The sequence below is a fragment of the Chitinophagales bacterium genome (assembly GCA_013816805.1).
Taxonomy (GTDB): Bacteria; Bacteroidota; Bacteroidia; order Chitinophagales; family UBA10324; genus MGR-bin340.
On the sequence record JACDDS010000003.1, the window covers coordinates 1 to 57,671 of the forward strand.

At 39.5% G+C, this 57,671-nt stretch carries 37 protein-coding genes and 1 pseudogene (1 of these 38 running past the window's edge); 12 read left to right on the forward strand and 26 right to left on the reverse strand.

Annotated elements, in window-relative coordinates:
* Positions 1 to 420: 420 nt before the first annotated feature.
* The 5 genes from H0W62_02910 to H0W62_02930 all read right to left on the reverse strand — a co-directional run bounded on the left by H0W62_02910 (position 421) and on the right by H0W62_02930 (position 9,172).
* Positions 421 to 1,602: an acetyl-CoA C-acyltransferase gene (locus H0W62_02910; protein ID MBA3647493.1), complete on the reverse strand. Its 1,182-nt coding sequence runs from the start codon at positions 1,600 to 1,602 to the stop codon at positions 421 to 423.
* Positions 1,603 to 2,687: 1,085 nt separating this feature from the next.
* The gene (locus H0W62_02915) at positions 2,688 to 5,090 is read right to left on the reverse strand and encodes a 3-hydroxyacyl-CoA dehydrogenase (GenBank protein MBA3647494.1); all 2,403 of its coding nucleotides are present in this window, start codon (positions 5,088 to 5,090) and stop codon (positions 2,688 to 2,690) included.
* Between the two features lie 156 nt (positions 5,091 to 5,246).
* Complete coding sequence (locus H0W62_02920) at positions 5,247 to 7,016, reverse strand: long-chain fatty acid--CoA ligase (GenBank protein ID MBA3647495.1); 1,770 nt, start codon at positions 7,014 to 7,016, stop codon at positions 5,247 to 5,249.
* 132 nt (positions 7,017 to 7,148) lie between these two features.
* Complete coding sequence (locus tag H0W62_02925; protein MBA3647496.1) at positions 7,149 to 7,610, reverse strand: hypothetical protein; 462 nt, start codon at positions 7,608 to 7,610, stop codon at positions 7,149 to 7,151.
* 149 nt (positions 7,611 to 7,759) lie between these two features.
* Entirely contained in the window at positions 7,760 to 9,172 is a 1,413-nt protein-coding gene (locus H0W62_02930) for an FAD-binding protein (protein ID MBA3647497.1), read from the reverse strand.
* A 110-nt stretch (positions 9,173 to 9,282) separates the two neighbouring features.
* On the opposite strand from H0W62_02930, the gene H0W62_02935 reads away from it, so the two are divergent.
* From H0W62_02935 to H0W62_02945, 3 genes are all read left to right on the forward strand, one after another.
* A complete protein-coding gene (locus tag H0W62_02935; protein ID MBA3647498.1) occupies positions 9,283 to 10,188 on the forward strand; it encodes a hypothetical protein in 906 nt (301 codons plus the stop codon).
* A gap of 57 nt (positions 10,189 to 10,245) precedes the next feature.
* Complete coding sequence (locus tag H0W62_02940; GenBank protein MBA3647499.1) at positions 10,246 to 11,280, forward strand: S41 family peptidase; 1,035 nt, start codon at positions 10,246 to 10,248, stop codon at positions 11,278 to 11,280.
* Between the two features lie 71 nt (positions 11,281 to 11,351).
* On the forward strand, positions 11,352 to 12,095 hold the full coding sequence (locus H0W62_02945) for a hypothetical protein (GenBank protein ID MBA3647500.1): 744 nt from the start codon (positions 11,352 to 11,354) through the stop codon (positions 12,093 to 12,095).
* Between the two features lie 73 nt (positions 12,096 to 12,168).
* Here the strand turns inward: H0W62_02945 and H0W62_02950 are convergent.
* The 5 genes and pseudogenes from H0W62_02950 to H0W62_02970 form a co-directional block, all read right to left on the reverse strand.
* A pseudogene (locus H0W62_02950) lies at positions 12,169 to 13,642 on the reverse strand (cryptochrome/photolyase family protein).
* A gap of 61 nt (positions 13,643 to 13,703) precedes the next feature.
* On the reverse strand, positions 13,704 to 14,189 hold the full coding sequence (gene rfaE2 / locus H0W62_02955) for a D-glycero-beta-D-manno-heptose 1-phosphate adenylyltransferase (GenBank protein MBA3647501.1): 486 nt from the start codon (positions 14,187 to 14,189) through the stop codon (positions 13,704 to 13,706).
* On the reverse strand, positions 14,176 to 15,192 hold the full coding sequence (locus H0W62_02960) for a flippase-like domain-containing protein (protein MBA3647502.1): 1,017 nt from the start codon (positions 15,190 to 15,192) through the stop codon (positions 14,176 to 14,178). Before H0W62_02960 ends, rfaE2 begins: the two co-directional genes overlap by 14 nt.
* Positions 15,185 to 15,547, reverse strand: a complete 363-nt coding sequence (locus H0W62_02965; protein MBA3647503.1) for an aspartate 1-decarboxylase — start codon at positions 15,545 to 15,547, stop codon at positions 15,185 to 15,187. Before H0W62_02965 ends, H0W62_02960 begins: the two co-directional genes overlap by 8 nt.
* Positions 15,548 to 15,745: 198 nt before the next feature.
* A complete protein-coding gene (locus H0W62_02970) occupies positions 15,746 to 16,594 on the reverse strand; it encodes a pantoate--beta-alanine ligase (GenBank protein ID MBA3647504.1) in 849 nt (282 codons plus the stop codon).
* Positions 16,595 to 16,815: 221 nt separating this feature from the next.
* Here H0W62_02970 and H0W62_02975 point away from each other — a divergent pair, with 221 nt between their 5' ends.
* The 3 genes from H0W62_02975 to glmS all read left to right on the forward strand — a co-directional run bounded on the left by H0W62_02975 (position 16,816) and on the right by glmS (position 20,902).
* Positions 16,816 to 17,628: a glycogen/starch synthase gene (locus tag H0W62_02975; protein MBA3647505.1), complete on the forward strand. Its 813-nt coding sequence runs from the start codon at positions 16,816 to 16,818 to the stop codon at positions 17,626 to 17,628.
* Positions 17,629 to 17,704: 76 nt separating this feature from the next.
* Complete coding sequence (locus H0W62_02980; GenBank protein MBA3647506.1) at positions 17,705 to 19,045, forward strand: DUF4270 domain-containing protein; 1,341 nt, start codon at positions 17,705 to 17,707, stop codon at positions 19,043 to 19,045.
* A gap of 18 nt (positions 19,046 to 19,063) precedes the next feature.
* A complete protein-coding gene (gene glmS / locus H0W62_02985) occupies positions 19,064 to 20,902 on the forward strand; it encodes a glutamine--fructose-6-phosphate transaminase (isomerizing) (protein ID MBA3647507.1) in 1,839 nt (612 codons plus the stop codon).
* Positions 20,903 to 20,939: 37 nt separating this feature from the next.
* Here the strand turns inward: glmS and H0W62_02990 are convergent, their stop codons facing one another.
* The gene (locus H0W62_02990) at positions 20,940 to 22,283 is read right to left on the reverse strand and encodes a tetratricopeptide repeat protein (GenBank protein MBA3647508.1); all 1,344 of its coding nucleotides are present in this window, start codon (positions 22,281 to 22,283) and stop codon (positions 20,940 to 20,942) included.
* Between the two features lie 295 nt (positions 22,284 to 22,578).
* Between H0W62_02990 and umuD the strand changes: the two genes are divergently transcribed.
* Positions 22,579 to 22,980 carry a translesion error-prone DNA polymerase V autoproteolytic subunit gene (gene umuD / locus H0W62_02995; protein MBA3647509.1) on the forward strand — a complete coding sequence of 134 codons (402 nt, stop codon included), beginning with the start codon at positions 22,579 to 22,581 and terminating at the stop codon, positions 22,978 to 22,980.
* Between the two features lie 187 nt (positions 22,981 to 23,167).
* Here the strand turns inward: umuD and H0W62_03000 are convergent, their stop codons facing one another.
* The 7 genes from H0W62_03000 to prmA form a co-directional block, all read right to left on the reverse strand.
* Complete coding sequence (locus H0W62_03000) at positions 23,168 to 25,435, reverse strand: T9SS type A sorting domain-containing protein (GenBank protein ID MBA3647510.1); 2,268 nt, start codon at positions 25,433 to 25,435, stop codon at positions 23,168 to 23,170.
* Positions 25,436 to 25,706: 271 nt separating this feature from the next.
* Entirely contained in the window at positions 25,707 to 27,740 is a 2,034-nt protein-coding gene (locus H0W62_03005; GenBank protein ID MBA3647511.1) for a DUF4331 family protein, read from the reverse strand.
* Positions 27,741 to 27,829: 89 nt separating this feature from the next.
* A complete protein-coding gene (locus tag H0W62_03010; GenBank protein MBA3647512.1) occupies positions 27,830 to 29,578 on the reverse strand; it encodes a DUF4331 domain-containing protein in 1,749 nt (582 codons plus the stop codon).
* A 508-nt stretch (positions 29,579 to 30,086) separates the two neighbouring features.
* Complete coding sequence (locus H0W62_03015; GenBank protein ID MBA3647513.1) at positions 30,087 to 30,887, reverse strand: M48 family metallopeptidase; 801 nt, start codon at positions 30,885 to 30,887, stop codon at positions 30,087 to 30,089.
* Position 30,888: 1 nt separating this feature from the next.
* A complete protein-coding gene (gene plsY / locus H0W62_03020; GenBank protein ID MBA3647514.1) occupies positions 30,889 to 31,518 on the reverse strand; it encodes a glycerol-3-phosphate 1-O-acyltransferase PlsY in 630 nt (209 codons plus the stop codon).
* 117 nt (positions 31,519 to 31,635) lie between these two features.
* Entirely contained in the window at positions 31,636 to 36,105 is a 4,470-nt protein-coding gene (locus H0W62_03025; protein MBA3647515.1) for a hypothetical protein, read from the reverse strand.
* Positions 36,106 to 36,228: 123 nt separating this feature from the next.
* Positions 36,229 to 37,059 carry a 50S ribosomal protein L11 methyltransferase gene (gene prmA / locus H0W62_03030; GenBank protein MBA3647516.1) on the reverse strand — a complete coding sequence of 277 codons (831 nt, stop codon included), beginning with the start codon at positions 37,057 to 37,059 and terminating at the stop codon, positions 36,229 to 36,231.
* 181 nt (positions 37,060 to 37,240) lie between these two features.
* On the opposite strand from prmA, the gene H0W62_03035 reads away from it, so the two are divergent.
* On the forward strand, positions 37,241 to 39,145 hold the full coding sequence (locus H0W62_03035; protein MBA3647517.1) for a T9SS type A sorting domain-containing protein: 1,905 nt from the start codon (positions 37,241 to 37,243) through the stop codon (positions 39,143 to 39,145).
* On the opposite strand, the gene H0W62_03040 is transcribed toward H0W62_03035, so the two are convergent.
* Positions 39,120 to 42,122, reverse strand: a complete 3,003-nt coding sequence (locus H0W62_03040) for a PAS domain S-box protein (GenBank protein MBA3647518.1) — start codon at positions 42,120 to 42,122, stop codon at positions 39,120 to 39,122. The genes H0W62_03035 and H0W62_03040 overlap by 26 nt on opposite strands.
* A 243-nt stretch (positions 42,123 to 42,365) precedes the next feature.
* Between H0W62_03040 and H0W62_03045 the strand changes: the two genes are divergently transcribed.
* Entirely contained in the window at positions 42,366 to 44,498 is a 2,133-nt protein-coding gene (locus H0W62_03045; GenBank protein MBA3647519.1) for an elongation factor G, read from the forward strand.
* Positions 44,479 to 45,051 carry a hypothetical protein gene (locus tag H0W62_03050; protein ID MBA3647520.1) on the forward strand — a complete coding sequence of 191 codons (573 nt, stop codon included), beginning with the start codon at positions 44,479 to 44,481 and terminating at the stop codon, positions 45,049 to 45,051. Before H0W62_03045 ends, H0W62_03050 begins: the two co-directional genes overlap by 20 nt.
* 17 nt (positions 45,052 to 45,068) lie before the next feature.
* Here the strand turns inward: H0W62_03050 and H0W62_03055 are convergent, their stop codons facing one another.
* The 5 genes from H0W62_03055 to H0W62_03075 form a co-directional block, all read right to left on the reverse strand.
* A complete protein-coding gene (locus H0W62_03055) occupies positions 45,069 to 46,412 on the reverse strand; it encodes a HAMP domain-containing histidine kinase (protein ID MBA3647521.1) in 1,344 nt (447 codons plus the stop codon).
* Entirely contained in the window at positions 46,402 to 47,760 is a 1,359-nt protein-coding gene (locus H0W62_03060) for a sigma-54-dependent Fis family transcriptional regulator (GenBank protein MBA3647522.1), read from the reverse strand. Before H0W62_03060 ends, H0W62_03055 begins: the two co-directional genes overlap by 11 nt.
* 179 nt (positions 47,761 to 47,939) lie before the next feature.
* Positions 47,940 to 51,401: a hypothetical protein gene (locus H0W62_03065; GenBank protein MBA3647523.1), complete on the reverse strand. Its 3,462-nt coding sequence runs from the start codon at positions 51,399 to 51,401 to the stop codon at positions 47,940 to 47,942.
* A 324-nt stretch (positions 51,402 to 51,725) separates the two neighbouring features.
* A complete protein-coding gene (locus H0W62_03070) occupies positions 51,726 to 52,337 on the reverse strand; it encodes a thioredoxin family protein (GenBank protein ID MBA3647524.1) in 612 nt (203 codons plus the stop codon).
* A gap of 24 nt (positions 52,338 to 52,361) precedes the next feature.
* Positions 52,362 to 52,847 (reverse strand): redoxin domain-containing protein, encoded by a 486-nt coding sequence (locus H0W62_03075; protein ID MBA3647525.1) that lies wholly within the window; start codon positions 52,845 to 52,847, stop codon positions 52,362 to 52,364.
* A gap of 332 nt (positions 52,848 to 53,179) precedes the next feature.
* On the opposite strand from H0W62_03075, the gene H0W62_03080 reads away from it, so the two are divergent.
* Positions 53,180 to 54,151: a YitT family protein gene (locus H0W62_03080; GenBank protein ID MBA3647526.1), complete on the forward strand. Its 972-nt coding sequence runs from the start codon at positions 53,180 to 53,182 to the stop codon at positions 54,149 to 54,151.
* Between the two features lie 48 nt (positions 54,152 to 54,199).
* Here the strand turns inward: H0W62_03080 and H0W62_03085 are convergent, their stop codons facing one another.
* Entirely contained in the window at positions 54,200 to 54,907 is a 708-nt protein-coding gene (locus H0W62_03085; GenBank protein ID MBA3647527.1) for an isoprenylcysteine carboxylmethyltransferase family protein, read from the reverse strand.
* A 2-nt stretch (positions 54,908 to 54,909) separates the two neighbouring features.
* Positions 54,910 to 55,650: a carboxy-S-adenosyl-L-methionine synthase CmoA gene (cmoA, locus tag H0W62_03090; GenBank protein MBA3647528.1), complete on the reverse strand. Its 741-nt coding sequence runs from the start codon at positions 55,648 to 55,650 to the stop codon at positions 54,910 to 54,912.
* A 316-nt stretch (positions 55,651 to 55,966) separates the two neighbouring features.
* On the opposite strand from cmoA, the gene topA reads away from it, so the two are divergent.
* A protein-coding gene (gene topA, locus H0W62_03095) for a type I DNA topoisomerase (GenBank protein MBA3647529.1) crosses the window boundary here: on the forward strand, positions 55,967 to 57,671 show its 5' portion. 650 nt of this gene lie beyond the right edge of the window; 1,705 of the gene's 2,355 nt are visible here — the first part of the coding sequence; it begins with the start codon at positions 55,967 to 55,969; its stop codon lies beyond the right edge, outside the window.

A 57,671-nucleotide genomic window follows, 5' to 3' on the forward strand; every position in this document is an offset into this window, starting at 1 on the left:
GCACTAGGTAGCTTGCCACCGGTAATGTATGTGTTGAAATATGGAAAACACAATCTCAATAATTTTTCTAATGCCATGTTTACCACATTTCAACACATTGGTAATAATAATGACAATAATATATTGATTTGAATACAAATACTAACTTGGAACTGGCTCTATGAATGGGGAAGCCTACAGCTTGATCTAAAAGAAACAAAAGATCAAGGCTTTATAAAAACATAAGCGCAATCCCAGGCCCTCAATTATTTTACTCATGCCTTATTTTTAGAATGCGGCTATAATCCTAAACAATAACGACATGACAAGATAAAAGGGAATTAAATATTTAACAGAAATCAAAAAGATGGCTCTGAATTTTTTGTTGATTATTCCAGGCAAAATAAATGAGGTTTTAAAATGATCGGCATCACCCTTCGATCAATTTAGTGATTCAATAATTCCTGCGATGCCCTGGCCGCCGCCCACGCAGGCAGTCACCATGCCATATTTTTTATTGCGCCTTTTTAATTCATTTATAATCTGAACGGTAAGCTTGGTTCCCGTGCAACCCAATGGATGACCAAGCGCGATTGCGCCGCCATTAGGGTTCACAAGGGTTGGATCCATATCGAGTGACCGGATCACAGCGAGTGATTGTGTGGCAAACGCTTCGTTCAGTTCAATAACATCAATATCGCCCAGCTTCATATTTGCTTGTCGCAATGCTTTAGGAATGGCTTCAATTGGTCCGATGCCCATAAGACGCGGGTTGACTCCGGCAGAGGCGCAGCTAACCAACCTCGCAATTGGCTTTACCCCCAGTTCATTTACCACTTTTTCACTCATGATGATAACGAATGCCGCTCCATCGGATGTTTGGGAAGAGTTTCCGGCAGTGACTTGCCCATTTAATTTAAAGGCTGGCTTTAACTTAGCAAGGACTTCCGGAGACGTATCTGAACGCGGGCCTTCATCAGTATCTACTATAAACTCCTGTGTTTTTCTTTTCCCATTTTCTACGGTTATTTCTTCGACTTTTATTGGTATTATTTCCTCTCTAAACTTTCCCTCGCTGATTGCTTGAATAGCTTTTTGATGTGATTCATATGCAAACGCATCAGCATCTTCACGCGTAATGGAATATTCCTGAGCTACTTCTTCAGCAGTTAATCCCATTCCTAAAAAGTATTCTGCATGGTCTTTAGCCACATTGTAGTTAGGAACGGTCTTCCATCCGGTAGTAGGCACGAGTGACATGGATTCCGCACCACCTGCTATGATGCAATCTGCCATTCCTGAGCGGATCTTCGCGGTAGCCATTGCAATGGATTCCAATCCGCTGGCACAATAACGGTTGATGGTTACTGCAGGAACAGAAATCGGCAATGCCCGTACAGCGATCCACCGCGCAATCTGTAATCCCTGCTCGGCCTCCGGAACAGCATTCCCTACTATTAAGTCGTCTACTCTTTTTGGATCCAATTCCGGAACGCTCGCCAGGAGCTTTTTAATGACTTCCACTGCAAGGTCGTCCGGCCTCGTAAAACGGAATCCTCCTTTCTTTGATTTACCAACGGCGGTACGAAATCCTGCAACGATATATGCTTCCTGTGATGACATAATTCTATTTTTTCAGTGATTAAATTTATTTTAATTTCTTTTGGCTTTGATCCAAAAGAAACAAAAGATCAAGGCCTTCCAAAAATAAAGCACTACCCAACCTCGCTCTGGAAAAATGAAAGCTGTTAATATGATTGGAAATAATTTTTACTGTCAGCATATTTATTGATACATTTTTCCTCTCCCTAACCTCAACTGCTTTCTTCATGCTTTATTTTTAGAATGCCGGATTAAGTGTAAAGGAAAAAAATGTAATAGTTATTGATTCATCAAATAATATTTTATTCATTTAAATTTCTTTTGGCTTGATCCAAAAGAAACGAAAGATCAAGGCTTTCCAAAAATAAAAGCGCTGCCCGACCTCGCTCCAGGAAAAATGAAAGCTGTTAATATGGTTGGCAATAATTTTTGCTGTTAGCATATTTATTGATACATTTTTCCTCTCCCTTATCTCAACTGCTCTCCTCATGCTTTATTTTTAGATGCCAGTCTAACTGTAGAATAGATACTAATAGCTCGACAAGATAAAAGAGAATAAGAAAAGACAAATGGTTATTCGTTTATCCATTTTTATTTTAAATTTCTTTTGGCTTGATCCAAAAGAAACAAAAAGATCAAGGCTTTCTAAAAATAAAAGCGCTGCCCAAACCTCTCGGGAAAAATGAAAGCTATTTATCAAGTCTGTTATAAATTATACTATCAAAATTTTATTTACACATTTTTCCTTTTGCTCTGCTCAATTACTTAACTCGTGCTTAATTTTTAGAATGCCGCATTAGTGTAAGTCAAATTTTAATGGCTCGAGATAAGCGAAAAAAAAATAAATCGTTATTGATTAATCTGATCATCATTTTAAATTTCTTGGCTTAAATCCAAAAGAAGCAAATAATCACCTTTTGCTTTCCTATTACTCTTGCTCATGCTTTATTTTAGAATGCCGTGTCTTAATGCACCCTGCTCTGTGAATATTTAAAAATTTAAAGGTTAACCGGAATATTTCTTATTACCTAAAGCATGAATAAACACTCAAAACACTTACAATAATAAAGTTTCTATGTATCGCTTTTAACAGCATAGACCTTCTATCAATTCCGTAAGGGTTTACCGGTTTTTAAAATTGATTGCATTCTTTCCATAGACTTTTTAGTAGTGACCAGGCTCAGGAATGCTTCCCTTTCCAAATCCAATAAATACTGCTCACTTACATATGCAGGCGCAGTTAAGTCTCCGCCGCTCATGACGAATGCGAGTTTTTCTGCCATCAGCTTTTCGTGTTCCGTGGCATAGTTTCCATATGCCATTGCGGTAATGCCTGCATAAAATGCAGCAAGCGCACCTCTTCCTAAAACATATATATCGTTGTGGGGAACCGGCATGGTATAACCTTCGCGATGCATCTCCAGCACCTTTTGTTTTGCATCGGCAATCAGGCGGTTTTGATTCATACTGATGTCATCAACACCATTCCTGAAAATATCCATATCAAATGCTTGTTCCGCACTGGTTGCCACCTTCGCGGTTGCAATATTTAAAAAGCGTTTCTGAAGCTCGGGAAATTCAATTTCACCTTCGCGGTATGCATTGCTTGCGCGCAGCGTCATCTCTTTGGTACCACCACCGGCAGGAATAATTCCTACTCCAAACTCCACCAGGCCGATATACGTCTCTGCAGCTGCCTGTACCTTATCGGCATGCAATGCAAATTCACAACCGCCTCCAAGGGTTAGATGGTGAGGCGCAACCACCACAGGAATGGTGGAGTACCGGATGCGCATCGAAGTGTTTTGAAACATCCGGCACGCCATATTCAATTCATCGAATTCCTGTTCACTGGCCAGCATCAGTATCATTGCCACGTTAGCGCCGGCAGAAAAGTTTTCACCCTGATTGCCAATCACTAATCCTGCAAAATTTTTCTCCGCGATTTCAATAGATTTATTAACTCCTTCCAATACTTCTCCGCCAATAACATTCATCTTGGTTTTGAACTCCAGGTTTACCGCGCCGTCAGCTATATCAATTAAGCTGCAGCCGCTGTTTGCCCAAACTATTTTATCAGCATGATTTTCCAGGATGATGAAAGCATCTGTTCCGGAAATATTTTTATAAAGGGAGGAAGAAAGATCATAGTATTTTTTCTTCCCTTCCTCAACTTTGTAGAATGATTTAAAGCCTTTTGAAAGCATCTCCTGAATCCATGGTGCAGGAGTATTTCCAGAGCTTTCCATCGCAGATACGGTTTCTTCCACACCCATTGCATCCCAGGTTTCGAAAGGACCCAGCTCCCAGCCAAAACCTGCGTTTAATGCTTCATCAACCTGGTAGACAGTGTCGGAGATTTCAGGAATGCGATGGGAGACATAAGCAAGCAAACCATAAAAAAAGCTGCGATAGAATTCTCCTGCTTTATCCTCGCCATTCACTGCGACTTTCATTTTCATGCGCAGATTATCTGCCTGCTTCAGTGCCTCAATTGTCTTAAATTTTGTTTTTTCCTTAACTGAATATTCCAATGTTTTAAGATCAATAGAAGGATAAACTGTTTTTCCGTCAATCTTTTCTTTTTTGTAAAAACCCTGCCCGCTTTTATCACCAAGCCATTTATTTTTTACCATCTGGCTGAGCCAATCCGGTATCTTAAAAAGCTCTCTCGATTCATCATTTGGGCAGGCATCATATACAAACTTTGCAACGCTCACCAGCGTATCCAATCCTACTACATCGCTGGTACGAAAGGTGGCAGACTTTGGTCTTCCGATTAAAGGACCCGTAAGTGAATCAATTTGATCGACGGTCATAACCAGATGATCCATCAAATAAAAGATGCGCATGATGGCATATATCCCTATGCGGTTTGCAATAAAGGCAGGCGTATCCTTGCACAAGACAGTTGTCTTTCCCAGGAAAAGATCCCCATATTGAACCAGGAAATCTGTGACGCCTGAATCCGTTTTTGCCGTAGGAATAATTTCCAGCAATCGCAGGTATCGGGGAGGATTGAAAAAGTGAGTTCCGCAAAAATTCTTTTGAAAATCTTCGCTCCTGTTTTCTGCTAATAAGTGAATTGGAATGCCCGAAGTATTTGAAGTGATTAGCGTTCCGGGGGTGCGGAATTTTTCAACCTGTTCGAAGATATTTTTCTTTACTTCTAAATTTTCTATTACCACCTCGATTATCCAATCGCAGCCTGCAATGTCTTTCATGTTATCGGTGAAATTGCCGGTAGTGATCAGCTTTGAAAATGAATGCCTATAAAGAGGAGCAGGATTTGATTTGATCGTATTCTGAAGAGCACTGTTTACAACCCGGTTTTTTACGGCTAAACTATCGGGAGATAAATTTTTTTTCTTTTCGTCGGCCGTCAATTCTTTCGGAACAATATCAAGCAATAAAACGGGTACGCCAATATTTGCAAAATGGCAAGCGATACGGCTCCCCATTACACCCGAACCAAGAACTGCAACCCTGCGTATTTTTCGTGAATTCATGGCGGTAAATTCCTTTTTTCCTTTTATGTTTGTTAAACACCGCAACCATATTCTGCATGAATACTTACATGCACATCAATTTCAGCAAAGAAAATTGAATTCAAAATTGTAATCCCTTTCTTTAAAGAATATACAGGAGCTCATGATTGATACCATTTACTGCTCTTCATACATTTCCTTTATTTCGTTTTGGTATCTATTCAAAATTACTTTTCGCTTTAGTTTTAATGTGGGGGTTAACTGACCTCCCGGTGTCGTCCATTCATCAGCAAGCAATTTGAATTTCTTTATTCTGTCAGTATGACCCAGGCTGCTGTTCTTCTCATCGACTACTTCCTGGTATTTCTGCAGCACCTTTGGCTTACAAATCAGCTCTTCATTGGACGAAAATAAAATTTCATTCTTTTCGCACCATGCTTTCAGATTGGGAAAGGACGGCACAATAAGTGCTGAGACAAATTTTTTAGCATCACCGACCACCATCATCTGTTCAATCAGGAAAGATTCCTTGAAAGCGTTTTCTATAGGCTGGGGTGCGACATATTTACCGCCGGATGTTTTAAACAGTTCTTTCTTCCGGTCTGTAATTTTTAAAAATCTGTCATTCACCCATTCGCCGATATCGCCGGTGTAAAACCACCCATCCGCGTCTATGGCTTTTGCAGTTTCTTCGGGGAGCTTGTAGTACCCTTCCATTACATTTTCGCCCTTACATAAAATTTCGCCATCTTCTGCAACCTTTACCATCACCCCAGGCACCACAGGTCCTACAGTACCAAGCATATTATTTTTTAAATCATAGCGGTTTACAGCAATAACCGGTGACGTTTCCGTGAGTCCATAGCCTTCCATTATGGTGATACCGGCGGCGGTAAATACACGGCCTATTTTAGCATTCAGAGGTGCAGCACCGGAAACAATTGCAAATACATTTCCGCCCAAAGCTTCAATCCATTTACTGAAAACTAATTTTCTCGCTATTTTTAATTGAAGATGATACCACGGTCCTAATTGTTTCTGGTTATCCCACATTTCACCCAGCCGAAGGGCCCAGAAGAAAAGTGATTTTTTTACCCCTTTCAATTCCAGTCCTTTACCAATAATTCTTTCATATACCTTTTCAAGCAACCGGGGGACACAGGTGAAAAAATAGGGTTTAACTTCACGAAGGTTATCGCCGATTGTTTCCATGCTTTCTGCATAATAAACGGAAGCCCCTTTCATGATATAGCAATAGACCACCATTTTTTCAAACACATGGTTGAGGGGAAGAAAGCTAAGCACCCGATGGATATGGTTGATAGGTAATACATCACTCACGGATCGCATATTCTCTATCACATTGTGATGTGACAGCATCACCCCCTTTGGAAAACCGGTGGTGCCTGAAGTATAGATAATGCACGCAGTTTGCTTTGGGTTAATAGAGTCACGTATTGAATTTACCTGATTAATATCTGATGCGTCAGCACGTGTTAAAAATCCTTTCCATTGCGGAGCGCTTGTGTCTTCGTTGAAAGAGAAGATTTCTTTAACGGATGCAATGCGGTTACGGAGGTCCTGGATTCTCTGATACAATTCACCACCCGAAACAAACAGCATTTTCACCTCTGCATTATTCAGGATGTAAACATATTCATCATCACTGATAGTGGGATAAATAGGAACTGTAATAGCACCTATTTGCATGGTTCCGAAATCTACAAAATTCCATAGGGGACGGTTGTTGGCTATGATTGATATTTTATCGCCAGTGCGAATTCCTGAAGCCACCAATGCCATGCTTACTTTGTTTACCTGGTCAATTACCTGCTGAGTAGAATAGCTTTGCCAAACTCCTCCTACCTTTTCGTTCAGGCAATCGTCCTTAGGATATTTAGTAAGCTGATAATAGGGTAAATCAAAAATGCGGGTATAATGATCCATGAACCGGCTTTCGTTTTAAATTTAATAGCATGCAGGGGCAAGGAAAACTTCCCGCAGAAACATTGAATTATTCACCAGCAAGTTTAAGAAAAATAATCATCCGTTAATACCAGGGAAAATACGATTTGCTTATCAGAGTCCAATTGCAAAACCTGCGCGAATGACGGGAACCCGGTAATAGGGACTGTATTGATCCTGCAGCACATCATATAATATGCTGATAAAAAATACCGATCGTCCGTTACCTACCTGCTGGGAATATCCGCCGCCCAGGAGCAGGGAAGGGATCCAATCACGCTCAATGGTGTAAATGCCGGTAAGTGGATCTGTAACTTTTACTACTTCAAAATTATTTGCCTCAAAATCTCCTTCCAGAAATAAACCCTGAAAAACAAGATAGCGGCCAAATACCTGACCTCCGTACAAATTGGTAGAGTATTTAAAATAATTGTCCTTGTAGTAAGAATATCGGAAACCTACGCCGGTGGTTAATTTCGGTGTAACGCGATAACCAATAGCAGGCGCTATTTCTATACTTATTATATCTCCGAAGCTAAGACCCAATCCACCGCCTATTTGGATACGGTCTTTCAAAGGCACCTTTTGAGGTGAAGAATTTGTTTGAGCAAGAGCTGAAAACGAGATACAACTAAAAAAAATTAAAAGATAAAAAACACTACTCTGTTTGAAGATTGTTCTATGATCAATATTCACGTGCATGGTATGTTAACGTTCAAATTTACTTAATCGTTTTCAATAAATATTTTTCCCGGATTCAAAATTCCTTTTGGATCGAAGACTTTTTTTATTGCTTTCATCAACTGTATCTGAACAGGGTTAAAAGCAATATCGAGATAAGGCTTTTGCACCCATCCAATTCCATGTTCGCCGGAAAGTGTTCCGCCAAGCTGAACGCATAACTCAAATATTTCCCGGATGGCAAAAGGTAATTTAATGGTCCATTGGTCTTCATTCATTTCCCCTTTAATAATATTCACATGAAGATTTCCATCACCTGCATGGCCATAGCAAACGGATTGAAATCCATATTTCGCGCCAGTTTCTTTTATCCCTTTCAATAGTACAGGTAACTCTGCCCGGGGTACCACCGTATCCTCCTCCTTGTAAATGGAATGGGACTTTACGGCCTCAGCGACCCCTCTTCTTAATTTCCACAAATCTGCCTTTTGCTGAGCGGTTTCTGCAAATAAAATATCTCCGGTCTCATATTTGGAAACTGCAATACTTATTTTTTCCGCATCCTGGTACAATTGCTCTAAATTATTTCCATCCAGTTCTATAAGTAAATGTGCTTTTATTTCTTCTGCTACAGGAAGATTTTTTACATCAATAAATTGTATGGCCCAATCAATTGCGTCGCGTTCCATAAACTCTATAGCAGAAGGTGTAACACCAGCAAGAAAAACCGCATTTACTGCCTCACATGCTTGGATCGCAGAACGGAATGGAACAAGCATCAGCAAATCATATTCAGGATATGGGATTAATCTCAATATGATTTTAGTTACAATACATAAGGTTCCTTCGCTGCCTACTACCAGTTGCGTAAGATTATAGCCTGTTGCATTTTTCAGCACATTTGCACCTGTCCAGATGATTTCACCATCTGGCAAAACTACTTCCAGGTTGAGCACGTAGTCTTTTACTACCCCATATTTCACCGCCTTCGGACCACCTGAATTTTCTGCAATATTTCCACCAATAAAACAGGAGCCGCGGCTTGCCGGATCGGGAGGGTAAAATAAATTTCGTTCTTTCAGCTCGTCCTGCAGCGTCTGAGTGATTACACCAGGCTCCACAGTTACCTGGTAATTTCTTTCATCAATCAAAATTATTTTATTCAACCGCTCAAGAGATAAAATCACTCCTCCATATACAGCTAAGGCCCCGCCGCTTAAACCAGTACCTGCACCCCTGGGAGTTACACAAATATTTTCCTGGTTACAAAATTTTAAAATACTGCTTACCTCTTCAGTGTTGAAGGGAAGAATTACAATTTCAGGTGGAAATCTTAAATCTTCTGTTTCATCATGAGAATATTTTTGTAGCGAATCGGAATCCATAAACACATAGTCAGGACCTACTATTTCCTGAAAGTGCAGTACATGGTTTGATAGAATTTTTTGAAAGATCATTACGGCAGCAAAAGACCTGGTAAAATTAATCAAACTGAAAACTTACCAAACGTGATGTAGTGAAAGCAATTAAGTTTATAATTTGCATCCCAGGGCTCTATTTAACGCATATGTTTAGATTCAGAATTTTGTGGATACTGTTTAATATCTTAGCAATACATTCAATATCCCAGGCTCAACCGGATACTTCTGATAAGAAAGGAAATCTTTATTTTAATATTGGTGCCGGCCCGATTTTTTATACTTATAAAGATGTATTAGTATCGCCTAACACCTATACAACGGTTGGTATACATCCCGGATTAGAACTAGGTTATGAAAAAGATTTCCCAAACTATCATGGCCAGACTTCGCTCTATACCGGACTGCAATATTTAAACGATGCGCCAGGCAGAAGATATGGAACCATTACCTCTCAAATGCTGATGGCCGAATTTAATACCTCGCGGTGCTGGGAGCTAAAAAAAATTATGCGGGAAAGAATAACCTGGCAACTTGGTTATAATGTAACTGTTGGATACAGTCACGAATTGAACATTAAATTTCAAAATTCCCAATATGTTTTCGGATTGTGGACAAATGCCGGTATTGCGAACCGCTTTGCGTATTCATTTGATATTAAAGGAGAAAAGCAACTATGGTTTATACATTTCCGAAAGCCTGATTATCCGTTTGAAATTAACTGGCAGTTAAACGTTCCGCTGGTTGGTGCCATTACGAGACCTAACTATGCAGGGATTCTTCATTTTGCAAATGGAGATTTTGCACAAGACTTTATAAGGATGATGAAAGACAATGCAAACTTTACTGCCTTTCATAATTTTCAGTCGGTGCATTCTCAAATAGCCTTTCAGGCACCCTTGGGAAATAGTAACCAATTAAAAATTGCCTACGTCTGGGAAGGAATTCATTATGGCAACAATCTGACGTCTCTGAGTGAAAGCTACGGCGGCGTTCTGGTTTCACTCATGTTTAAAATGGATAGCCATCCGTCAATAAGAAGTCAGCGTAAATAGTAAAATGAATAATATAAATTGTTAGAAAATAAAAGGATTAATTACTGTTAAAATCTAATGAAAAACTTTCTTGTTATTATAGTATTGTTATTTGCAACGGGCTTTTTTTCATGCAAAAAAGCATTTGTAGAGCCTGATATTGCTGATAACCCAAAACAGAATTTTGAATATTTATGGAGCGATATCAACAACCGTTATGCATACCTCGATTATAAAGGTCTTGACTGGAATGCTATCCATTCAAAATATGCTGAGCAGGTGCATGATGGAATTAGCAATACAGCACTTTTTTCAATACTTGCGAATATGATGAATGAACTGCGTGATGATCATTCAAATCTAATTTCGCCTTTTAATGTATCTGTATATTACCCCACGTTTTTAAACAGTCCTGAAAATTATGATGACCGGCTGGTTCTGGAGCATTATTTATTGAGGCATGCTTCGCAATACTATATAACCGGACCATTATTAAATACCATTATCGATACCCTGGGAGTAAGGATTGGATACATCCGTTATTCTTCCTTTAGCAGAACCGTTAGTAATTATGATATTGATTTTGTGATAAATCGTTTTAAAGGGTTGAATGGTGTTATAATTGATGTTCGCAATAACGGCGGTGGTGATGTATCAAATATTTTTCCGCTTGCTAATCGATTTTTTGATACCACACGATTAGGTTATACTTCGCAATTAAAAACAGGTCCCGGGCAAAATGATTTTGGAGATAACGAAAATGTTTATTTCGGACCGGTTGATGCCTATCATTTTACCAACAGGATCGCTGTATTAAGTAACCGGAATAGTTTTAGCGCCACGTCGCTTTTTTGTACTGCAATGAAATCCTTACCCTATGTAAAAATGGTTGGTGATTCTACGGGAGGCGGCATGGGAGCACCGAATGGAGGTGAACTACCTAATGGCTGGACTTACCGGTTTTCAGTCAGCCGCGCCCTCGCACCCGATGGTTCGAACTGGGAAAGTGGAGTGCCTGCAGATATCCTGGTTGATCTGGACCCCACCCTGGAACAACAAGGGTATGATTCCATAATCGAACGTGCTATCCAGTACATCATTTCCGGGAAATAGTAAAACAATTACACTGTATGCTTGTTTTCATAGCTGAAAAATTATCTGCTATCTTGCCAAAAATTTAGTTGATGATCAAAAAAATTATTGTTGCAGCCGGTATTCTTTGTTTTGCCGTTTCGGTTTCTGTTCGGGCTCAAAAAATATATACCGCATCAGCTGGTGAAACCATATTTTCATTAAGTAACATGCAGGCAGGGAATGATGACGCAAAACCTGTTATCAGGTTTTCTCCTTTTTTAAATTATCAGCAACAGCTTCATTTTGAATATTCTAATAATGTTGGATTTTATACAGGGCTTGGTATACGGAATGCAGGCTTTATAAACAAGTTCGGTGACTCACTGAAAGTAAAAGAAAGGTCTTATTCCCTTGGAGTTCCTGTGGTATTTACTTTTGGAAACCTTACGAATGGATTTAATTTGGGAATAGGTGCTGAAGCTGAATTTATGTTTGCATGGAAAAGAAAAGTATTTGTGAATGACAGTAAAACCAAGTATTCCCAATGGTTTTCGGACAATGTAAATTTTTTCAATCCATCTGTTTTGGTGGAAGTAAAATTTCATACCGGTCAGTATATCCGTTTAAAATATTATTTGCGCGATTTTCTTCAATACCAGCCCGGTGGCTTGTTTTTGCCAAATAACCAGGGGATATTACCTGACTATGCAAGATCAAGTAAGTTATTTTATATATCACTTGGAAGTGTTGTATTTAAAAAGAATTTAAAGCCCCGTCCAATAAATGACCCTGATATTAAAACGAACCATACTTTAAATAAAAATACAGAAGGCCAGGTAAGAAAAAGGTCTTGAGAATGCTGTGGAAAGCTCAAATGCCGAACATTACTTTTTGCATTAGATTTAAACAGAATTGTGGGATTATCATTTAGCGATCAAGTCCCTCCAGGAAATTTTCAGCTACCATTAGATGCTGGTCCATTTTTTTCCTGTCTAGTTTTTCCAATGCGTTAATTATCATTTTCATCCGTGGGTTTTGTCGTAGAAAATCCCGGTGTAAAAATATAAACCGCCAATACAATGCATCCCATATTTCACACCACGGTCCTTTTTTGAAATTGCTCATTTTCAAAATATAATTGGATCCGCTCAAGTATGGTTTCGTGCTCATTAAACCTCCATCAGCAAACTGGCTCATGCCATAAACATTAGGTACCATCACCCAGTCATAAGCGTCGATGTATAACTCCATAAACCATCGGTATACCTCATCGGGATTAAATTCACAAAGCAGCATAAAATTTCCCATCACCATCAGCCGCTCAATGTGGTGGGTATATGCATGGATAAGCAGGCGCTTAATCACATTATCAACCGGATCAATCCCGGTAGTTCCATTATAAAACTTTGCGGGGATTTTTCTGGTATGGTTCCATAAATTTTTTTTTCGCTGTTCTACGCCTTTCAGCTGATAAACACCTCTTACATATTCCCGCCAGCCCGATAATTTGCCTGATAAACCCTTCCAGGGAAGGAAGCGGTACCTCATAACTTGTTGCTGTATTTATTGCTTTACTTATAACTTCTTCAGGAGTAATTAATCCGGTATTTAAAACTGGCGTGAGAACTGAATGAAAAAGAAAAAAATGGTCCTGTGAAATAGCGTCCTGGTATGGACCAAAAAGATGAAACCGCTGCAATAAAAAATTATCAATCCAGCTTCTTGCATCTGAATAGGTAACGGGATAAAGGAAGTCTGCTATTGTTCCGGGATTTTTCGGGAAATTTAGATCTACATATTCTGCTGCTTCTTTGGTAAAATAATTCAGTGGGAGTATTGCAGCGGAAGGTACCTGAAGAGTTGCAGGTAAACGTTTGCGGTTTTCTTCATCGAAGCTCCATCTACCACCTGAAGGTTGATTGTTGTGAACTAAAATATTCAATCTTTTCCGCTGAGCAATATAAAAATCGTGAAAAAAAAATCTCTTCGAAGCGGAGAAATTGGAATCAAGATCTTCCTGCGTATTTAAAAAACAGGGACTGTTATAACGTTTTAAGATGATATTATTTCTCTTTGCATATTTGGAAATTCTGCGGTTAAGCAGGTAATCTGCAGGCTCACAAAAGTGTACTACTGTAATTCCAAGGCGATTAAAATCAAGGAACAGATTTTCCAGATGATGTAATTGGTCAAAGCACGAAATATATTGAACTCCAAATTTTCCCTTTAATAAATATTCCTCGTAGAACTTCATTGAAGCTCTGTGCAGTAAAAGCTTTTTCTTATGGAAGGAATATTGTTTGAAAAACAATTCATCCTCCACTAAAAATACCTGCCTGGAAGGATGGAGACATGGATTATGTTCGAATAGCTGGTGTGGAAAAACAAGAGATGCTTCCATGTTCTACATAACATAAGAGCCATAGAAGTTGTTTTTGCTTTTATATTGCAATCTGCGGAAGCTATCGCATTTTATTTACGATATTAGTTGTAGATAAACCTTGCAACAGCGGCACCACCTCAATGCTGCCTCCTGTTCCTTCTACAAGGTCTTTACCCACTACTTCCCCTATGCTGTAATCACCGCCTTTTACCAATACATCAGGCTTAATATTTTGTATCAGGCTATATGGTGTTTCCTCATCAAAGAGAATTACCGCATCTACGAAAGTAAAAGATGCCATTATCAGAGCACGGGAATGTTCGTCCTGGATGGGACGATCAGGTTTTAATTTTCTAACAGATGCATCAGTATTTAAACCGACAATCAATACATTTCCAAAGGATCTTGCCGTTGAAAGCAGATGAATATGCCCCTGATGAATAATGTCAAAGCAACCATTGGTGAAAACAATGTTTTTATCCTGAAACCGCCAGACGGCCAGCTTATTTTTAAGCTTACTCATCAATACGATTTTTTGCTCCATTACTTCCTTAAGGTAGTTCATGCGGAGACTTTTTATTTATAAACGGTAAAATTACCAGCGAAAGCAGGCCAAAAGTTAGCATCCCGAATACCTGCGTAGAATGTGATAAAATGGCAAATGCAAGGCCATCATCCTCAGCAATCCCGAACAATACCAGGGTCTGCGTAACCAGAGCATGAAATGCTCCAAAGCCACCCTGAACCGGGGCTGCCCATCCAAAACCCCCGAAAACCATAGTAGCCAGAGCCGCTATCCACCCAAGATGTGACGTAGCACTAAAGCTGAAAAAACATACATAGGACATTAAAAAATAAAGGAACCAGATTAAAAAGGTGTACAATAAAAAAAGGTTTCGGTTCTTTAATTTTCCTACTGTTTTTATGCCATCAATAAAACCTCTTACCATACCACCAAGCTTTAAATAATATTTTGAAGATTTCAGGCGTGTCCACAGCAGCCAGGACACCAGCAAAATAACTACGATAACGACCCCTGTTATTAGGTAAAAAAGCAAGGCTTGTGTAAAAAGCACAGTTAATTTATTTTCCAACGGAGCAATCACATACTGATTACTGAAAGCGCTCATTTTTTCGAATTCAAGGAGAACGGTTACAAACAGCAGAAAAAAAATGGTAGCAACATCAATTATACGCTCTACCACCACGGTGCCGAATACTTTATTAACAGGCATTTTTTCATAGCCGCTCAGCACTGCGCTGCGGCTTACTTCCCCAAGTCTGGGTAAGGCAAGATTTGCAAGATAACCGATCATTACAGCCCCGAATGTATTTTTCAGTTTAGGCTTATATCCGAGCGGTTCAATAAGCATGTTCCAACGGAGCGCCCGAAATATATTACTGAAAAATGCAAAGACAAGAGAGAGTAATGCCCACCACCAGTTCGCATGTTTCAACTTTTCCCTGATCTCGTTGATGTTCTGATTTTTAATAACCAGCCAAAAAAGTACCAATCCTATAGCAAGGAACAATACTATCCGTAAAACAGATACGATGTTTTTATTCACGCACGGTAATTAAGCGATTGGTTGTTTCGTCCGGAAATATAATGGATGGCTTGAAGGTTTTTGCCTCTTCAAATTCTAAAATGGTATAGGAAATCACAATTATAATATCGCCAACCATTGCTCTGCGGGCAGCCGGCCCATTCATGCAAATGGTGCCTGACCCGTTTTCACCTTTTATCACATAGGTATCAATTCTTTCCCCATTACTTACATTTACGACCTGCACTTTTTCATTTTCGATAAGGTTTGCTGCCTGCATCAAGTCCTCATCAATAGTAATGCTACCTATGTAATTGAGATCTGCTTCGGTAACTTTTACCCTGTGTATCTTCGATTTTAATATTTCTACCATCATAGAGGCGGCAAAGATAGAAAGAGAAACATTATAGCCTTGTAAGTCGATAATGTGAAAGTTCCTTTTAAGGAATCAGCCGCTATTAATTAATAAAGGATCTGTATGAATTGAGTATTCAGCATTAGATAGAATATGAAAAACAGCGAAAGGACGATGAGAATGGAAATAGTATTTTATGCGAAGGATACTTTCGGTAGCTTAATGTAACAGTATGTTATCCAAAAGACGTACTGCTGCAATTTTTACAGCAGTAACCACTACAATATGTTTTGCACTATTCCAATCAGAGACTGTAGTAAAGGCATCTGCGTCACAGAATTCCAGGTAATCTAATTTGGCTTCAGGAATAGAATTGATTCTTGCAATGGATTTTTTTTGTAATTCCGGCAAACCATAATTCCGGTAATTATCACGGATGAAAAATAAGGTTTCTGCTATGCCGCCTGCATTTTTTCTTTGCTGTTCAGTAAGGCGTTCGTTTCGGGAACTCATGGCTAAGCCATTGCTTTCCCGTACAATGGGGCACATGACAATTTTAGTTGCAAATTTTTTTTGTAACAATAACGCTTGCAAAACTTTAACCTGCTGGTAATCTTTTTGGCCGAGATAAAGGTGGTCAGGCTTTATGATCTTTAAAAACCGGTCTACTACGTTTGCCACTCCTTTAAAATGACCCGGTCGGGAAGCACCTTCTAAATAATGTTCCAAATAGCCTAAATGGTAGGTGTCAAGTTCATTTATCCCTTTATCATAGATCTCATTTTCGTTCGGAAGAAAAAGCAAATCACATTCCGCCTGCTCCAGTAATCCAATATCGTTCTCTGTAGGTTTAGGGTATTGTATAAAATCTTCAATCTCATTAAACTGTGTTGGATTGACGAAAATGCTGCAAACAGTAAAATCATTTTCTTGTTTCGAAGCTTTAATAAGGGAAAGGTGACCTGCATGCAAGGCGCCCATTGTAGGAACCAGGCCCACTATGCTACCCTTAGATTTTTTGAGTACGACTAAGTCTAAGCACTCACTGGATTTCTTTAATACAATCACCAGGTGTTTTTTCTTGTGAGGGTGAAGTTAGAAAAAGCCCTAAGGTCTGCCGTATACTGAGCCTTTGACTGTAACTGGTTTCCCGTAAAACACATTATACGGTTATCAACAGTGGTCTTATTCTTTCTTTTGGAAAAGTACAGGGCTTTTTTTATTATCTTTGCGCATTGATTTTTAGGAAGTTACTACCAATACTACAGCTCTTTAACTGACTTTGGCCCATGGATAAGAAAAGAGTGCTGATCATCACCCAGGAGATGAAACCCTATCTGGTGTTATCAGAAATTGCACGCATCACCAACCAGTTGCCGGTTCATTTACAAAATCAAGGTATGGAAATTCGGGTGCTGATGCCTCGGTTTGGCAGCATTAATGAGCGACGGCATCGTCTTCATGAAGTGGTACGTCTTTCCGGTATCAATATCATTATCGATGATGATGATTTCCCCCTGATTATTAAGGTTGCTTCTCTTCCCGGGGCGCGCCTCCAGGTTTATTTTCTCGATAATGAAGATTTTTTTAAGCGCAAATTCGATTTCACAGACGAAGGGCAAAAGTTTTATGATGACAATGCAGAGCGCATGATTTTTTTCTGCAAAGGTGCCCTGGAAACGGTTAAAAAATTTGGATGGCCACCGGATATTATCCATTGCCATGGCTGGATGACAAGCCTTATTCCAATGTATATTAAAACAGTTTATAAAAAAGAACCCGTCTTCCACAATGCGAAAGTGATCTTTTCCGTTTACGATAATGCTTTTCAGGGGGCATTGGCAAAAACCTTTCAAACCAAGGCGCTCATCCATAAAGATATTAAAGAAACAGATTTTGAACCTTTCAAAAAAGCGGATTTTAATAGCCTCACCAAAGGTGGTATCACCCATGCTGACGCTGTTATTTTAGGAGATAAAAAGGTAGACAAAACTATTAAAACGTATATAAAAGCGGCAAATAAGCCCATACTGGATTTTGTTAATGGAGAGGAATATTTGGGTGCTTACCAGGAATTCTATCAAACACTATTGAAGAAGTAGACAATCCGCTATTCATTTAAAAATTTCATTTCTGATATTTTTTACTCTTGCTTAAAATTTTAAATAGTATAGTAGGATGAAGATCAGAATGTTGTTTTTTGGGCTGGTTTCAGGCATCATCAGTACCTTTTTTCTTAGCTGTAATAAGAATACTCCAATAGGAGTAGATATTTTGCCATCGGGAGATTTTATAAATGGCGTTTTTTCAGATACCTTTTCTCTTATTTCAACTACTGTAAGGCAGGATTCAGTAAAGACAAGTACCCTCTTTAATAATGTATTGGGGAATATGCTGGACCCCGTTTTTGGAAAAACCTATGCTGCTATTTTCACTGAATTAAAACTCCCTACTAATTCTGTAGATTTTGGTACTCCTGATACCCTTTTTATAGATTCTGTTGTGCTTACACTTGCCTATGCGGGTATATACGGTTTCAGTGATGTTCCCCAATCAATTTCAGTTTTTGAAGTAACGGAACCGTTGAGTCCGCTTCCAGCCGATGGCTATTACTCTGATAAATTTTTTTCAGTAAATCCGGAACCTATCGGGAGCCGTCAATTTTTAGTGCCTGATTTAACTGACACGGTTATAGTTTTGGGTTTGCCGTTTCCGCCCCACCTGCGCATACGCCTTTCTGATAGTTTCGGTCAGAATATATTGAATCAGTCCGGCGGGACTAACCTTTCAACTGATACCCTGTTTCGGGAATTCCTTAAGGGACTGCTGATTGCACCCGATACGGTAAGCACACCAAACTCAGCAAGCCTCATCTATCTCAACCTGTTATCACCAACCAGTGGTCTTCGCCTTTACTGGCATACCCCAAAAACCACTTCACAGGCATTTGTGCTGCCTATTACAACCGATATCGTTAAAACCAATTATTACCGGCATAATTATTCAGGGTCCGAAGTTGAAAAGCATCTTCAGTTTCAATCTTCTGAAGGCGATAGTATTGTCTATGTTCAGCCTTTGGGCGGAGTAAAAACCCGTATTAATATTCCGGCGCTCAATACTTTAAAGAATGTTCTGATTAATAAAGCGGAGATCATCATTACCCAGGCTCCGGATCCGCAAAATTCCGATACCGCTTATACAACACCTACTATTTTATATCTGGCGGCGAGTGATTCTCTAGGCCGTAATATATCCCTTCCTGATCAGCTGCTTGTTTTCCCTTCGCCAGGCGGTCAGCGAACATTTGTAACCAATTCTTCCGGCGCAACCGTAGCGCAATATCATTTCAGCATTGCAAAACAGCTTCAATTAATTATTGATCAAAAGAAAACTGATTATGGGTTATTCATCATTCCCTATAGTCCGGGTGAAAATGCAGCAAGGTTAAGAGCAGGAGGGTCCAACCGCAATGATGATATGAAGATGAGGTTAGACCTGATCTATACAAATTTAAAATAATAAAAAACCAGATCATTCATGTGTGGAATAGTTGGTTACATAGGAAATAAGCAGGCATTTCCGATTTTGATGAAAGGATTACACCGTTTGGAATACCGCGGATATGACAGCGCCGGTGTGGCCCTTATTAATGGGGATATTAAAATCTATAAGAAAGCTGGGAAAGTGAGTACTCTGGCAGAGTTTTGTCAGGATAAAGATACGGAAGGCACCATTGGTATTGGCCACACCCGATGGGCAACCCACGGGGAACCAAACGATATTAATGCACATCCCCATTTTTCTGAAAAAGAAAATCTCGCCATTATTCACAATGGAATTATTGAAAATTATGCGCCTCTAAAAGAAGAGCTTTTACAGCGGGGCCACCATTTTAAATCCGAAACTGACACGGAAGTGCTGATTCATCTTATAGAGGATATTCAGCAAAACGAAGGAGTGAATTTAGAAGAAGCCGTGCGCATTGCATTAAATGAAGTAATAGGAGCCTATGCCATAGTTATCATCTCTAAAGAAAATCCTGATATTATTATAGCTGCCCGAAAAGGCAGTCCGCTGGTGATAGGAGTAGGAGAAAAAGAATTTTTTGTCGCCTCAGATGCCACACCCATTGTAGAATACACTAAAAATGTGGTGTACATGAACGATGAGGAAATTGCTACTATGCACCGTAATGGAAAGCTGAGCATCATGACCATCGGAAATAAGATGAAGACGCCCTATATACAGGAGCTCGAGCTGAAGCTTGAGATGCTTGAGAAAGGCGGGTTTGACCATTTTATGCTGAAAGAAATTTATGAACAACCTCATTCTATCCGGGATTCGTTGCGTGGGCGCTTAAATACTTATACAGGAAAAATAAAGCTCGGCGGCTTTTCAGAATATGAGCAAAAGCTTGTAAATGCAAAAGGACTGACGATGGTGGCATGCGGCACATCCTGGCATGCAAGTATTGTGGGCGAATATTTATTTGAAGATCTTGCCCGCATTCCGGTAGAGGTGGAATATGCCTCTGAGTTTCGGTATCGCAACCCCATTGTAAATCCTGCAGATATAATTATTGCAGTGTCGCAGTCGGGCGAGACGGCCGATACCCTGGCTGCCATCGAGCTTGCAAAGTCAAAGGATGCTACCGTTTTTGGTATTTGTAATGTAGTAGGATCGTCTATAGCTCGCAGCACCCACGCAGGATCATATACTCACGCAGGCCCTGAGATAGGGGTGGCCTCTACAAAAGCTTTTACAGCACAGGTCTCCGTTTTAAGTATGCTGGCTTTAAGGGTTGCCCGTGAGCGGGGAACCATTACACAATCACGCTACCACCAGCTTATTAATGAGCTGGATGTGATTCCGGAAAAGGTGAAGGAGGTGCTAAAAACAAATGATCAGATTAAGTACATCTCAGACTTTTTTAAAGACATGAGGAATTTTCTTTACCTGGGAAGGGGATATAATTTCCCGGTAGCATTGGAAGGGGCACTTAAGCTCAAAGAAATATCCTACATCCATGCAGAAGGCTATCCTGCTGCGGAGATGAAGCATGGCCCCATTGCGCTGATCGACGAAGAAATGCCCGTGGTAGTGTTAGCTACAAAAGGGGGTCCTTATGATAAGATTATTTCCAATATACAGGAGGTGAAAGCGCGGCGTGGAAGAATTATTGCCATTGTAACAAAAGGCGACAAGATTATCCGCGACCTTGCTGAATTCGTGATAGAAATTCCGGAAACGGAAGAGGCACTTACACCACTGCTGTCCGTCATTCCTTTACAGTTGCTGGCGTATCACATAGCTGTTATCAGGGGTTGTAATGTTGATCAGCCCCGGAACCTTGCCAAGAGTGTTACCGTGGAATAAGTCTATAACTTAATTTAATGGGTTAAATAAAATCCAATCAATTTCCCGCCAATGGCATATACGGTGTCGCTTCCGTAATTAAATCCTGGGGTAAATAGGGATTTATAGTAGATGCTCTTTTTATAAGCACTGTTCCTTTCTGAGGATTATTATTTTTTTCATAGATCAGCCCTGCCCTGCACAGCATTACCGCGTTTTGTGAGCCGGTGCGCATTGCTTTTTCAATATAGGGCAATGACTTTGCATATTCACCCCGCTTATAATATACCCAGCTCATCATTTCATTAATCTCGATGTTATCCGGCCTCCGATTGTATTCTATCTCTGCATGTTTCAAAGCCTGATCATTTTGCTTCAGTTTCAGATACGCATAGGCCAATTCTTTATCTGCATAGTGACCTGCATTTGGATCATTATCATTGGAATTTGCCTGAGCATTAAGATCTTTGATTACTTCCTCCATCAGCGAATCAGCCTTTTTTGTTTCATGGTTATCAGTATACAAATCGACCAGTTCATCTCCGAAAGCATTGTCTTTTATCAAAGAGTTGGCTTCTTCATAGTCTTTTATTGCTTCAGCATAGTTCTTTTTGGCGAGCGCAACCCTTCCTAGTCCTGCTATGGCATAAGCATAATTGGGGCGTTCACCAAGGGCAATCTGGTAATGAAGTGAAGCACTATCGAGGTTGCCTGTTATTTCATAGAGCTTTCCCAGATAACAACGTACCCATGCCGTTTGCTCCAAACCAGGATAGCCAGCCTGCACTGCCATTTTCATAGCTGCTGTAGCACCAGGGTAATCACCATAAATTTCCCGTACATAAGAAATTCGTGAATAAGATCGCAGGTCGGGTCGTATGGCGCACATCTTATCCGCCATCATCACGGCACTATCGTACTTTCCAAGTTCAACGTAAGCATCGGTAAGAATGCCATATACCATAGAAGTCATTGGTGCTACCTTTTGTGCCTGTTTCCCAATCTGCAGTCCGGTATCGAAATGATGCTGCGAAAGGTAAGCGGTGGCAAGTGTGGTAAGTGCTTCAATATTATTTGGATCCTTTTGCAGCACCGCATTGAGAATTTTAATTACAGCCGGATCATAATATGCATGGTCACCGGTAATGCGTGCCTCCTGGATATATGCCTGTGCGAGCGTGATCTTCAGCTTAGGGTCATTGGGCTGCTGGCGGATTTTCTCCAGGAGCGCATCAATAGTTTGCCTGGTGTTCGTCCATTCACTGCCCATGCCTATTGCACCGATCCTGTTTTTGAGAGGTGGAATTTCCGGTACAGGTTTTCTAAAAATAAGGATCATCGCTACAAAGAGGACGAGAATGGTAATGGATATGATGTAAAAATTTTTCTTAAGGAATTGCATTTAGATTGGAGTTAAAGAGTTGGCTAATAAACGAAAATTAGGACAAAATGGATTTGCTGAAATATAAGGTCATTAGACCATGTGTTATTAAATAATATTAGACTGTTAGAAGTAGTTGACCATGTACACCATTCCCTTTTAAATATAGGCCATTTTTGACATAAAATGATTGTCATAATCTGAATATTAATCTATGTAGAATTGTCTTTCAAATTAACAAGCTGAAATTTTCATTTTTCTCTTTCAGAAAATTCCGGTTACTTAACCGTCAGCGTATTTGACTATGGTGCAATCAATGCCGGTTAAAATTTTATATTTTCCAGTTGCTGTTTCAGCAGGTTTACCTGCGCTTGTTGCGGATTACATGGAAGAAAGCACGGATCTGAATGAGCTTCTTATCAAAAATCCATCTTCCACATTTCTTGTTAAAATAGAGGGAGAATCCATGGTTGATTTTCACATTCCTCCCTTTTCAAAAGTGCTCGTCGATAGATCCCGGCACCCTTCTTCAGGTGATATTATAGTTGGTGTAATGAATGGAGAATTTATAATTAAGCAGCTATGCATTGCCTATGGAACAGTGATGCTGGTGCCGGGCAATCCCAGGTACAAAACCATTCATGTAACAGAAGAAATGCACTTCTCTGTTTGGGGTGTGGTGACACAAATTTTTATTGACCCTAAAAATATAATCTGAAAATCTGAATTGTCAATGCACTGCTGGCAAACAAACTGCGGTCTGAAAAACCGTGAAGCTAAGCATCACCGTTAGGTAGCTCTTGAATGGTTTAAGTTTGTTGTAATGCTAAGCTTTTGCCCTTAATACAAATGAAAAAGCCGCACTAGAATTGAGGCGGCTTCTCCATTCTTCTTAAATTCGGCCGTTAATGCTGAATTACCAATTGTTTCTTCAATCTTAAGGTATGTGCCTCATCTGTTGCAACTAAGTAATAGATGCCATTAGCAAAATCCGAAACATTCAGGCTGAGGTTGTTTACACCCTGGCTCAGGAGTAAATTATTACTAACCACGATTCTGCCATACTGATCTGTTAACTCTATAGTAACAGATTGGTTATCCTTTGCTGAAATAGAATAATTAAATAAAGCAGCAGCAGGGTTTGGATAAATTCCATTCAACACCACCGTATTCAAATTTTCAATTTTTGGCTGAGAAGATTTAATGGTTTTAACACCTGCCTTATTGCTCTGGTTATCGGTGATATTGGGCACAGTGGTAAAGGAGAATAGAACCGGGTCTTTGCTTCCGTTAATAGTTACTGTTTTACCGGTGCTGGCAGTAGAACTTACATTAACGGTAATAATAAAATACCCATGATCACCTTCGGCTATAGTACGGTTTATACTTAAGGTATAGGTGTGCGGCGCTGCGAACGTGGCAGCTGTTGAATTCAGGAATGATGCCCCCGTGAGATCCGGCGAACTGGGATTAAAGTATACGCTTGCCGTAGTAAGGTCATTCTCGTCATGAGTACCGCTTAATGTGAAGGTTATATTATTCGCTGTTACCGGCTCAGTTACCACCACCATTTTTACGGCATATATAATATTACTGACACTTCCCTGCAGAATATTTCCAGCTGAAATGGATGAAGTAGTTAATGTTACATCAGCCGCCTGTATCTTCTGAGCTTTCGCTTTATTAGACTGCTGATCGTCTACATTCGGCGCAGTGGTAAATCCGAAAATTACAGGGTCAGTGTCTCCGTTTACCTGAACAGTGTGGTTGTCGGTAGCGGTATTACTGACGTTTACCGTAACAATAAAATAGCCGTGATCGCCTGCTGCAATAGTACGATTGATGCTCAAGGTATAGGTGTGCGGCGCTGCGAACGTTGCAGCTGTTGAATTCAGGAAGGATGCGCCGGTAAGATCGGGTGAACTGGGATTGAAGTATACACTTACCGTGGAGAGATCATTGTTATCATGATTTCCACTCAAAGTGAATGTTATATTATTTGCTGTTACAGGCTCGGTGGCTACCGCCATTTTCACTGCATACACAATGACACTGATGGCGCCCTGGTTAACATCATTAGCACCTACGGATGAGGTAGTCAACGTTACATCGGCTGCCTGTATCTTCTGAGCTTTCGCTTTATTAGACTGCTGATCGTCTACATTCGGCGCAGTGGCAAATCCGAAAATTACAGGGTCAGTGTCTCCGTTTACCTGAACAGTGTGGTTGTCGGTAGCGGTATTACTGACGTTTACCGTAACAATAAAATAGCCGTGATCGCCTGCTGCAATAGTACGATTGATGCTCAAGATATAGGTGTGCGGCGCTGCGAATGCGGCAGCTGTTGAATTCAGGAATGATGCGCCGGTAAGATCGGGTGAACTGGGATTGAAGTATACACTTACCGTGGAAAGATCATTGTTATCATGATTTCTACTCAAAGTGAATGTTATATTATTTGCTGTTACAGGCTCAGTGGCTACGGACATCTTTACTGAATATACAATTACGCTTACAGTGCCCTGGTTAACATCCATAGCACTTACTGATGAACTTGTAAGTGTTACATCGGCTGCCTGGATCTTAAAGGCATTCGCCTTATTGGATTGCTGATCGTCTAAGATTACTGAAGCAGTAAATCCAAATATTACCGGATCAGTGGCTCCGTTCACCTGGACGGTATGGTTATCGGTGGCTGTATTGCTTACATTTACCGTAACAATAAAATAGCCGCTGGTGCCAGCGGTCAGTGTTCGGTTAATGCTTAAAGAATAGGTGTGCGGTGCTGCAAACGTGGCTGCCGTGGAATTCAGAAAAGATGCCCCCGTAAGATCCGGAGAGCTGGGATTGAAATAAGCACTTACTGTGGTAAGGTCATTACTGTCATGATTCCCGCTAAGGGTGAATTTAATATTATTCACAGTTACATCAGCCGTTTCCACTTTCATCTTCACGGCATATACAATAACACTGGTGCTGCCCTGGTTGATGTCCCCGCCAGATTCTGATGACGTAGTTAGTGTTACGTCAGCTTTTGCAGCATGAATGTCAGCGTTACAAGATTGATTATTAGTTGATGTGGTTAAGCCAGATACATGAAACGGATAAGCATTTGTTTGCAATACTGTTATGCTTATTAATAGAAGTAATAAAAAGTAAGGTTTTGTTTTCATAATTCTTAGGATTTTTAAGGATTCAGGCTCAAAGATAGCTTTGGATTAATATGTTAGTCAATTACCTGTTTGGGGGATGGGAGGGCTTTTTCTAAAAATGGTTTAGAAGCCTTACAGGAATTCTATGGGTTGAATTGGTATAGAACTTCTCTGCTTAAGCAAAGTTTTCAACTCGATTTGAAAACTTAGCTTTAGATGAACGAAGAGCAGAAATTAAAAAAGCCGTTCCGGTTTCCCGGAACGGCTTCGATTAACCAAAAAACTCCAATCTTTATTTCACATGGTTAATCTTCATTGTTGACATAGTAATTCCATTGTAAGCTATCGTTGCAATGTATATTCCTTCAGGTAAATTATTTACAGTATTCCAGGTAGTCAAATAGTTACCAGCTTTTTTATAGCCATCTTCAACTATTGATACCGTTTTACCGGTAAGATCCACTACTCTGATGGTAACTCTTGCATCACCGCTTAAATGATATTTGAAATTAGTATAGCTGGAAAATGGATTTGGATAGCTCATTGCTACCAATTCAGGTGAACCGATCTCCAATACACCAGCATCTCTTCCGCCAGACATGTAAATTCCATTTGGCCCGCTGCACTTACCAAAACCGCTCCATGGAACCTGAACATAAGGGAAAGAAGAACGCAGGGTAGTATCATTCTTTTCTACGCCAGTAGTGTATCCCAACACTCCTAACAGATCAGGAGTAACCAGGCTTTCACCAATGTTAAAATCATCATATCCCAAACCAATTGCTGCCAGCACAATACCCGAAACTGCCTGCAATTCAATACGCGTGACATCATCTTCAAGACGTCTTCCGTTAGGGAATCCATCCATATTCGGAATGTTTTGAAGGTCAGTATTAGTATTGTATCGTGGGTCTGTTAAACCTAAAACTGCAGCTTGAAGAAGTCCTTCTGTGCTGAAATCAGGGCTGTTTCGCTTTGTTATAGGAACTGCCATATTCAGGCGAAGCATATCACCAAAGGTAGGCAGGAAGTTATTTACAAAGGGTTTACCAGGTGCTAAAGGATTGCCGGAAGGTTTCCCGGTTGCAAGCTGATAAGGTGCCAGGTTAGGTACACCAGTATTAAAAATAGGAAGGATATCAACTGACCGGGGTTGATTTTTGCGGAGCAAATAATCACCATACAAAGCAGGATCCAGAGCTGTTCCTAATGTAGCCGGATCACCATACAGCACAAACAATCCGTCCGCATAATCAGTAAAGTCAACTGTTCCCAATACTGTCTGTGAAGATTCCTGAACACGAAGAGCATCAAAAGCAGGAACTAAGGGCCCAAACTGATCATCATCCATATATAATGCTAACTCCGGATTTGTGAAGTACTTTTCGAAATCACCGTCGTTGTAAGGTGTTTGTGAATTCCAGTAATCCTTATCACCAATAGGGATAATTGCTTCATTTGTTAATGGCATTCCTAAACGGGATACCTGAACATAAGGTAATTGATAGTGGTAACCCGGAGTTCCATCCTCCCGAAGCTTTGCAATTTTCGGACGGGAAGCTGATGCCCATACTCCGATTACATAATCAGGGTCTAGAATACTTCTTGCTCCATTGGAGGATTTGTGATCCATCTGCAACGTTTTAATAGGAATCTTCATGGCGATAACATGCACATTATGACAGGCAACAGCGTCTATCGGTTGATTTACGCCAGTGCCACCTGCCCGAGTATGGGCAAGATCAAAAATTCCACCCAGATCCACAAAAAATGGATCATCAGCTGGACCACAATACACCATTTCTCCACCACGACCTGTTGAGGGAGTGATTGCATCTTTAAAAAGCTTTTCATAGTTGGTTCCCAAACCAACAACCGGATCTTCAATAGAACGAGGACCAATGTTATTAGGAGGAACTACTCCACCAGTAATTATACTTTTAAAGGGCTTTCCTGCACTGCTAACTGAACAATCGTAAGTGGTTTTCAGATTTTGCTTACCAAGACGAATGTTAAAGAAAGTAGTAGGATCTTCATTTGTTTGCTTGAATTTAAAACGATATATGATATCATCACCAGTAGTAGTAGGATTGTTTTTTATATGAATATCGTACGCAATGTTTTCCCCGAAAGAGTAATAATTCGGGCCACCTTGCGGTAATTCAAGAGGAACGTAACCGGCAATAATAGTGATGGAAGTTGTATCGTCCGGACTACGGAATGCGTAAACATCCGTATTATCGGCAAGCGGATCGTTCGAGATCAGCGGTGCCTCACGGTGACTTGATGCCACTACGCAATCGTGCTTTGAACTTGCATAAGTCATAGCCCCGATTACTCCCAGCACCATTCCCGTCTTTAATAATTTGTTTATGATGGATTTCATGTTGTTCGTATATTTTCTGGATTAAAAAATTAGTAGGTGTAATTGTAGTGATAAGCATAACCTTCCCATGGAGTTGCCACGTAGGGGAAAGTAGACTTAAAAGACGCATCGTTACTTTCTACACCGGTTGTATATCCTAACACACTTAACAGGTCAGGAGTCACCAGGCTTTGTCCAATGCCAATGGTATGGTCATCGTATCCCAGACCAATAGCGGCAAGCACTATTCCTGAAACAGCCTGTAATTCAATACGGGTAACATCATCTTCCAATCGTCTTCCGTTCGGGAAACCATCCATGTTAGGAATGTTCTGAATATCCGTAGTGGTATTATAGCGAGGATCCGTTAATCCAAGCACTGCCGCCTGAAGGAGACCTTCAGAACTGAAATCTGAGCTGTTTCTGTCAGTAACAGGAACTGCCATATTCAGGCGCAGCATATCATTAAACGTAGGCAGAAAATTATTGATAAAAGGCTTGCCTGCAGCTAATGGATTACCATCCGGTTTTCCTGTTGCTAATTGATAAGGTGCCAGGTTGGGCACTCCTGTATTAAAAATAGGAAGAATATCTACTGAGCGCGGTTGACCCGGACGAAGCAGATAATCACCATATAAGGCAGGATCAAGAGCCGTTCCCAGGGTAGCAGGATCACCATAAATAACATATAAGCCATCGTGGTAATTTCTGAAGTCTACAGTTCCAAGAACTGTTTGAGAAGCAGACTGAATGCGCAAAGGTTCAAATGCAGGCACAACAGTTCCGAATTGTGAATCATCCATGTAAAGAGCAAGCTCCGGGTTGGTGAAAAATTCTTCAAATTGCTGATCCTTGGTTACATCTGTAAAATTCCATTTGTCTTTTGTTCCGATCGGAATAATTACCTCATTAGTGAGCGGCATACCGAGTCTTGATACCTGTACCCACTGTCCGTTTTCCTGTTTATCACCTGTTTTTTCATCCAGAACAGTTGTCCTTCTTCTGCTGGCAGATGCATATACACCGATCACATAATCGGGATCGAGAATATCTGAAGCTTGGGCCACCCCCTTACCATCTTTTTGTAAAGAAGCTATCGGAATGCTCAATGCAATTACGTGCACATTACGGCCTGCTAAACCATCACGCGGAGCATTAATTCCTGTTCCGCCACTGCCGCGTGTATTTCCTACATCAAAAATACCCCCTAAGTCAACAAAGAAGGGATCATCTGCGGGGCCGCAATAAATAGTCTCTCCTCCGCCATTAGCTCCACCAGCCTTCACGATATCATCCTCAATAAGCTGCTCTTCAGTTTGACCTAATCCGAGCACCGGATCTTCGATAGAACGAGGACCAATATTAGGAGGTGGAACATCACCTTTAGCAATGAGCTGAAAATCTCCTCCATTCATGCTTTTATAGCATTTGAAAGAAGTCTTCAGATTCTGCAGACCAAGGCGTATATTAAAGAAGGTTGTTGAATCCTGATTAACCTTTGAAAAAAGAAAACGATAAGTAATATCGTCATCCTTCGTGTCAGCATTGTTTTTAATGTGAACTTCATAATTAACATTTTCTCCAAAGGAGTAATAATTTGGTCCTCCCATTGGAAGTTCGGCGGGAATATAATTCGCCATTATTACTATTTTAGAACTGTCCTCAGGTGACCGGAATGCATATACATCCGTATTATCAGCCAGAGGGTCATTAGAAATCAGCGGTGCCTCGCGATGGCTTGAGGCAACCAATTGGTCACGTGCACTGCTGAAATACAGGAGACTTCCTATCACCAGCATTACTGCACATACCTTTAAAGTAGTGGTCAGTTTTTGTTTCATGAAAATCAATTTTGTGAGTGAAAAAATTAAACTATCTACGAGCAGAATCCAAGAATGGATTTCCATCCGTGGATTCTTTTCTATTGACAGGGGTAACAAACCTGAATGTCAAAGGTTTAGGATTTACATTTAATATTTTTATCTAAGAACTATATCAAGGGAAGATCAATAAAGGAGTGTTATTGTAAAGTATAGTTAAGGAAAATTATAAATAGTATCTAACTTATCCTTTTTCCGATCTGTCTGAATTAGGTAGGAATAATTTGCTTTTTAATTCAAAATAAACGAAGTTGTATTTTAGTGATTTAGTGACTATGACTCTATTGATCCCGACAGCTAAATGGCGAACTATGAACAGAATCTGGCGGGACATATTCAAGAAATACAAGCATAAAATAGGAATGAGAGAATCCCATTTTAATTCGTTCAATATAAATTTATATGGTGATAATTTCCGGAAGCCAGATCACTTCTTATAATACTTCAATGCTTCAGGCATATACTTTTTTATATCTGCAATACGCCTGTCATCGCTTGGGTGCGTGCTCATAAACTCAGGAGCCTTTCCTCCACCCGACATTTGTTTCATACGTTCCCATAGCCCAATGGCCTCATGCGGGTCATACCCTGCTTTTGCCATCAATACTAAACCTATCTTATCTGCTTCAGATTCCTGAGTGCGTGAAAAAGGTAATAAGGCTCCATATTGGGCTCCCACAGCAAATGCAGTGTTATAAATATTTTGAGTTTCAGCAGGCTTATTAGCTAAAGCTAAACTTAATCCCGCGCCCAATCCCTGGGCTATCAGCTGCTGACTCATGCGCTCATTACCATGCTGAGCCAGGGCGTGACCTACCTCATGGCCTATTACAGCAGCTAATGCTGCTTCTGTCTGCGTAACCGGAAGTAAACCTGAATAAACCGCAATCTTGCCTCCGGGCATACACCATGCATTTACCTCCTTGCTTTCCAGGAGATGATACTCCCAATGAAAATCCTTTACCCTGTCAGCATACTTCATCTCAGTCATTAATTGCTGAGCTGCATCTGAAATTCTCTTTCCCACAGTATTCACAAGGTTCGCTTCAGCGGTTCCGGTGATTACTTTATTTTCTTTCAATACCTGGTTATATTGGGTTAAAGACATGGATTCCAACTCAGATTCAGGCAGGCCATGGATTTGTGTTCTGCCCGTAATAGGCACCTTTTGGCAGGACCATAAAAAAATCAGAAACGAAAAAACTGCAAGTATTTTTTGATTTTTCATGCTATATATTTCTTTTAAATGAAAGTTTGTTTTCCGTCCTATTCAATAATCGTACAATATTTTTTCTATGTGTATAAAAAATGATGCAGGGTATGGCCACAGCGAAAAGTATAACAGGTAATTGATGATAATGATCTACAAAGATTACCACTATGGGAAATAAAGCAGAGGACAGAAGTGAACCAAGAGAAACATATCGCGTTGTCAGAAATATTAACAAAAAAGAAACAATACATAATAAAGCTGCCATCCAAAAAACAGATAGACCGACGCCAAGGAATGTAGCTACTCCCTTACCTCCTTTAAATTTAAGGTAAACGGGAAAAATATGACCCAATGCTGCGGTAATACCTAATGCCAGCTTGTAGTAGATAAAATTATCAGAATGCAGATTTATTCCAACCGGATAATATGCCAGCATTACAGCAGAAACGCCCTTCAGCACATCCATAGCTAACACTATAATGCCAGCCCTTGCACCCAGAACCCGAAATGTATTGGTTGCACCTGCATTTCCGCTTCCAACGTTTCGAACATCTTTATGATAAAACCATTTTCCAATCCATACTGATGAAGGAACGGCACCAATAAGGTAAGCAAGAATGAATACAATAATATATGGAAGCGTCAAAGGCAAATTGAAAACTAAGGTATTAGAGAATCAATACTTTTCAAAATGCGGAGTCCATTAAAGTTTATTTCTAACTGCAGTCTTGGATAAAATGGTATCGGGTTTTTCGACCTGATATTATTTATGAGTTTGTTTGGGAGCCGGCGCAGAGCTTCCGCTCTGTAAAAATTTTATCCGGTTTATGAATGTATTTTTCTTGTTTTCCGAACCCGGATTATATTGATATCCTCCACTTTCATCTGATTTTGCAGTCCTTTTATCCGGTTTAATCTTTTCCAGGGCTGTATTAAATGCTTCATCACCTGATGCAATCTGCATATTTCCTGAAGCATAGTTAAAGAAGTACCAATCGTCCGCTCCGGCAGGAATATACAGGTTCATATAGTCACCACTCCGCTTATAACCAAGTTCAAGATAACCCTTAACTACCTTCGCTACAGATTTATCATTAATGAATGCAATAGAAAAAGGTTTCGTTGAATAAAATGAACGGCTTGTTTTATCCCATTTCATTTCTACGTCTGAAATTAAAATGGTATAAGGCAGTGCCTTACTTTTGGAAAACGAGTTAGTGGATGCAAACTGCTCGTTAAAGCTTTTTTCATTTTTCGCAACAATTAATTCAGCAATGTTTTTTTGAAAAGCATCACTTTGATAGCTCGCTTCGGCAGCATCATAATTACCCTCTATCACATCTTTCGAAAATTTAACTACTAAATCTTTATCAATATCAAACTGAATTCCCAGCATCAGGTTAAATAAAAAATCATTCTTAATAACATCGGTACTCACACTTCCTGCAGCATTTATTTTTACCAATCCGAAGTTTAAGCTCATATCCATCTTACCTTCCGCCGCTACTTTACCGGTAGCGTCACTGTATTTTAACACATTACCTTTAACAGCATTTCTTAAAATTTTATCAGGGTTGCCCGCTATGTATTGCTTCAGTTTTTCATCATAATAAACCATTCCATTTGCTGTAAAAAGGTTCTTATCGCGATAGCTTTTTTTTGCATTAAAAAAGGATGTATAGAGATCGGAAGAATCTGCATCGAATACAATGCCTGCTGTAACGGGTTTATGCGATTCATTCACAGGATCATTAAAATATACATAATTCGAATCTTTTGACACATACCCGTTCACGCTAAACCATTCTGCCCTGATATTCGGATTATTTATATCCAGCTTTGCGTACCCTTTTAATGCAATATCCCTGATGTTCGATACCACATTTACCCGACCCTTGTAACTTATTTTCGGAAGCAATTGAAATTGCATAGCGGTATCTACCCCACCTTTAGCATATATGTGAAGCTGGTGATCGGCAGTATCTTTGAAAATACCCATATCATCAATCCGGATTTTTTGAGGCTTACCCGATCTGTTTATGTAATTATATATGGCAGCTGTTACCTTAAGTTCCCGCCGGCCATAAATGGTAGCTGTAACACTATCAAATTTGTGAAATCCGGAGGCAGTGTCCATCGTAATTTTTGCTTTCGTAAGCGTGCGCATGGCTGCATTTCCTTCAATTGTTATTTTGCCGCTGTCCGGAAAAATCTTAGCATCTGCTACAGTTATGTAAGGCACTTTATTAATTTTCAGAACATATTGCTTCATATCATAAATGGCTCCGCTTCCGGTAAAGCTCAGTGAATCCTGTTCCGGATTTGTGGAAGTGAACAGGGCTGATGAGCCCTGCGGCGCATTAAAAGTCATTTTATTATTGTCCATATCCCATCTGAACTCACTTATAGATGTCCTGTATTGGTTGTAAGGAAAAACGGTAGCAATATCATTAGTGTTAGATTTAAATTCTCCCGTTCTCTTATCAAAATCGATTTTTGCTTTTACATTATTTGTTCGAAGAGAAGGTTGCTTTGGATCTTTTGATTTAATATAAAAGTCTGCTGTATCTGCGCTCATCCTGTTTTTGGCAAAAAGAATATCCCGGGAAGAAAGAATAGCATCAGACCAATCAACCGTTCCGCTACCCCTCATACCGGTTGATCTGAGAACAACCGTACCTTTTAAAGATGATTTCTCATCAAATATTTTAAATGGAATTGAATCCGTCTTTACAATCATGGAATCATGAGAGGGCCTCCACAGAATCGTCCCTTTTGAACCTTTTACATTCGGAAATTCAGTTTTTCCAATCAAAGAAGCAGCAATACTGAATGAATCCGCTTTTGCCAACAGAGAGTCAGGGAGGAATATGATCTCCCGCGACTGTGTGGTAGAGGAAAGAAACTTTATTGTTCCCTTTCCTTTAAGCCCGCTGTTGTTTAAGATGATCTCCTTTGAATAGGAACCTTTTCCCCCATATAGAGGAAGATCCATTTTTGTTATCTTAAAACCCAATGAGAGATCAGGCTGAATAGATACGTGATCTTTTATTTCAGGGAAAATACCTGCAGAGACTAGTTTACCGTCGAATGCAACTTTGGAAACTTGTAGGTTATTCAGGGAATCTAATATGAAAGGATCCAGCTGGAGATAAAACTTAGTTCTCTTGTAAGAACCGTTAAACAATCCGGGATTATCATAATATATATAGGAAGGTTTGGTAGTGGTAATAATTGGAAATTGCGGGTTTTTTTTATGGACTCTTGTGCTGCTTTTTGAATCCACCTGCAACGAGCCGGTAACGTTTTCAATGGTGCTTTTTATGGGGCCTAGTACAGGCTGATGTTTTTCATCAAATTTTCCGGTCGGAATGTTAATTATGAGTGAATCTACTTTGGACAGGTTCATTTGATTGCTGTCATAATTATATTTAAAGCCGCTTCCGTTCATGTCAAGCCACCCGGCAAACATTCTGCCGCTGAAATCTATGTTCCGGTTCTGCTTCATAAGTAGGGAGTCTTTCCGCGGAAAGATGATAACAAAATTGCTGTCACTAAGGGGTATTGAACTTACGCCACCTACTCTGAGGTTTAAATTGCGTAAATCCATTTGCCCGTTCACAGTGTCTGTTTGAGAGCTAAGCTGGATATTGTCATAATTCACCAGCTTTTTGTTGGCGTTTACATAAAAGAAAGCTTTATCCAGCACGGTAACCAATCCGCGCTGTTCATATTTTATAAACCCGTCTTCCACTAATTTGTAATAAATTCCCTTTAATGTTTCTTCTGAATAATTGCCCTCTATTCTTTTGGCCAGGTCACTGGCATCAAATTCACGCTGACCGGATTTTTCAGCAATCGTCTTTATTTTTTCAAGGATATTATAATCTGCCAGGTTCTGATATTTTTCCAGCCTTGATTTATCAAAATAGTTAAAGGATTCGTAGCTCACTGAAGTTTGGCCAGCCGTAGTAAGGTTTCGGATATAAAAGTTCGGTTTACTCATATCCCAAAAAATAACATCTGCGAAAATGTCTGTCTTGTGGTAGAAATCGCGAAAAGGAGTTTTAGCTATTCCGCTTGCCCCTCTTAGCAGAAGAAGCTGGCGCGTTAAAATGTCGTAGCGCATGGTTGCTCCCCCGTGATAAAGTGAATCAGTATTCAGCGTTATATTCACCTCAGCATCCATTGAGCTGATTTTATTATTCTTAATTTCAAAAGCAGTAGAACGGGCAATCAGGCCCACCTTATTATCATACCGTTGTATTTTGATAATTGCCTTTTGATCATTTGTTCCGGATGCGCTCATCGTTGCTCCCTGCAGAGAGATGCCAGCCGTTAGCTGAACATTTGATGCTATGCGTTGAAAGCTTAAGTCTTTTTGGTACGAATCAAATCGAGGATAAGAGGCAGTTTCTTTATTATAATCTGTAAATAATTTATCAGAAAATTTACCAACCACATTTTTTTTACTGAATGAGGAAAAGTTGAGGAGAGCAGAATCAACTACATATTCTGTCTTTGAAAGATCAATTTGATAATTTGTAAAGTTTACATAAACTTCTTCTGCAGGAAGACCTGCACGGGTCCAGTCAACTCTTCCATTTTCGCCGATCCATTTATTATCCAGCGGGTAATAAGTTCCATTTGTTTGCATAATCCGGATGGAATCGCCGGCAGATAGGGCTGATAAATTAATATTAGAAATTGTTAAAACCGGTGTGTCATCCCGTATTTGCAGACTATAGTCTTTTGAGGAAATCTTCCAGAACCTTTCTTGTTTTGCATATAAAATATTTTGTGAAAACAGATTAAGGGAAAAATCCAGAAAAGTCTCATATGACTTGTTACTTCCTGATTTTTGCCTGGTGATGAGAAAAAGTAAAACCGTTTTCCATTGTTGCCATAATTGGTCTGATACTGAATTTTTTTCAATAGTAGCAATTGTATTTATATACTTTACAAAATACGGATAACCAGCCATTCTGCTTGATTGCATAGCAGATGCAATGGCCATGATATCTGATTGCTTATCCTGCGGGAAACTACTCCATACTGCGGCAAAATCATTGGATGTTTGCTTTGCATCATCCCTTTTTGTTTGGTTCAACAGATCATTAATTTCTTTTTGAAAAGCAGAAGGATCGCCGGAGTATGTGGTAGCAGGTTGCGCTATAGAAAAAGAATAGAGAAAGGTGGATACTGCAACAATAAAAATACGAAGCCCCGTCAATGGAATTACTTTCTTCTCAAACGACAGTATCGAATTTAAATTTTTCTATAATGCACTATAAAAAGCATTACAAATGATAGTCAATGTTTTCTTCCATCTTTTACATTAAATCTATTAGAATTTCTACTTAGACTTCAGCTGCATTGCTATCCAATTGTTTTCAGTAAACTTATCCGTTAATTGAAGTTGATAAAATGAAGTTTTATGCAAGATGGCACCCATATCATTATTATAGAATCCGCTCAAAAACAGAGCACCTTGATTATTTAGTGATTTGGCTAAATTTTCAATAGAATGAATAATTACTTCCCGGTTAATATTAGCAAGTATAATATCGAATTTATTTTCCTTCAATGAATCAATGCCCCCGTGGATAACCCGTGCATTGAGGATATTATTTAAAAAAATATTCTCCTTCGCATTGTCCGTTGCATGGTTATCATTATCAATGGCTAAAATTTCTGAGGCCCCAAGCCTTGATGCAAGAATTGACAGAATACCGGTGCCGGTACCAAAATCAAGTACCTTTTTATTGGTAAAATTTTCTTGCAGCATCATTCGAAGCATCATAGCAGTGGTTTCATGATGGCCAGTACCAAAAGCCATTTTAGGGTCTATTACAATGTCATGTTTAACAACAGGAATTTTAAGATGAAATGAAGCACGAACAACAATTTCTTCCCCGATAACAATAGGCTGAAAATTTTTTTCCCATAAGGCATTCCAATTTTGATATGGTATTACATGCCTTACATAGTGAACCGGAAAATATTGCTGCATCAACTGAATACATTGATCGAAATCAGCCTGGTAAAAATCTGAAACCGGAATAAAAGCAATTGTATTGTATGTTTCTTCCTGAAATCCTCCAAACCCTATATCAGATAAATGTGCTATCAGGATCTCTTTTTGCCAATCTTCAGGAAACGAAAAAGAAAAAGAAAGGTAATCCATAGTCTTGTTTGGTTAGGGTAAAGTAAATTATGATTTTAGCACAGATTATTTGAGATTCGTAAATTGCTTTTGGAGGCCTCATGGAATGCGGATCATTAAAATCTATCTGAAAAAATTATCAGGTAAATATTATTCTAAACCTTATAGTCGATTATACGGCTTCATTCTTTTACTGCTCTTTTTGTCTGAAAAAAATTTTGCACAGGGCATTACCTATAAAGATTGTATTGGAGAAATTGCAGATTGCGAGTCAGAAGCTGTACTGCATCGATTAGGTTTTATTGCTACCGCTCCTTCTCAGGATTATGATTTGAAGTATGCACGGCTTTACTGGACCATTGATCCTGATACACTTTTTATCCAGGGAACGGTTACTTTTTATTTACAGATAGTAAATGCCACTAACCTGCTTTTTTTTGACTGTTCTGATACTTTATCTATTGACTCAATAAAATATCACGGATCTCAAATTGTTTATCATCAGTTACCCGGTGATATATTACAGGTTGATTTGACAAATAATCTTACAGAAGGGTCCATGGATTCCCTTTCTATTTCCTATCATGGTATACCTGTAAGTACAGGCTTTGGTTCCTACCAGCAAACCCAGGTATCTGGTATAAATAATATTTGGACACTCTCAGAGCCTTACGGAGCAAAAGACTGGTGGCCTTGCAAACAGACATTGAATGATAAAATAGATTCTATAGATAGCTTCATTACGATACCTGTCGGAAACCTTGCAGGCACTGCAGGCCTTCTGATTAAATGCGATACAGAAGGAAGCTGGGTTACAATGCACTGGAAACACAGGTACCCTATTGCGAGTTATCTTATTGGTATTTCAGTCACAAAATATGCAGCATTTTCTGTTTTTGTCCCTGATGGCAGTGATTCTATTCCTATCCTGAATTATGTTTTTCCCGATCAGCTGCAATATGCGGAAGAAAGCGTGCCTTCCATTATTTCTCCTTTTCAGCTGTACAGTTCATTGTTTGGAGAGTATCCTTTTAAAAAGGAAAAATACGGGCACATGCAATTTGGATGGGGTGGAGGAGAGGAACACCAAACCATGAGTTCGATGGCGAATTTCGGCTATGAAATAATGGTGCATGAACTGGCGCACCAGTGGTTTGGCGATAAGGTAACATGCGGTAGCTGGAATGATGTGTGGCTTAATGAAGGCTTTGCAACTTACCTGACCGGCTTGTGCTACGAAAATTTTTCCCCTCAGTTATATTGGCCTATTTGGAAATCCCAAACTGTCGGAAATATCATTTCACAGCCAAATGGATCCGTATTCGTAGATGATACTACAAGTGTCGATCGTATTTTCAGCAGCCGCCTGTCTTATAAAAAGGGATCCTATTTACTCCATATGTTACGCTGGAAAATTGGTGATTCATCATTTTTTAAGGGCATACGGGAATATCTAAATGATCCCGGCCTGGCTTATTCGTACGCACGAACGATTGACCTGAAGTCTCATCTGGAAAGTGTAAGCGGAATGGATCTTACGAGCTTCTTTAGCGAATGGTTTTACGGACAGGGGTTTCCATCTTATCAATTATTTTGGTCACAGGATAAAGACAATCTTGTAAAGCTGGTTCTCTATCAAAGCACTTCTGATGTTACAGTTCCTTTTTTTGATTTACCGGTTCCGGTAAGGTTTAAGAGCGCTAATGATTCCACAGATTTGAGATTTGATCTTACATCAGGCGGAGAGCTCTTTTCCGCACAGTTGAATTTTAAAGCTGATACTGCAATCATTGACCCAGACTTTTGGTTAATTTCCGGAAATAATACGGTTAATAAAATTGCCGTTTCCCCGCAAAGCTTTTTTATCGGAATCTTTCCTACTATTACTACAGATATAATCAGTGCTCAAAATTTTGATCTTCAGCCTCATTCCGGAAGTATCAGGATATATGATATGGCAGGCCGGTTAAAAGAAGAAAAAGCTTTTTCGTTTGATTTGAATCAGCCGTTGCTTAATATATCATTGAAGAATCTTGCAGCGGGGTTATATTTTTTAAGGATTGAAACAGAGGCCAGTTCATTCACGCAACGTGTTCTGAAATATTAACTGTGTCTTTGTTTCTCTTGTTTATACCAACCTTAACTGTAAAATAAAAGCGGCTTCCTTTTCCGGGAATACTCTGGACTCCAATGTTCCCATTCATCATTTTAACTAACTTTTTCGCAATGGATAAACCTAATCCGGTGCCTCCGTATTTTCGTGTCAGATGATTATCAACCTGGCGGAAAGGCTCAAAAATGAGCTTCTGTTTTTCCTGAGATATTCCGATACCAAAGTCCCGAACCGAAATGCCAATAATTGCATGATGGCTTTTCATCACTTTTAACTTCGTTCTTATGATTACATCTGCGTCTTTTGAAAATTTCATTGCATTACCGATCAGGTTTATTAAAACCTGACGTATACGGAAATCATCGCCTATAATTTCTTCGGGAATGGAATTATCCATGTTCAGCAGCAGCTTTATTTTCTGTTCTTCAGCCTTTACTTGAAAAGATCGGATAACTTCTGTAATGAGATCATTAAGGTTGAAGCTCTTGTTTAGTAATTCCAGCTGTCCCGATTCAATTTTTGAAATGTCGAGCAGATCATTTATAAGCTGTAAGAGCGAATCGGCAGAATACCTTACTATATCAAGATATTCACGTTGCTGGTCACTCGGCTGAGTCTGTAGCAAGAGGTCTGTAAATCCAATAATGCCATTCATTGGTGTTCTGATCTCGTGGCTCATATTAGCAAGAAACTGGCTTTTGGTGCGGTTAGCGGCTTCGGCCGTATCCTTTGCTTCACGTAATGACTGCTCAAAATATTTTTGTTGTGTAATATTCCTGCCAAGAACCGAAACACCGATAATGTTTCCCTCCCCCATCCGGATGGGGTTTAAGGAAAACTCAACAAAAAGTTCTTTACCATTAATATCAAACCTATCGACAATATTATATGATTCTCCTTTTTTTGAGCGGTCATACCGCTCCACCCAGGTAGTGGCTAAATCCGGCGGTAAGCCCTCTGTAATTATTTTTCCCTGCTTCATCGTTACCCCGTATTGTCGTGAAAAAACCTCGCTTATAGGCCGGTTAAAATTCAGAATGCGCATGTCGCAATCAATTGACCAAATAGCTTCTTCCCGGTTTTCTATCAGGGCTGTAAGCTGCGCCTGGCTTTTGCGAAGGGCATCTTCCATTTGTTGCCGTTCCGTAATATCCACGGCTGTTCCCAGAATGCGAACCGGCATATTGTTTTCGTCACGAATCAGTTTACCTCTTGCTTCAATTACAATATAATCTCCCTGTACCCGCTTTGTGCGGTATATATGGTGAAACATGGAGGACTGCCGGTACAGGTGTTTCCTTAGTTTGGCAAGCAGTTGCGGCAGATCATCTGGATGTACACAGCTTTTCCACTCATCGAAATATTTAGGATAGTCATCGTTTTGGTAACCGTAGATGGCCTTCCAGGCATCATTAAAAGATACCTTGTTGGTTACGATATTCCAATCCCAGATTCCTACATTCGTTCCTTCCACGGCAGCATTAAGTTGAACTTCGCTGCTTCGTAAAGCTCTCTCCGCTTTTTTTCGCTGGGAAATATCGAGAATACCCACTACCCGAACGTCTTTATTTTTGTATTGCCGCCTTCTTGAATAGACCTCTATATCGAAGCGGGTTCCGTCTTTTTTAATACCTGTAAATTCTTCTAAAAATGTTTCTCTCTTTTTAATAAGTGACTTCATTTCCTGCCGGAAGGCAGTTTCATAAAGCATATCAATTGGCTTGCCGGTAAGATCTTCAGGATCGTATTCAAAAATCTTACATGCTTCATTATTAAAATCTATTATGGTTCCATTTTCGTGTATTAAAATAGCCTCGCGGCTCTCTTGCATAAAATATCTTAAACGCTCACGACTCTCCATTAAAATTTCGCGTGCGCGTAACTGCTCCGTGATATCCTCTGCGATGGAGGATAAAAAATCGAGCTTGCCATTTTCATCTAAATGGGCAAGAATTATCTGTGCTGTTTCTATTTTTTTTCCATGCCTGGTCAAAAAGGCTGCCTGTCCCTTCCAGATACCTTGTTCTATAGCAGTAGGGATGGCTTCATTCAGAATGAATTCATTTGACTCCGGGGTCATTAAATCTTCAATTCGCAGATGTAATATGTCCTCAAGGATTTCATAGCCAAGCAAGGTTCTGCCGGCAGGGTTTATATAACGAAGCCCATTGTTATCCATCATCGCTACGTAATGCGGACTTGCTTCTATAAGGGAAATTAAACGTTGTTCTTCGATTCGCTTTACACGCAGCTCACTGATGTCGCGCATTAAAATTACCCTGATCTCATTCTCTCTGAATTGAATGGTTTTACCGGTTAACTCTACATAAACAATATTCCCGGTTCTATTTATTATTTCTCTTATAACAGGAGAAGGCAGATTTTCACGGATGGTCTTTCGTATCTTTTCGTGTTCATATTTGGGTGTAAAATCGAAAATGGAATTCCCAATAAGCTCTTCACGTGAGTAGCCGAGCATCTTTAAGGTGGCATCATTCACATCTATAATAATTCCCTTTTCATGGATTACTATTCCCTCAGTAGATGCCTCAAGCAAAAAGCGCAAGCGCTCATCATTTTCCTTTAATTCCGTTAACTTTTTTTTATTATCAGTAATATCTTTTATCGTGATGATTCTGCCTTCGAAATCACCCTGATCATTTTGAAAAGGTATACCTTTAGTGATACCCCAAAAACCAGACGTATTCTTTTTATGAAAGAATCCTTCGAACTCACAGGCAGCATCGGGAGGGTGGTTTAATCTCAAATGTTCATACTCTTTTCTCCATTCATCAGCAACTATAAGCGAAATACCTTCCTGACCGATCCAGTCTGTTTTAGAGTAACCGGTTAAAAGACACATCTTATTATTTACGAGTAAAACTTTTCCTTCCGCATTTTCTACTACAATCGCTTCATCAAGGGTTGTAAAAATGCGCTCGTAGAAAGATTCCGTTTCTTTCGGGGTCATACAGAGAGAATTGCCCGGGGCTTCATAGAGTTCTTAAATATAATTAATTTTCAATAAATTAACCTTAAACAGGTACAGTAAATGGCTCACCTTAAATAGTAATACAGTCTTATAATTTCTTCTTTTCTTTTTTATTTTTACTGTTACCAATAACAACCTTTCATTTATTGCTGTTATCTGCGAAAAAAAGCCTCTAAAAATTGATGCATTTCCTAATATTTTATTTTAAAAAAAACTCCAACTATGAAAGTCTACGACGATAAGCATATAAAAAATCTTGTACTCTTGGGCGGTTCTAAGGCTGGTAAAACCACACTTGCAGAAACGATGATGTTCGAAGCGGGACTTATTTCACGGCGTGGAAATGTGGAAGATGGAACCACTGTTTCTGATTACCATGAAATTGAACAGCAAAGAGGAAATTCTGTATATGCTACTTCAATTCATACCGAATGGCGTGACTATAAAATAAATATTATTGATACACCGGGATTGGATGATTTTATTGGAGAAGTAATAGCGGCATTAAGGGTTGCCGATACAGGTGTAATGCTGCTTAATGCTCAGCATGGTGTAGAAGTTGGAACTGAACTCATTTGGAATTATGTAGAGCAATTCAATAAACCAATAATTTTTGCGATTAACCAGCTCGACCATGAGAAATCAAATTTTGAAGAAACAATTGAGCAGGCCAAAAAACGGTTCGGCAAGCCTTTTACGCTTATGCAGTATCCTGTTAATGAAGGAATGGGGTTCAATACAATAATTGATCTGCTGAAAATGACGATGTATAAGTTTGGACCCAATGGCGGAAAACCGGAGAAGCTCCCAATTCCTGATTCGGAAAAAGCCCGCGCTGAAGAGCTTCACAATCAGCTGGTGGAGATTGCAGCAGAGAATGATGAAAAGCTGATGGAATTATATTTTGATAAGGGTTCTTTGGATGAAGATGAAATGAGACAGGGAATAAAGCTGGGAATGATGAATCACCAGGTATTTCCTGTATTCTGCGTTTCGGCAAAAAGAGATATGGGCAGCGGAAGAATGATGGGCTTTATTGATAATGTAGCACCATCAGCCAATGAAATGCCCCCGGAGCAAACAGAAGAAGGAAAAGAAATTCCGTGTGATGTAAAAGGCCAGACGGTTCTTTTTATTTATAAGTCCTTAATTGAACCGCACCTTGGAAATCTTTCGCTTTTTAAAGTAATATCCGGCGATATTGTTTCAGGAACAGACATAACCAATTCCGATAACGCAACTCTGGAACGATTCAACCAGCTATTCATCGTAGATGGAAAAAATAGGATCCCTATTAATCGGCTGGTGGCAGGAGACTTAGGAGCTACTCTCAAATTAAAAAATACATATACGAACCAAACCCTTTATGGAAAAGGGCCAAGAGTAAAAGTGAGGCCTATTGAATTCCCGGAGCCTCGCTTGAGCGTAGCAATTGTTACAAAAAATAAGGGGGATGATGAAAAATTAAGTTCGGTGCTGGCAGATATTCACCGGGAAGATCCTACTCTTTTAGTTGAATATTCACGAGAATTGAAACAGGTGATCTTACATGGCCAGGGTGAGCTGCATTTACAGGCAATTAAGTGGCGGCTTGAAAATATCTATAAGATGCAGATAGATTTCCAGAAAACTAAAATTCCATACAGAGAAACGATCCGGCGGGAAGCACGTACAACCTACCGGCATAAAAAACAGTCAGGGGGAGCGGGACAATTTGCAGAAGTGGCAATGATGATTGAGCCTTACCGGGAAGGGTATAAGCTGCCAGGCGAATTTAATTTGAGGGGCAAAGAAGAAATTACTTTGGATTGGGGAGGAAAACTTATCTATCATAATTGTATTGTAGGAGGTGTTATTGATACCCGTTTTCTGCCCTCAATTCTTAAAGGAATTATGGATAAGATGGCCGAAGGACCTACTACAGGTTCCTATGTGCGTGACATTAACGTATATATCTATGATGGCAAAATGCATCCCGTTGATTCGAATGATATGGCTTTTAAGATTGCAGGAATGATGGCTTTTAAAGAATCTTTTCAACAGGCTGATCCTAAGCTTCTGGAACCTATTTATGAATTGGATGTACTTGTGCCGGAAGAACAAATGGGTGACGTAATGGGTGATCTTAACACCCGCAGAGCTATCATTCTTGGCATGGATTCAAAAGGATCGTACCAGATAGTAAAGGCACGTGTCCCGCTATCAGAGCTTGATAAATATTCTAATACCCTCAGGTCTATTACGCAGGGCAAAGCAAGCTTTAAAATGCGCTTTGCAAACTATGAACTGGTTCCTGCTGAGATTCAGAAAAAATTAGCCGATGAATATGCGAAGCATGCAAAAGACGAACATTGAAACAATTAATATATACGGTTTGAAGCTTTTTTCACTTTTATTCATAGGAATGTTGTTAGCAGGTTGCCAGCCAAAAGCAATTATTACTACAATAGATAATCCTATGGATGGATTTTCAGAAGATGTTGACTCGGTAAGGGGAGCTAATACAGTGCAGGATCTTGCCTGTTATCTCTTTCTTGCATTGCAACAGAAAATCTCTTACGGCAATTTAACACGTTTCATCCCTGACTCATCGGATATTGGAAAAATCTACCAACTCACCAATTCACCTGTAGGTAATGCAAACCTGAAAACGAATGCTGACAGCGTTCGGCATCAACTTCAAAAAGATCTGTTGAATACAGAAAGTGAATCATCTAGCCTGCATGCTACCTGGACAGATGCGACTTTTACCAAACTACTGATCCAGGAAATTGAAGATCAAAAACTGCCGAGTAAAAAAATTATGATGCAATGCAAGTCAAATGGCATTACACTACTGGCAAGTTGTAAATGCCTGAAAATAGGTGACAAATGGTATATCGGGGAGGATCTGAAATTCGGTGTCTAACTACTTTACTATATAATTTAAAAATGCAGGTATACAGCACTTCCCTGTTTTTCTGCCGACTGTATATGTAGATTTCCCCGGTGCAAAAGCATAATCTGCTTGCAAAGGCTTAACCCTATGCCGCTTCCGTTTTTTTTAGTACTGAAAAAAGGGACAAAAATTTTATCCATCAGTTCTGTGGGAATCCCAATACCATTGTCGGCTACTTTAATCACCACCTTTTTGTTCCCTTCTGAATACGCTGAAATCATAATACGGGGGTCTTCATTTTCCTTTACAGCTTCAATAGCATTAACCACCAGGTTAATCATTACCTGATCTATAAGGCTGGAATCGGCTTCCAGTAAAAGATCAGTATCCTTTAAAATAATATCAAGGGATATATTCTTTTGTTCCAGGGTGGGTTGCATTAACTGCTGAAGATTCTCAAAAAGATCCCGCACATAAACCCTTTTAAGAACCGGTGTGGTAATTTTATTCAGATTGCGGTAAATTTCTGCAAATTTTAATAGTCCCTCACTTCTTCTCCTGATGGTATCAATACCAACTTCCAGGTCTTCCAGAGCTGTATTTTCATTATTCTGTTTACCAGCAAATTGATGAAGCCGGTTCTTAAGCGTATCTGCCAGTGAAGAAATAGGCGCCACGGAATTCATGATTTCGTGAGTCATTACGCTCAATAATTTCTGCCATGCTTTTCCCTCTGTTTCATCCAGTGCCTCATTCACATTTTGGAAAGCAATCAGCTTATAAAGCTTTTCATCAGTTTGAAAAGCAGTAGCAGACAGCAAGACTTTGAAAGGATTTCCGTCTTTTACCACGGTAACTAATTTGCTTTGTCCTGGCCGTAATGAAATCAGGGTATCAAAGAGATTTTGATTTCTTTTCTGTAATGAGTACAGGTTTTTTAAATACGGGATACCAAGCATTTTTTTTAATGATTCATTCATCCACATGATCTCTTTGAGATTCGTTTCATATGATAGAATTCCGGTGTCTACAAGCTCAAGGATCTTCTGCAGATACTGGTATTGGGTCTCCTTTTCTTTACTGATGATCTTGAATGTGGTATTAATGTCGTTAAACCCTTTACGAATTGGCTTGAGATCGGAAGGAGCTTTTTTTACATCAAAGTGCCTCGAGAAATCACGGTAATGAATGGATTCTGCAAATTGCTCCACTTCATCCTGAGCCTTTCTATTAAAGCGGTAAAACTCCACCAGCTGATAAATAATTATTACGCCTGGAATAGCTAAGTAAGTATACAGGTGGCTGACTAAGAAATAGGCCCCAGAGCATAAGGTGATAAAGAGTAACATAACCCTTAGCACCATTCTCCATTCGTACCTGTTAAATATCATACTTGGTGAGTCGCCGGTAAAGCGCAGTTCGTGTAAGCCCTAATTCTTTTGCCGCCTTGGTAATATTTCCATTGTGCTTTTCAATTACCCGGAGGATGGTATTCTTCTCAATGGCACTTAGTTTAAATTCCTGGGGTTCATCACGTAAGGAAGCAGCTGACTCAAGAGGTGAAAAAAGCAGATCAGCAGAACGTAAGATATCTCCATCGGACATTATTACGGCACGTTCAATAGAATATTGCAATTCCCGTACATTACCCGGAAAGGAATAATTACGTAGTTTTTCCATTGCCTGTTCGCTTAATTGTAGATCAGGCTTTAGATATTTTGAAGAATAGGTGGTTACAAAATGTTTTGCCAGCAGGATAATATCATTCCCCCTTTTTCGAAGGGGAGGAACTGTAATCTCAACCGTATTGATACGGTAAATCAAATCTTTACGGAATCGCAATTCGTTGGCGAGCTCACTTAATGGAACATTGGTAGCACAGATCAACCGTATATCTATTGCAACCGGTTGGTTAGTTCCCAACCTTGTGATCTGCCTGCTTTGTATTACACTCAGCAGCTTGGATTGTTGCTGCAATGAAATGTTCCCGATCTCATCAAGAAAAACAGTCCCCCCGTTCGCTGCTTCAAACCTTCCTTCGCGATCTTCCCGCGCATCCGTAAACGCACCCCTTTTATGACCGAAAAGCTCGCTTTCAAATAATGTTTCAGTTAGGGCTCCTACATCTACTTTTACAAAAGGGGTCTTGCTGCGTAAGGATTGTTGATGAATGGCTTTGGCGATCAGATCTTTACCAGTACCGTTTTCTCCCAGTATCAGAATATTAGCATCTGTAGGAGCAATCTTTTCAATCTTGAAAAAAATATCCTGCATTGCCTCCGACTCACCAATTAGCTCAACGCCAATAATGGAATTTTTTACTTCATCAGGGCCTGAAGTTTTTTTTGTTCCGTAATGCTTCAGTGCATCTTTAAGCGTGTTTATTAATTTTTCGTTATGCCAGGGCTTCATTATAAAATCAGCGGCTCCTTCTTTTAAAGACCTTACAGCAAGATCAATATCGCCATATGCAGTAATCATAATTACCGCAGCAGCCGAGCCAGCCTCACGGATTTTTTTAAGCCAGAAAAGCCCTTCATTCCCGGTGTTAATGCTGCTGTTAAAATTCATATCCAGCAGAATAATGTCAAACTTCTGTTTAGCTAACAGCGACCTTAAATTTTCAGGATTTTTTTCAGTGACTACTTCCTTTGCCTCCGTCTTTAATAACAGGCGAACCGCCGTGAGCACATCAGGGTCATCATCAATAATAAGAATAGACGTATTCTTTAAAACCATTGAAAATTATTAATTCGCCCAAAGATTGAGAAACGTAATTATCAATGCAAGATTTTATTCCCATAATCTTACACTTATATTTTAGGAAACATTATAAATAATTGGAACAAGTGAAAGAATAGTGAAATAATTACGAATGATATGCTTGCATCGTAAGATTGAAAACCATTTAGGTGAATTTATTTTTGATAGATTAATTGTGCAGAATAGACTCCGGCATTCAATATAATTTTTACCATATAAATTCCGGGGGGTAATCCGGGATTAAATGAAAATTCCTTCCTGATTGTGAAGACCCCATTGGTTCCTACATCTTCATCAGCCATAATTTTTTCTTTATGAATGGTTTCACCTATTTCATTAAATATCTCTAACATTCCCGGTTCATTTTCTTTCCCTGTAAAAATTAAATCAATGGTAAAGCTGCCGTGAGTAGGATTTGGGAACAGATTAAAATGATCCGGCTCATTATTGCCCGTGAAGTTTTCCTTGCATGTCTGCGTTACCTTTGTTCCAGCCGAAGTTTTACTGCAGCCATTATAAGTAACAATCACTTTATAAGTTGCTGCTTTGGTAGCCGTATAGTTTTGATTGGTTGCGCCCGTAATATTATTGCTGCCTTTTTGCCACTGGTAAGTAAAGCCCGTTCCGCTGTTAGCCTGTAAAGTAACCGAACCGCTTTGACAGATATTCAGGTTGCCTAAAGGAGTTATGGTAGCTGTTGGAGTAGTGGTTATATTAAGAGTAGTAGTAAGCGATGTGGCATTGCAGCTAAAAGTGTTTGTTTCTTTAACCTGGTATCCGGCCGCTGTTTTTGCAGAATATGTTTGACTTGTGGCACCGGAAATATTTTTACTATTCTTCAGCCATTGATAGGATATCCCGGAGCCACTGTTTGCGGTTAATATTAAAGAAGTCCCGGAACATATATTGACAGTTCCACCCGGATTTATACTTGCCTGGATCGCATTTTCATCTACTACCTGGTTGCAGTTATCATCGATGGAATTGCAGATATCAATTGCTCCGGGATTGATAGCCGCATTACCATCATTGCAATCCGTGCTGTTACTTGTATACCCCGCGGGAGGTGAACAGGCCTGGGACACAACATTTAAATTTCCATAGCCGTCATTATCCGCATCGGCATAAAAATTTGTTTTAACGCCCTCGTCAACAGATCCATTGCAATTGTCATCAATATTATTGCACGTTTCAATTGCGCCCGGATTTACAGATGCATTTTCATCGTTGCAGTCTGTACTGTTTGAAACATAACCATTGGGCAAAGTGCAAGCCTGGATCGAAGCAAGCAGATTTCCATAGCTGTCTCGGTCGGTATCAGCGTAGTATGTGATTTTCACACCCTCATCGACAGAACCATCGCAGTTATCATCTAATCCATTGCAAGTTTCCTGGGCATTGGGGTGAATGGATGCGTTCGCATCATTACAATCTGTATTATTAATAATATAGCCATTAGGAGCCGTACAGGATTGAGTGATAGCAGATGGATTTCCATAATTATCATGATCGGCATCTGCATAATAACTCGTTTTTACTCCTTCGTCTACTGAACCATTACAATTGTCATCTATTCCATTGCAAAGTTCCGCAGTACCCGGGTTAATACTACCATTGTTATCATTACAATCAGAATTATTTGATGAATATCCCAATGGGGGAGTACAACCTGTTAACTGCATTCCTCCATTGATATTTCCGTAATCGTCACTATCAGAATCAAGATAAAACATTGATTGCACATCTTCGTCTATTTGTGAATCACAATCATCATCTATACCATTACATATTTCAGCTGAACCCGGTTGATGGTTGTAGGGGATATCAATAATTAATATACTATTGGGGGGTACGCTAATGTTAGTCAATTTTACCTGTGAATGAGAAACATTTTCATTCATTTGACTTAAGGTAGCAAGAACTCCGCCTGTAGCAGTATCAGCTACCGAAGTCTCCAGGTAATCGAAATGAGAGGTGTCTGCATATGAGCTGGAGTCAAGCGTAAGACTTTCTATAGAATAAGGAATGCCTGAATAATTAATAATAAAAAGTTTTTGTTCCATGCAGTTAAATAAAAAATAAGCCTCGAAGTTTTGTGATACGCCGCTGATAGTTGCCCGTTTAAATTTATGGCCGCTTACATCATTAATCTGCCGGAACGCATAATTCGCTGTGCTTACAGTATTCCACCAAAGAGAGTCAGGGGTAAGGTCAAGAGGATTATATTCATTGTTAGAACCTAAACGGTAAAAAAACGCACCCTTATAAGTAATTCCATTTGCAAGTGAAGGGTTGTACCTCATGTTATAATTATTATCAAACATGTTGAATACTCTTTTAAGAATAAATACCTGGTTGAGAAAAGTATTGGCATAATCATGACTTTCACATATCATCTTAAACTTTTTAATGCCCCACTGATTCAGCAACAGCTCATCAAAGCCGGTCGTGGCATCGCCAATGTTACCCACAGGATATTTATAGCACTTTGGATGTCCTGTGGCTGAAAGCCCTGTTTCAAAGAAATTATTCATGTCGTTAATGGCGATTGAAGGTGATGGGACCGAAGCACTATTTGAAATAGGGAACCACCACCAATTGACAGCGCCTGAAAACCGCAAGTGAGGGTAATGTGTTTTATTGTACGCTGAAATGGCGTTATGTACCTGCACGTTCCATCTTGATTTATTTCCGAGAGAATCATCACATTCATAGGTACGATCTTCACAATCACCCTGAGCGCCGTGTTGAATTGCAGTTGAGAAAAATAATGGTATGGTGCTATAGACCGGATTTGCTTTAAGTGAATCCAGGAAATAATGCTTTACTGCGTTAAAGTAACTTTGTCCGGAAGGAAAGGGTAACGTATCGCCGGTAGGGGTTATATAGCTTGGCGTTTTATTTTGTGAATGCTCAATCTCAGTTCCAAAAACAATTGCATCTACAATGATTCCATTAGCCGCACAATAGTCAAACATCCGGCGCAGATCTGCATAGGATCCAAAGAATACATCTGCCGAAATAACAAGGTGCATGGATTTAGCAGGGTCCTGATCATTCCTGCACAATTGCGTATTCTGCTCGAAGATATTTGCATAGTTGTAAGCTGTTTCTCCACAATATCGCCTTCCCGGATCAGGGTCATCGTTACCATTATTGTAGGACCATGCATTTAAAACATCGGCCTCGTTTGATTTTATACAATATCCTTTACCGCCTGGTACATAATGATAATAACGGAACGTAGTGCCATCTGGATAATACATACACCGGAATTTTAAGGCAGCTATATCCTCCTTAAGATTTGGAGGCAACCCGGTTCTCCATTGCCCTACGCAGCTTACCGTTCCCGGGCACAATAAGGTATCAAGGTTCGCACATGGATTTCCTGAATTGGCTTTCTCACATTTTGAACAGGGAGGCGGAGGTGATAGAAATTCAGGGTAAAGAGGAGGTCCTGCTCCAAGCAGCAGGTCATCCACTACATAGAATTTATCCGTGGAGATAGAAATGTTTACCTGACCGTATATTGAATAAGTAATCAGAACCATCATGCAGGTAAAAACTGTTTCAGGAATTGAGTGCTTGAATTGAGTTACCATGTGTTTAATCTTCATATAATTATAATTAAAACAAGTTACATATAAATCCGTAATGTCGGTTACAGATCACAGGATAAGGTAAACCGTAAAATCAGCGGAAGGTAATTTGCCAGTTAAAGTGAACAGAAACTAAAAATGATCTGACCGGATATTTTAAGGTTTTTTTCATATAATTAAATTTATAGTATACCGAAGATATAAATATGTATAATAAAAATATATTTAAAGACATCAATTCTTACCAATAGAAATCAAAAAACAATCATTTCGAATCTGAAGAAGAGGAAATAAAAAAGGGGATCACCAGTTTGATGATCCCCTTTGTTTCAAATGAGGTTATTAGCTTTTCCACTTAATTCCACAACCAATAGCTTTGGTTTGTGTTACCGGAACCTGCTTACCGCCGAGCAGTGCATTAACAGCATCTTCAACATAGTGATGTTGTACCAATGAGGGATCTTCCGTGTTATCATCTATGGCGCCTATGTAAGATACCTGGAGCCCCTTATCTGTTTTATTAAGAACAAATACATGGGGTGTTCGCTGTGCACCATATTCCTTAGCAACAGATTGTGACTCATCTAATAGATATGGAAACGTGTATCCTTTAGATTTTGCAACCGCCATCATATTATCATATGAATCTTCAGGCTCTACTTTAGGATCATTCGGATTGATTGCAATTACAGGGAATCCTTTAGATGCATACATGGAGTTTAATGCCATTACCCGGGATTCATATGCTTTAGCATACGGACAGTGGTTGCATGTAAAAATTACAATAAAGCCTTTTGCATCTTTATAATCAGCAAGTGAAATCATTTTACCATCAATGTTTTTCAGCTTGAAATCATCTGCTTTATCGCCCACCTTATAACCGGGAGTGCTTGCCGAAGTCATAACGGTAATAAGAATGATAATTATTCCTAAAAATTTAATGGATTGTTTCATGTGGTTACATTGTTTTAAGTAAAATTAATTTGAAATATTGGTATCAATAAAAAATTTCAGTTCCTCTAAACTGTTAAATGCTTCATAATGTTGCATACGCTTATTATGCGGGCTAATCGCAATAGTATATGGAATTGCGCCACCCCAGTTTTTATCGAGCAGATCAATCCATCCACCATTTTTTTCATTTAGCTGAATCAACATGCCTGTCAATCCTAACTGAGTTATTACATCTTTTACCTTTTGTGTTTGAGACAAAAAATCCAGTGAAACAAAAATGAATTGAATTTTTTGATCCTGTTTTTCCTTTTGCACTGTAACAAAATACGGGAGCTCGCCAACACAGGGTTTACACCATGTTGCCCAAAAATTTACTATACGTAATGTGTCATCAGGTCTGGTAAGTACTGCATCTAGTTCTTTGAAGTCCATTACCTTAAGCGGCTGTGCATGTACTATGGCAGCTTCCAAAAAAATAACCAGCAATATTATAAACCGTTTAACAGGCATAACTTCTCTTGATGCAGTTGGCGAAATTCCGAAAGTTTTGTGAATAAAATTTATATGATGTCAAAGTATTCGACGTAATGAATGTATTGCAATAAAAAACTATGCCATTAACCTGAAGGTTCTCCCGATATTTCCAATCAGTCTAACTGCCCATCTCGAATACTCAATACATGAGCAGCTGATTTAATAATGCCAGTGCTTACTTATCAATTTTATATTGCTTAGAATTGAATCTATTTTTTTAGTTGATTTAAGATGTATTGCCTTGCTTATAGTTTTAGTAAATTTTCTATAATCAGGTTCTATTGTAAACTAACTATAACAGTCTATCAATGAATTGGCTTTGGAAACAGATTATAAGTAAAACAGTTCTTCGCAATAAAAATTCAGATCATAATGTTCACCATTCCAATATTCAACTTGCGCGTGGGTTGCATAAATTAAGGGAAACCTCTGTGCGGCTTTTAAAAGATGCCTTATTAATAATTGCCGGGATATTTTCCGCTGCTTTTGGCTTTAAAGGATTTTTACTGACAAACCATTTTATTGATGGAGGAGCAACGGGAGTGTCATTGTTGATTTCCGCATTAACTGCCGTACCTCTTTACATTCTTATTATTTCGATAAACATACCATTCATATTTCTTGGCTATAAGAGTATTGGTAAAGCTTTTGCAATTAAAACTACGCTGGCTATTTCAGGGCTTGCATTGTGCCTTGCGACCGTCCACTTTCCTGATGTTACCAAAGACAATCTGCTGGTAGCCGTATTCGGTGGTTTCTTTCTTGGAGCAGGAATAGGCCTTACAGTAAGAGGAGGTGCAGTGATAGACGGAACAGAAGTGCTTGCTATTTATTTAAGTAAAAAACTAGGGACTACTATTGGTGATATCATCATACTAATTAACGTATTTATTTTTATGGCTGCCGCCTATTTTCTATCTGTTGAAATAGCGCTTTATTCTATGATAACTTATCTGTCGGCTTCCAGAACATTAGATTTTATTACTGAAGGCATAGAAGAATACACGGGAGTTACTATTATTTCACCTAAAGCGGAGCAGATGAGAAGAATGATTATAGAAAAGCTAGGCAGGGGTGTAACTATTTACAGCGGAAAGCGTGGCTTTGGTAAAACAGGTGAAGCCACCGGAATAGACATTGTTTATACTGTGGTTACACGCCTGGAATTAAACAGATTAAATGCAGAAATTAAGTCCATTGATGCAAATGCTTTCGTGGTTATGAGCAGCGTGCGGGATACAAAAGGAGGAATGATTAAAAAAAGGTCGTTTACACATTGAGGTATGTTGTTTTTTAAATTAACAACTATAAATTATAGAGCATCTTGCTCAGTCGCCCGTCCACTTCTTTGTTTTTTTAAAATATCTCACAGTTAAATAAAAGATTAATAAAGCAAGCAGAACGCCTATAAATAATAGAAGGTAGTTATACAGTTGATTTTTTCCGTAGTATAAGTAATTATTCTTCATGATCAACAGTACGGCACCTGTTATCCAGACATAAGCAGAGGTATACTCTTTAATAAATATTCTTTGCCATTTCATTTCCATAGACTGTAAGGTGCTGCTTATTCCGCGAAATTTTGGGAGCCACCTGTTCACCTTTGATTTATAATCTTCGAAAGCGCCATTAAATTTTGAAAGAAGGAAATTTTCTTCTGCAAGTACTATAGCCTGGTAAAAAAAAATAAAAACCGGCACTAACATCAAAAGGAACAGAAGTGAATTAGCCACAAATGCCAATCCTAATATGATTAAAATATTGCCTATGTACAAAGGATTTCTGCAGTGGGAAAAAATACCTGAGGTAACCAATCCTTCCGCATAGATCCTTCTGTTTCTGCCACCGCGGATAATGTATTGAAGACCTACCGTTATCGCGCGGATGGCCTGACCTGCAAAGGCTATTATCAAACCAATGATTACACTAATTTTATAATCCCGGAATATTGGAGGCGATGAAATAAAAAGTAACAGGTAAAAAACAGGGAACAGAAAATTCCGGTAATGAAAAAGAAAATTTCCAAGCTTAACCATTTTTATTTTACAGCTATTAGTCCGGCAAAATTGTACCACTTAAAAAACACTTCAGCATATCGAAAACCGGAGCGATGGAGCAGTTCAATATTTTCAGTGAGGCGGTAAGGTATAAGTACATTTTCCAGTGCCTCGCGTTTCTGAGAAATTTCCATATCGCTATAGTGCTGTCTGCGCTTCATGTCATAATAATATTTTATAAAAAGCCTATTGAGCAAAGAGTCTTCACCCAGCACTTTTTCTATAAGTATAAAACAGCCGTTATCGTTTATCTGTCTGCAAATATCTTTCACTAAATGTTCACGGTATAGTGGCCGGATAAACTGAAGGGTAAGACACATGACCACTACCGATGCATTTTCAATTACGATTCCTTTGTTAAGATCACCATATTGAATATCAAACTCCCGCGTCATGCCCGCCAGCTTTAAATTCTCTTTGCATTGCTGTATCATTTCCTCGGAATTATCGATTCCAACGAAACGCACGGAAGGAAGTAAGAAAGGATCAAGCCCTATAAGGGTTGTGCCAGTGGAGCATCCAAGGTCAAAGATATTGGAGCCCTCCGTAGCAAAATCTGCAGCCAGCTCTGACATCATGCGCTGCATTTCATAATAAAAAGGAACCGAGCGCGATACCATGTCATCAAAAACATCTACTACTTTTTTACCGAACTTGAAATCTCCTACTTCCTTTTCAGGATTTCGAAATACTTCGTCCCGGTTGGGTGCCTGATCACTCATTTGCAATTATTTAATGATGAGATGTATCGAAATTATTTCATAAAGAAAAACAATTTAATTTTTCAAAAGGCAAACATTATAACTGCAGCATTTCTAAAAAAACTATGAATCTGCCTTGCATTTATCTTCCTCGCCTTCCAATTCCCGACCCGAAAAATTCACCAGGGTTTTTTATCTGACTTTATTTATGACGGACAAATGTAATTTTTCCGTGAGGCACCTGGTCAACGGAATAATTTTGAGTTTGTACTCTTTAAATTTTTACTTTGCGCAAAAGAGGAAAAGGAATTTTCTTTAAACAGTAGAGATTTGTGTTATGGCAAAAAAGAAAGATAAAGAGAATCAAAAGAGTCTGATGATAGTGGAAAGTCCGGCCAAAGCAAGAACCCTGGAAAAGTTTTTGGATGATAGCTTTATTGTAAAATCGAGTTATGGGCATATTCGTGATCTTCCAAAATCCGATAAAGCAATCGATGTTGAAAATCGTTACCTCCCCGTATATGAGATAAGCGCTGATAAGAAAGATGTAGTTAAGGATTTAAAAAAGATTGCAAAAGAATCTAATGACGTTTGGCTTGCCACTGACGAAGACCGGGAAGGCGAAGCCATTTCCTGGCACTTGTGCGAAGCATTAGGACTGGATATAAACAAAACCAAGCGAATTGTTTTCCATGAAATAACCAAACCCGCCATTCTGGAAGCGGTAAAAAAACCGCGCAGAATAGATATTAACCTGGTGAATGCCCAGCAGGCAAGGCGTATCCTTGACCGCCTGGTGGGATTTGAACTTTCACCCATTCTGTGGAGAAAAATAGCAAATACCAGTTCTTTATCAGCCGGGCGCGTGCAGTCGGTAGCAGTGCGGCTTATTGTGGAGCGGGAGCGTGAAAATGGTTCCTTTAATCCCGATTCTTCTTTTAAGGTTATTGCGGATTTTAAAGCAAAAGATAAATCAGGAAATGAAATTTCTTTTAAGGCAGAACTTCCAAAGAATAAAAGCAAAGAAGGTGATGCAGAAAAATTCCTGCAGGCCTGTATTGGCGCTGCTTATACAGTAAATGATGTCCAGGTAAAGCCAGGTAAAAAATCTCCGTCAGCACCATTCACTACTTCTACGCTCCAGCAGGAAGCAAGCCGTAAGCTTAGCTTTTCTGTTGCGCGAACCATGCTTATTGCACAACGATTGTATGAGTCCGGTAAGATCACGTATATGCGTACCGATTCCACAAATCTGTCGGAATTTGCAGTAAAGGCTATCAGTGAAGAAATAAAAAAATCTTACGGTGAAAAGTATGCGAAGTCAAGGCAGTTTGCAACTAAAACTGCTAATGCCCAGGAAGCTCATGAAGCCATTCGCCCCTCTTATATTGAGAATAAAGAAACGGATGGCGAGAACGATGAGCAAAGGCTCTATTCCCTCATATGGAAAAGAACTATAGCTTCTCAAATGAGTGATGCACAATTAGAGAAAACCACTGCCCGCATAGGAATTTCAACAGTCACAAATGAAGAGCTGGTTGCAAGTGGTGAAGTGTTGCTTTTTGATGGATTCTTAAAAGTTTATCTGGAATCTTCTGATGAAGAAGGCGCTGATGATGGAGCATCATCCATGTTGCCTCCATTACAAATAAAGCAGGTTTTGGATTTTATAGAGATGAGCGCCACTGAGAGATTTACCCGGCCGCCTGCACGCTATGCAGAAGCCAGCCTGGTTAAAAAACTGGAGGAGCTCGGAATAGGCAGGCCATCTACGTATGCACCTACTATAAGCACTATTCAGAAAAGAGGGTACGTTGAAAAAAAAGATAAAGAAGGGGTGAGACGTGAGTACCGTGTGCTCTCACTTAAAAATGACCAGGTCTCTAAAGTAAAGCAGAGTGAAACATCCGGTACTGAAAAATCAAAATTATTTCCAACAGATGTGGGAATGCTTGTGAATGATTTTCTTCTTGAGCATTTCCCTTCCGTAATGGATTATAATTTTACAGCAGAGATTGAAAAGGAATTTGACGATATTTCGA

Excerpts from the sequence above, each read along its gene's own strand:
- H0W62_03005 (MBA3647511.1), bottom strand. The coding sequence starts at position 27,740 with ATGACTTATGCAAGTTCAAAGCACGATTGCGTAGTGGCATCAAGTCAC.
- H0W62_02920 (MBA3647495.1), bottom strand. The coding sequence starts at position 7,016 with ATGGATCATTATACCCGCATTTTTGATTTACCCTATTATCAGCTTACT.
- H0W62_02940 (MBA3647499.1), top strand. The coding sequence starts at position 10,246 with ATGAAAAACTTTCTTGTTATTATAGTATTGTTATTTGCAACGGGCTTT.
- H0W62_03060 (MBA3647522.1), bottom strand. The coding sequence starts at position 47,760 with ATGGTTTTAAAGAATACGTCTATTCTTATTATTGATGATGACCCTGAT.
- H0W62_02945 (MBA3647500.1), top strand. The coding sequence starts at position 11,352 with ATGATCAAAAAAATTATTGTTGCAGCCGGTATTCTTTGTTTTGCCGTT.
- H0W62_03045 (MBA3647519.1), top strand. The coding sequence starts at position 42,366 with ATGAAAGTCTACGACGATAAGCATATAAAAAATCTTGTACTCTTGGGC.
- H0W62_03075 (MBA3647525.1), bottom strand. The coding sequence starts at position 52,847 with ATGCCTGTTAAACGGTTTATAATATTGCTGGTTATTTTTTTGGAAGCT.
- H0W62_03000 (MBA3647510.1), bottom strand. The coding sequence starts at position 25,435 with ATGAAAACAAAACCTTACTTTTTATTACTTCTATTAATAAGCATAACA.
- H0W62_02935 (MBA3647498.1), top strand. The coding sequence starts at position 9,283 with ATGTTTAGATTCAGAATTTTGTGGATACTGTTTAATATCTTAGCAATA.
- H0W62_03040 (MBA3647518.1), bottom strand. The coding sequence starts at position 42,122 with ATGACCCCGAAAGAAACGGAATCTTTCTACGAGCGCATTTTTACAACC.
- H0W62_03015 (MBA3647513.1), bottom strand. The coding sequence starts at position 30,887 with ATGAAAAATCAAAAAATACTTGCAGTTTTTTCGTTTCTGATTTTTTTA.
- H0W62_02980 (MBA3647506.1), top strand. The coding sequence starts at position 17,705 with ATGAAGATCAGAATGTTGTTTTTTGGGCTGGTTTCAGGCATCATCAGT.
- H0W62_03085 (MBA3647527.1), bottom strand. The coding sequence starts at position 54,907 with ATGGTTAAGCTTGGAAATTTTCTTTTTCATTACCGGAATTTTCTGTTC.
- H0W62_02930 (MBA3647497.1), bottom strand. The coding sequence starts at position 9,172 with ATGATCTTTCAAAAAATTCTATCAAACCATGTACTGCACTTTCAGGAA.
- prmA (MBA3647516.1), bottom strand. The coding sequence starts at position 37,059 with ATGGATTACCTTTCTTTTTCTTTTTCGTTTCCTGAAGATTGGCAAAAA.
- H0W62_02910 (MBA3647493.1), bottom strand. The coding sequence starts at position 1,602 with ATGTCATCACAGGAAGCATATATCGTTGCAGGATTTCGTACCGCCGTT.
- H0W62_02975 (MBA3647505.1), top strand. The coding sequence starts at position 16,816 with ATGGATAAGAAAAGAGTGCTGATCATCACCCAGGAGATGAAACCCTAT.
- H0W62_02965 (MBA3647503.1), bottom strand. The coding sequence starts at position 15,547 with ATGATGGTAGAAATATTAAAATCGAAGATACACAGGGTAAAAGTTACC.
- H0W62_03010 (MBA3647512.1), bottom strand. The coding sequence starts at position 29,578 with ATGCTGGTGATAGGAAGTCTCCTGTATTTCAGCAGTGCACGTGACCAA.
- H0W62_02990 (MBA3647508.1), bottom strand. The coding sequence starts at position 22,283 with ATGCAATTCCTTAAGAAAAATTTTTACATCATATCCATTACCATTCTC.
- H0W62_03065 (MBA3647523.1), bottom strand. The coding sequence starts at position 51,401 with ATGAAGATTAAACACATGGTAACTCAATTCAAGCACTCAATTCCTGAA.
- H0W62_02915 (MBA3647494.1), bottom strand. The coding sequence starts at position 5,090 with ATGAATTCACGAAAAATACGCAGGGTTGCAGTTCTTGGTTCGGGTGTA.
- H0W62_03050 (MBA3647520.1), top strand. The coding sequence starts at position 44,479 with ATGCAAAAGACGAACATTGAAACAATTAATATATACGGTTTGAAGCTT.
- glmS (MBA3647507.1), top strand. The coding sequence starts at position 19,064 with ATGTGTGGAATAGTTGGTTACATAGGAAATAAGCAGGCATTTCCGATT.
- H0W62_03070 (MBA3647524.1), bottom strand. The coding sequence starts at position 52,337 with ATGAAACAATCCATTAAATTTTTAGGAATAATTATCATTCTTATTACC.
- H0W62_03055 (MBA3647521.1), bottom strand. The coding sequence starts at position 46,412 with ATGATATTTAACAGGTACGAATGGAGAATGGTGCTAAGGGTTATGTTA.
- rfaE2 (MBA3647501.1), bottom strand. The coding sequence starts at position 14,189 with ATGAACTACCTTAAGGAAGTAATGGAGCAAAAAATCGTATTGATGAGT.
- umuD (MBA3647509.1), top strand. The coding sequence starts at position 22,579 with ATGCCGGTTAAAATTTTATATTTTCCAGTTGCTGTTTCAGCAGGTTTA.
- cmoA (MBA3647528.1), bottom strand. The coding sequence starts at position 55,650 with ATGAGTGATCAGGCACCCAACCGGGACGAAGTATTTCGAAATCCTGAA.
- H0W62_03080 (MBA3647526.1), top strand. The coding sequence starts at position 53,180 with ATGAATTGGCTTTGGAAACAGATTATAAGTAAAACAGTTCTTCGCAAT.